Here is a 55,339-nt window from a genome sequence, read left to right on the forward strand (position 1 = left end):
CAGGGTGTCGGCGCTACCGGCGGCAGCGGTGTCGGTACCGGGGCCAATGCCGGGGGTTTTGGTGTCCAGGGGTTGGGTTTGGCCCTGGTTTTGCTCCAGCTGCAGAGGGGAGTGGGTGGTAGATGAGTGCAGCGAGTGATTGAGGTTAATCATGAGTGTGCTCCTTAATACATTGAGTTGAATGCCCTAAAAGACACGCAAGGCTGGGGCCAGTTATGGGCGGTGCACATTCTTTCCTCATTGGGCGTTGCTGCCCTGGCAAAGCAGTTAACAGGGCCGGGGTTATGGGCGACAATAGCGCTTTTCGCCTGCCGGACCCGATTATGTACCAAGATTTTGCCGCCGAACTTGCCTGGGCAAGCCTGCACATGCCCCGTACCAACGCTGCCGTGGCGGCACTGACGGACCTTAGCCAGGTGCGCCTGGCCTGCAACATGCACCTGGATCTTAAAATGGCGCCGCTGGTGGCGGGCCTGCTGGATAAAGGTGCCCAGGTCTTTCTGACCACCTGCAACCCCACCACGGTGCAAGACGATGTGGTGGCCTATCTGGTCGGTAAAGGCGCGAAGGCCCATGCCTGGCGCGACATGAGCGAGCAGGATTGGTCCGATTCGTTCGACAAGGCCCTGGCCTGGGGCCCCACCCACCTTTGTGAGATGGGCGCCGACCTCACCACCCGCCTGCACCAAAGCGAGCAGGGCCCGGCCATTATTGCCGGCCTGGAAGCCACCGGCTCCGGCATCAGCCGCCTGGGCGGGGTCAGCCCACGCTACCCCATCTTCAACTGGGACGATCTGCCGGTCAAAGAAGGCCTGCACAACCGCCATATGGTGGGCCTGACCGCCTGGCACACCTTCTTCCAAACCACCCACCTGACCCTGCACGAAAAAACGGTGATCGTTATTGGCTATGGCCTGGTGGGCCAAGGGGTTGCTGCCTCGGCCAAGGCCTATGGTGCCCAGGTGCAAGTGGCCGAGCTGGACCCAGCCCGCGCCCTGCAGGCCAAATATGACGGTTGGCCGGTGGTGGACTTGGCCGAGGCCGTGAAAGGGGCCGACGTTATCGCCACGGCTACCGGCGCCAAAGGGGTACTGAGTGAGCGCCATCTGGCGGTGATGAAAGACGGCGCCTTTATCCTCAACGTCGGCCATGTGGCCCAGGAAATCGACGTACCTTTTCTTAAAACCCATCCCCATAGCCAGCCTATGCCCCACGTTAACGCCTATACGCTGCCGGGGCGCACGTTGTACCTGCTGGCCGACGGCTCCATGTTCAACCTCACCGCCGGTTACGGCGACAGCCTCAATGCCTTTGATGTCACCCTGGCGGTGATGGCAAGCGGTATCGGCCATATTGTCGGCGCCGGCCAGCAGGCTGAACCCGGCCTGTACCTGCTGCCAGAGTCGGCCTGGAAAGCTGTGCTATAACTTTGATTGATAGGGAAAAGTTGTAAGGCCCGCCATCGGCGGGCTTTTTTATGGATAGCCATTTGAAGCCCTTTCGATGAAAAAGGGCCCAGCACAGTCAATTTGCCCTTGCTGGTGCCGATAAAGTGACCGTAAGTCAACAAGGCAGCCATGCTATGCGAAAGAATTTGCCAATAACCAACCGCGAACGCACCTATTCAGACCGGGTGAAGCTCATTTCCGCCACCGATCTCAAAGGGACCATCACCCACTGTAACGACGCTTTTGTGGAGGTCAGTGGCTACAGCCGGGATGAACTTATCGGCCAGCCCCACAACCTGGTGCGCCACCCCGACATGCCGGCGGCGGCTTTTAAGGTGATGTGGGAGCATATCAAGGCCGGCAAGCCCTGGATGGGGCTGGTTAAAAACCGCTGTAAAAACGGCGATCACTACTGGGTGAACGCCTACGTTACGCCGGTAACCGAGCAGGGCAAAGTGGTGGGCTTTGAGTCGGTGCGTAGTTGCCCCTCCCGAGAAGACGTCGCCCGGGCCGAGCTGTTGTACCAAAAGATAAACACCGGCAAGCGCACCGAACCCAGGCTGCGCCTCCCGCCTCAATATCTGGCCTTGGGGCTGGCCCTGGCTGTGGCGGGTGGTTTGTATCTGCTGGACTACGACGGAGCGTCGGAAGTGGCGCTTCTTATTACCTTGCTGCTGTACGGCTCCTGGGTCAGCGCCAGCCGCCAGCGCACCCTAAGCACCCTTAATGCCTTGCTAAGCGGTTACTTCTCAGACCCATTGGCGGTAAAAAGCTACACCGACAGCCATAACCTTCTCGGTGAGCTTAAGGTGCGCATTTTAAGTGCCCAGGCCCATTTGGACACGGTGCTGTCGCGCATCGAAGATGCCTCAGGGGAAGTGGCCCGCCAGTGCAATAACGGCCTGGACCAAGCTCAGCAAGCCAGCGCCCAGATGCAGCGCCAACAGGGCGAGACCGAGCAGGTGGCCACCGCCATGCATCAGATGACCACCACCATCGCCGAGGTTTCCCAGCATGTGCAGGAGACCGCCACCAAAGCCGAAGAGTCCAATCAGCTGGCGCGGGAGGGGCGCACCACCGCCCAAACCACCCGCCAGGCCATCGAGCAGCTTAAAGACACCGTCGATAACATCAGCGAATCGGTGGCGGCGCTGTCTGACCAAAGCGGCCGCATTGCCCAGGCGGCGCAAATCATCGAACAAATTGCCGAGCAGACCAACCTGCTGGCCCTTAATGCCGCCATTGAAGCAGCCAGGGCCGGGGAGCAGGGCAGGGGCTTTGCGGTGGTGGCTGATGAAGTGCGCCAATTGGCCAAGCGCACCCAGGATTCCACCCAGGAAATTCATCAAATCATTGACGAGCTGAGCCGGCGCGCCCAAAACGCGGTGCGGGTGGCCGGCCATGGCCGCGACGGCGCCGAGTCGGGCCTTGAGCATGTACGTGAAGCCGAAGGCGTGCTGGACAACATCGCGGATGTGGTGGGCGCCATTGCCAATATGTCCATGCAAATGGCCACCGCCGTTGAAGAGCAATCCCATGTGGCTGAAGAGGTCAACCGCCAGGTCACGACCATCTCCACCCTGGCGCGCCAAAGCCTTGGCAAATCCGAGGCGGCCGCAAGCAGTATTGGCCGGCTAAAACAGGTGGCTGGCGGTATGCACGAACTGGTGACCCGTTTTAAGAAATAAAAAAGCCGGCCAAGGCCGGTTTTTTTAATCCTGCTCGCTGCGCTTTTGAACTTGGTGCTCATCTTCGCTAAGGCCAATCTTCCAGTAGGCGCTGGCGTACATGCCCTTACGGGGGATGTCGTGCTGGTCAATCAGGTAGCGGCGAATGGCCCTGACCGCACTGCCTTCTCCGGCCACAAAGACGCAAGGGGCGCTTTGCGGCCAGTCAAGGCGGCTAATGGCATCAGCCAACTGGGTGCTGGGCTGCTGCGCATCGCCGTGTACCAGCCAATGGAGGGTAATACCGGGGGGCGCCATCACCGGCTGGCGGTCGGCCTTGCTGGTGATTTCGAAAAAGGCGTGGCCCATGGCATCCCTCGGCAGGGATTCGATAATGCCGGCTGCGGCCGGAATGGCGCTCATGTCGGCGGCAAACAAGAACCACTCGGCATCGAGGTTTTCCAGTTTTTTTGGGCCGGGGCCGGCAATGCCCACCTTATCGCCAGGCTTGGCGTTAACGGCAAAGCGGCTGGCCGGGCCCATGTGCTCATCGCCATGGAGGGCAAAGTCGATGGTCAGCTGGTTGCTGTCCTGGTGGTAGTGGCGAACCGTGTAGGTGCGCACAACCGGCCTTTTACCCTCGCCATGGGGAAAGGCGGCAAGGTCGGGCAGGGCGTCGCCCGGTTGAGGTAGCAGCAGCTTGAGATTGGCCCCTTCCTGGCCCACCGGGAACCCTTTAAGGGCCTCGCCGGTAAGCACCACGCGCTGCATATGGGGGGTAAGACGCTGGCTGGAATGCACTTCCACCAGCCTGGGGGCAGGACGCTCGGCCATCAGGACTTCTCCAAGGTTGCCAGTTTGCTTTCCAGGGTCGCGACCCGGGCTTCCAGCTCCATGAACCGGCGCAGCCGATCGCCACCCCCTTGCTGATGCTTGCTGATATAGCGGCTGAGGATGCGCCGTATCACTGTGGCCATGGCCACTTCGGTTTCCATGTCGTTTTCCATCTCCGCCTTCATGCGGTTGAGGAACTCAAGCTGCTCGGCATTAAGGCGAACCGACACAACCTGAGAACGGTTGTCTTCTTTCATAGCACCTCCGTAAACATGGGAAACAATGTATACGCAATTGAGAATGACTACAATCTAGAGGCAAAAAAAACCGACGCAACAGCGCCGGTCTTCTTTTGCAACAATGGCCTTAGTGGCGAGGCACCGAGCCTTTGGCGCCGTAGAAGGCAATGTACAGGTAGCAGACGATGGGCAAGGCAAAGGCCAGTTGGATACCCATGCTGTCGGCGGTAACCCCCATCAGTACCGGCACCAGGGCGCCACCGACGATGGCCATGCACAGGATGCCGGAGCCTTGGGCGGTGTGTTTGCCAAGGCCATGCACCGCCAGGCTGAAGATGGTGGGGAACATGATGGAGTTGCAAAGCCCCACTGCCAGCACTGCCCACATGGCCAGGTGGCCGTTACCGAAGATGGTCACCAGCAGCAGCACGATGGCCGCCAGGGCGTTGAAGGCCAGTACCTTGCCAGCGCCAATATAGCGCATCACTGCCGAGCCGATGAAGCGGCCGACCATGGCGCCGCCCCAATAGAAGGACACGTAATGGGCCGCCTGGGCTTCAGGCAGGTTGGCAATGTTGCTCTCGCTGATGAAGTTCACCAGGAAGGAACCGATGGATACCTCGGCACCCACGTACACAAAGATACCCAGGGCGCCCAGTACCAGGTGGCGGTACTGCCAGGCAGAGCCGGTGGTGGCATCTTCCTGAGTGGCCTGTTCCTGGTCACGAAGGTCAGGCAGTTTCAGCACCGCCAGAATGGCAGCCAACAGGCCAAAGGCAATGGCCAGCAGCAGGTAGGGGAATTTCACCGAATCGGCTTCTTCCAGGCGCAGGGCCGCTACTTGATCAGGGCTCATGCCGTCGGCGGCCACGGTAGCGGCGCCGAGGATCAACAGGGCGCCAAACCAGGGGGCAATGGTGGTGCCAAGGGAGTTAAAGGCCTGGTTTAAGGTCAGGCGGGCAGAGGCGGTGTCAGGGTTACCCAGCATGGTGACATAGGGGTTTACCGCTACCTGCAAGGTGGTTACGCCACTTGCCAGAATAAAGAGTGCGCCCAAAAACAGGCCGTATACCCGGTAACTGGCTGCCGGAATAAACAGCAAACAGCCGATGGCAGACACTATCAGGCTCACCACCAGCGCCCACTTATAGCCGACTTTTTTGACCAGCATGCCGGCCGGGTAGGACACCACGAAATAGGCGCCGAAGAAGCACAGCTGGATCAGCATGGCCTGGGTGTAGTTCAGGGAAAACACGTTCTTCAGGTGCGGGATCAGGATGTCATTAAGACAGGTGATAAAGCCCATGATGAAGAACAGAAAGGTCATGGAAGCCAGGGCAAAGGAGTAGCTCTGGTTTCCCTGCTGTGACGTGCTGGTCACAGCGGCAGGTGAAATGGCTCCAGCCATGTGTGCATTCCTCGTGTGATGTCATTGTTGTATCGGGCCTGCTGCTGGCCCTTTTATCGGTTGCCAAAGGCAACGCCATTACTGGCGATTGGATTCTTGTTGAGGACGGCGAGGGAGTCAAAGTGACTATGACGTAAACCTACGAATAAATACGCCAGTGGTCTTGTGAGGGCCCTGAGCGGATCGCGCTTTTTAAGGGGTGTTGATGAAAGCAAACAACAGTTGCTGGCCAAACAAACAATGCAGGCAACAGTCGCCCGGCTTTAGAGCCGGGGCACCGAGCCTTTGAGGCCGTAAAAGGCGATGTAGACGTAACAGATAATGGGCAGGGCAAAAGCCATTTGCAGCCCCAGGGTGTCGGCCACGGCGCCGACCAGTGGCGGTAAAATAGCGCCGCCGACAATGGCCAGGCACAAAATGCCCGAGCCCTGGGAGGTAAAGTGGCCAAGGCCGCGCAGCGCCAGGGAGAAAATGGTGGGGAACATGATGGAGTTAAAGAGCCCCACCGCCAGCACCGCCCACATCGCGACCTGGCCGGAGTAGAGCACCGTTACCACCAGCAGAGCGGTGGCCATCATGGCGTTGAAGGTGAGCACCTTGCCAGCGCTGACATAGCGCATCACGAAAAAGCCAATAAAGCGGCCCACCATGGCCCCGCCCCAGTAAAAGGACACATAGTAAGCCGCTTGGGCTTCAGGCAGGCCAGCGATATGGTCTTCACCCAGGAAGTTAACCAACAGCGAACCGATAGATACCTCGGCCCCCACGTAGGTAAAGATCCCCACCGCTCCCAACACCAGATGCGGGAAATGCCAGGCAGAACCCATGGCGGTGGTGTCTTTCAACGCCTGGCTGTCTTGGCTGTCCCGCACATCGGGTAATTTAAGCAGCGCAAACACCACGGCCAGCACCGAGAAGGTGATGGCCAGCATCAGGTAGGGCAATTTCACGGCGTCGGCTTCATGCAGGTGCATTGCTGCCAGTTGGGCCGGGGTCAGGTTGTCAGCCACCGCCATGGCGCCACCGAGGATCAAAAAGCCGCCAAACCAGGGGGCCACTGCGGTGCCAAGGGAGTTGAACGAATGGGTGAGGGTGAGCCTTGATGAAGCGGTTTGCGACGAGCCCAGTACCGTCACATAGGGGTTGGCCGCCACCTGCAAGATGGTCACGCCGCTTGCCATGATAAACAGCGCCCCTAAAAACAGGGCATAGATGCGGTAACTTGCCGCCGGAATAAACAAGAAGCAACCGATGGCGGCGGTTACCAAGCCCACCACCAGCCCCCATTTGTAACCGATGCGGGTAATGAGGGTACCGGCCGGCAGGGACACCACAAAATAAGCGGCAAAAAAGCAAAACTGAATGAGCATCGCCTGGGTGTAATTCAAAGAGAACACGTTTTTGAGATGCGGGATCAGGATGTCGTTAAGGCAGGTAATAAAGCCCCACATGAAAAACAACGACGCCAGCGCCGTTAGCGCAAAGCTGTACCGGGAAGTCTGCTGCGGGTAAGTGCTGGCCGTTACAGCCATGGGTGTTGACCTCTTATCGTTGTTCTGCGGGCCAGATGGCGGCCGGCGCTCGTGTGGCGCCAAAACAGGGCATTTTTGTCGGTATTGCCCCCTGCTGTCAAAAATACCCGGCAAAAGCGCAAGGTAACCACTGTAACTGTTTGATATCTGAACTGCTAATCACCAGGCAATAAAAAAGCCGGCAAACTGCCGGCTTTTTCCGTCCAGAGGGGTATCAGTGGCGGGGCACTGACCCTTTGGCGCCGTAGTAGGCGATGTACAGGTAGCAGATGATGGGCAGGGCAAAGGCCATCTGGATACCGAACATATCTGCCGCTTTACCCACAATCACCGGCACCAGCGCGCCACCAACAATGGCCTGGCACAAAATGCCGGAGCCTTGCGAGGTGTGGTGGCCAAGGCCTTGGAGGGCCAGGCTGAAGATGGTGGGGAACATGATGGAATTAAAGAGGCCAATTGCCAGTACCGCCCACATGGCCAGGTGGCCGCTGGTCAGTACGGTTACTACCAGCAGCAGCACGTTTACAAAGGCATTGAAGGCCAGCAGTTTACCAGGGCTGATGGTGCGCATCAGGGCCGAGCCGACGAAACGGCCAACCATGGCGCCGCCCCAATAGAAGGCCACGTAGTTGGCAGCTTGGGCTTCGGGCAGGCCGGCGATGGAGCTTTCGCCCATGAAGTTCACCAGCAAAGAGCCGATGGACACCTCGGCGCCCACGTAGGCAAAGATGCCCAGCGCGCCCAGAACCAGGTGGCGGAACTGCCAAGCAGAGCCGGCGGCGGCAGCGTCGCCCAGGGCTTGCTGCTCTTCTTCCTGACGCATGTCAGGGAGTTTGAGCACTGCAAAAATCGCCGCCAACAGGCCAAAGGCAATGGCCAGCAGCATGTAGGGGAATTTAACGGCGTTGGCTTCTTGCAGGTGCAGTTGGTCTGGGGTCAGGCCTTCGGTGGCCATGGTGGCGGCGCCGAGGATCAACAGGCCACCGAACCAGGGGGCAACGGTGGTGCCCAGGGAGTTAAACGCCTGGGTCAAGTTAAGGCGCATGGACGCGGTCTCGGGCTTGCCGAGGATGGTCACATAGGGGTTGGCTGCCACCTGCAAGATGGTGACACCGCTGGCCAGGATAAAGAGGGCGCCAAGGAAGATACCGTATACGCGAAAGCTCGCCGCCGGGATAAACAGCAAACAGCCAATGGCTGCGGTAACCAGGCCGACGACCAGGCCGCCTTTGTAGCCGATGCGCTTGACCAGGTTACCGGCCGGCAGCGACACCACAAAATAGGCGCCAAAGAAGCAGAACTGGATGAGCATCGCCTGGGTGTAGCTCAGCGAGAACACGTTCTTGAGGTGCGGGATCAGGATGTCGTTCAGGCAGGTGATAAAGCCCCACATGAAAAACAGGGATGTCAGGGCAACCAGGGCAAAATTGTAGCCTTGGGTGCTGCGGGTGGCGCTGCTGTGGGCAGTGCTCTGGGGTGTTGCTCCAGCCATGGTGTGCAAACCTCGTTATTGGTGTTGTTCTCGATACGGACCGAACCCGGCCCGCCCCCGGTGCCATAGGCACAAGCTTGATGGCGGCATTCTGTGAAGCTGCCCTTGGGGTGTCAAACTGCCTTTTACGTAAACGAAGCATGGATGAGCTCAGTGGTCTGATCCGCTACCTGAGCGGATCGGCCTTTGCTAATGCAGCGAGCTGCTTGAAGGGCTTTTATTGTTCAGCGGGCGATATCGGCGAAGCTGCCCTGGGTCAGTTGGCACAGGGCGTTTGGGGCAAGGGCCACTTCCAGGCCGCGCCGCCCGGCGCTGACATGGATAAGCGCAAAGGCGCCTGCACTGGCATCGAGAAAGAGCGGCAAACGCTTTTTCTGCCCCAAGGGGCTGATGCCGCCCACCACATAACCGGTGGCCTTTTCTGCCTCAGCGGGTGGCGCCATCTCGGCTTTTTTGGCGCCAGCGGCTTTAGCTAGGTGTTTGAGGTCAAGCTGCTTGTCTACCGGCACCAGCGCTACCACCAGCTTGCCGCTGTCGAGTTTGGCCAGCAGGGTTTTAAAGACCTGGTTGTAAGGCAAGCCCAGCACGTCGGCCGCTTCCAGCCCGTAGGCAGGGGCTTTAGGGTCGTGCTCGTAGCTCAGTACCTGATGGGCAACGTTTTGCTTTTGCAGAAGAAGGATGGCAGGGGTCATGGGCGTTGGCAGTCAGAGAACCTGGCCCATCTTAACGAAAAAGGGCGCCTTTCGGCGCCCTTTTATCAGTTCAGACCGCGGCGTTTGAGCAGCGCGTCGATGGTGGGCTTTTGGCCGCGGAAGTTGATGTAGTCTTGCATCAAATCCTGGCTGTTGCCCTTGGACAGTACGTTTTCGCGGAACTTGTCGCCGTTTTCACGGGTCAGGCCGCCGTTGTCCTTCATGTACTGGAAGGCATCGGCCGCGAACACTTCGGTCCACAGGTAGGCGTAATAACCGGAGCTGTAGCCACCAGAGAAGATGTGGCTGAAGTAGTCGGTTTTATAGCGAGGCGGTACCGGCGCGTAGTCGATGCCGTGCTTGGCCAGGGCCTGGTGCTCGAAGCTCTCGATGTCTTTGACTTCGGTGCCGGCCGGCAGGCTGTGCCATTCCATGTCCAAAAGCGCCGCTGCCAGGTACTCGGTGGTGTCAAAGCCCTGGTTGAACTTGTGGGCCGCCAGCACTTTGTCCAGCAGCTCCTTGGGAATGGGCTCACCGGTTTTGTAGTTCTTGGCGTAATGGGCGATGACTTCGGGGTTGATGTCCCAGTCTTCGTTGAACTGCGACGGGAACTCCACAAAGTCGCGGGCGGTGGCGGTGCCCGCCAGGCTCGGGTATTTGACGTTGGAGAACATGCCGTGCAGGGCGTGACCGAACTCGTGGAACATGGTGGTCACTTCGTCAAAGGTCAGCAGGGTAGGCTGGCCTTCGGCGGGCTTAGGAATGTTCAGGGCGTTGTAAATCACCGGGTGAGTGCCCAGCAGGCCAGATTGGGTAACCCACTCGGACATCCAGGCGCCGCCGTTTTTACCGGTACGGGCGTAGGGGTCTTCATAGAACAGGCCAATGGATTTGCCGTCGGCGTCGAACACTTCGAACGGCATGACGTTGCTGTTCCAGACCGGCAAGTCTTTACGTTCTTTGAAGGTGATGCCGTACAGCTTGTTCATGGCGTAGAACAGGCCATCGTGCAGCACGGTGTTGAATTCGAAGTAGGGCTTAACCTGGCTTTCATCCAGGTCGTACTTGGCCTTGCGCACCTTCTCGGCATAGAAGGCCCAGTCCCAGGGCTGCAGCTCGAAATCGCCGCCGTCTTTTTTGATTTCGGCTTGAATGTCAGCCGCTTCAGACTTGGCCTTGGCCACGGCTTTGGGGGCCAGCTTGTCGAGGATGTCAAAGACCGCTTCGGGGGTCTTGGCCATTTGGTCTTCCAGCACATAGGCGGCCCAGTTGGGGTAGCCCAGCAGCTTGGCCTTCTCGGCGCGCAGCTCAACGGTTTTCAGTACCACTGGATCGTTGTCTTTGGCGCGGTGCGCGGAGGTTTCCCAAATTTTCTTGCGAAGCTCGCGGTTTTCCAGGCTGCCAAGGATGGGCTGGCGAGTGGTGTTAACCAGAGTGATGAGGTAGCCGTCTTTGCCGTCGGCCTTGGCGGCTGCGGCCAGGGAGGCAATTTCGCTGTCGGAAAGACCAGCCAACTCGCTCTTGTCCTTGACCAGAATGGTTTCATTCTTGAAGGAGTTGAGGATGTTGGTGTTGAACTGGCTGGACAGTTTGGCCAGCTCACCGTTGATGTCACGCAGCTTGGCTTTGTCCTGGTCGGACAGCTTGGCACCGGCGCGCACAAAGTTGGTGTAGTAGAACTGGGCCAGACGCTGGTCTTCCTTGCTCAGGCTGTCTTTGTTGTTGTAGATGGCCTGAACCCGGGCGAACAGCTTGGGGTTCATGTAGATGTTGTCGCTGTGGGCAGCCAGCTTGGGCGCCATTTCTTCTTCGATTTTCTGGTACTGATCGTTAGACACCAGGCCAGAGAGGTTGCCGAACACGGTGGAAACACGGGTCAGCAGGGCGCCGGATTTCTCCATGGCGACGATGGTGTTGTCAAAGGTCGGGGCTTCGCTGTTGTTGGCGATGGCCTCAATCTCGCTGTTGTGTTCTTTGATGCCTTGCTCGAAGGCCGGCAGGTAATCAGCGGTGGTGATTTTGTCGAACTGCGGCGCCTGGTATTGCAGCGGGCTCTTATGCAGCAGCACGTTGTCTTGAGCGGCAGGCGCGGCGGCAGCGGTTTGCTCTTTAGCCGGGGCGGCAGCCGTGCTGGTTTGCTCGGCTTTGTGGTCGTCGGAACAGGCACTCAGTGCCAGGGCCGCGCCAATGGCGCTGGCGATAAGGGTCTTGCGCATTAGATTCTCCCTTGGGTGTTTACGCGCCCGTTCTTGTGCTTGAAGGTACGCGATCACTGTGGTTAGCCAAGGCACCATAGCAAGAGCATTCAACGTCTTACAATGATCGCTAAACCATAATGGGATACTGTTCACCGAGGTTTTTGGTAACGAAATGTTCCGCTTTTCCGAATTTTAACTTCATGTTTTCTTTGGTTACTTCCTGGTAACCCGGTTTGTCGGTAAGGAGAGCTGCCTTGTATTCATCACTGCCCGTGCTGCGCCAATTCCCCCGCTTTTGCCTGCTTGAAGGCATGACACCCATCCAGCGCCTGGTGAGCCTTGAAAAGGCGCTGGGTGAGCGCTGCGCCATTTTTGTCAAAAGGGATGACTTGATGGGCATCGGTGGTGGCGGCAATAAACTGCGAAAACTCGAGTTTTTGATTGGCCAGGCCAAAAGCGAAGGCAAAGACACCCTGATAACGGTTGGTGCCCGCCAGTCCAACCACGCCCGTCTTACCGCAGCCAGCGCCGCCTTTGCAGGCCTTGGCGCCGAGTTGGTACTGGCGCGGTTGGTGCCCAAAACCGACGACGATTACCTCTTTAACGGCAACCCCCTTTTAGATGGGCTTTTTGGCGCCACGGTACACGACCTGCCCGGCGACGCCGATACCCTGGCCTTTGCCCAGCAGCGGGCCGAGGCCTTGGGCGGGCGGGCCCTGGTTATTCCGGCTGGCGGCTCCAGCGCCATCGGCATGCTGGGCTACGCTGGCGCGGCCGCCGAGATAGCCCAGCAGGAAGTGGCCCTTGGCCGGCGCTTTGACAAAGTCTTGCTGGCCAACGGCAGCCACGGCACCCAGGCCGGGTTGGTGGCTGGTTTTAAGGCCCAGGGCCTTTGCGACAAGGTGCTGGGTTACACGGTGCTGGCGCCGCTGGCTGAGGCCAAAGCCCAAACCCTCGCCAAGGCCCGGGAAGTGGGGGCGCTGCTGGGCATTGAGGTGGCGCAGAGCGACATCGCCATTAACGGCGAGCATCGCGGCCCCGGCTACGGCATCGAAACCGATGAGATGAACGCGGCGCTCAAACTGATGGCGCAAACCCAGGGCCTGCTTTTGGACCCGGTGTACAGCGGCAAAGCCTTTGCCGGCATGTTAGCGGGTATCCGCGCCGGGCAGTTTGACGGCCAAAGCCTGCTGTTTGTGATGACTGGCGGCACCCCAGGGCTCTACGCCTATCGCCAGGCGCTTGGCGGCTGAGTGTGCGTTTGGAGAATAAAAAACCCGCCAGATGGCGGGTTTTTTAATGGCTGGCGGGTTAGTCCACCAGGCCGCGACGCTTGAGCAGGGCATCAACAGTGGGCTTGGAACCCTTGAAGTTAATGTACTGCTGCATCGGGTCGATGCTGTTGCCCTTGGAGAGAATTTCCTTACGGAATTTATCGCCGTTTTCGCGGGTCAGGCCGCCGTTGTCCTTCATGTATTGGAAGGCGTCGGCCGCGAACACTTCGGTCCACAGGTAGGCGTAGTAACCGGCGCTGTAGCCACCGGCAAAGGTGTGGCTGAAGTACGGGGTTTTATAGCGAGGCGGCACCACCGCCATCTTCACGCCATGTTTTTCCAGGGCCTTGTCTTCAAAGGCCTGCACGGCGCCGGTATCGGTGCCCGCCGGGAAGCTGTGCCATTCCATGTCCAGCAGCGCCGCTTCGATGTACTCAAGGCTGTCAAAGCCCTGGTTGAATTTGCGCGAATCGAGCACCTTTTTCAGCAGCTCGGCCGGAATAGGCTCGCCGGTCTGGTAGTTCTTGGCGTAGTTGGCGATGACTTTGGGGTTGATGGCCCAGTCTTCTTCAAACTGCGACGGGAACTCCACGAAATCGCGAGGCACGCTGGTACCGGCCAAAGTGGGGTATTTGACGTTGGAGAACAGGCCGTGCAGGGCGTGGCCCATCTCGTGGAACATGGTGGTGGCTTCGTCAAAGGTCAGCAGCGCTGGCTGGCCTTCGGCGGGCTTGGGAATGTTCAGCACGTTGACCACCACCGGGTGTTTGCCCAGCAGGTTGTTCTGGCTGACCATGGCGTTCATCCAGGCGCCGCCACGCTTGCCGTCACGGGCAAAGTAGTCGGCGTAGAAGAAACCGATAGAGCTGCCGTCGGCGTCGAACACCTCGAAGGTGCGCACGTCAGGGTGGTAAACCGGCAGATCGTGGCGCTCTTTGAAGGTGATGCCAAAGAGGTTTTGCATGGTGAAGAAAATGCCGTTTTTGAGCACGTTATCGAGCTCAAAGTAGGGCTTGATTTGGTTCTCATCCAGGTCGTACTTGGCCTTACGCACTTTCTCGGCGTAGAAGGCCCAGTCCCAGGGCGCCAGCTCGAAATCGCCACCAGCGGCTTTGATCTCCTGCTGGATATCCGCCGCTTCGGCTTGGGTCTTGGCCACCACTTTGGGGGCCAAGTCGTCCAGCATCTGGTACACCGCCGCCGGGGTCTTGGCCATCTGGTTGTCCAGCACGTAATCGGCCCAGGTATCAAAACCCATCAGCTTTGCTTTTTCGGCGCGAAGTTCGGTCAGGCGTTTAACCACCGGGCCGTTGAGATCCAGGGCGCGGCCGGCAGAGGCCTTCCAGATCTTCTCGCGAAGGGCGCGGTTATCGAGGTTAGTCAGGATGGGCTGGCGGGTGGTGTTCATCAGGTTGATAACGTACTTGCCCTCAAGGCCAGCGGCCTTGCCAGCTGCGGCCAGGGAGGCGATTTCCCCGTCGGAAAGCCCGGCCAATTCTGCTTTGTCATCAACAACGATGGCGGCGTCTTTGGTGGCTTTGAGGACGTTTTGGGCAAAGTCGTTGGTGAGCTTGGCCATTTCGCCGTTCAGCTCACGCACCTTGGCTTTTTGCTCGTCGGTGAGCTTGGCGCCGGCGCGGACAAACTGCTTGTAGTAAATCTCCACCAGGCGTTGGTCTTCGGCATTGAGGCTGGTGCGATCGTTATAAATGGCCTCAACACGGGCAAACAGCTTGGGGTTGAGGTTGATGTTGTCCTGGTGGGCCGAGAGCTTGGGCGCCATGTCTGACTGGATGGCACGAATTTCGTCGTTGGAGATGGTGCCGGTCAGGTTAAAAAAGGTGCTGGCGGTGCGGTTCAGTAGCTCGCCGGTTTTTTCCATGGCGACAATGGTGTTGTCGAAGGTGGCGGGCTCTGGGTTATTGGCGATGGCGTCGACTTCGGCGCTTTGTTCGGCCATGCCTTTTTCAAAGGCCGGGGTGTAGTCAGACAGTTTGATTTTGTCGAACTCCGGCGCTTCGTATTGCAGGCTGGATTTTTGGAACAACGGATTGGTGGCTTCGGCTGCTGCGGTCTGCGGCGCCTTGACGGTGTCGGCCTGGGCGGCTTGTGGTGCCTGCTCTTTGTTGTCGGAACAGGCGGCCAGGCTCAGTGACGCGCCGATGGCAATGGCGACAAGGGTCTTGCGCATAAAAGTGTCTCCCTCTCCTATGAGGTATGGGTTGCCGGTTTGTTTTTGAATTGTTTTCAAAAACCGGTCTCAAGTCAGCCTGTAACCATAGCAAGGCTGGTAGCGGCGCAACAATCTCCGCTGAACCCGGATAGAGGGCGGTTTGACCCTTGCAAGGCCTGCTTTCAAGCGGCTTTGGCACTAGCACAGGGCATGGCTGTCTGCCGGCTGACAGGCGGGGTTTTTATAGCAAGGAATAAGCGAAGTGATTTTGCGCCCTGGCTTGATTTATCCATGGCTTAACAACTTTATGAGGTGATTGTTAATAGAAGGGCGCCGTGTTCCCAACCGCGCCCTTTAGCGCTGAGAACAAAGCACGAGGGGACATGACCTGCATCAAAAAACCTCGCCGCGCTGTTGTGTAGAGTCTCCCCCCAGTAAAGGGTACCTCTGCAACCATCTCTTTACTGCGCGGCCTTGGCCGTTCGACATGTTGATTCTCTGTTTTAAATGGACTCGTTCAAAACAGTTGCCCGGCTAAGCCGGGCTTTTTTTTTGCCGGTTATGACCTGGGTCAAAGACCGGCCTGGCTGATATTTGTACTCTGGGCGGGAAGTCAGACGGATAAGGGATCAATGATGTCACGTTCCTTTCGCAGCCAGCCACAACCTCGCCAGTGGCGCACCGATGAGCCTTTTGCGCTGCTCTTTAGCCTGTACCACGACCGCCCGGTGCGGCGCCTAAAGCGCAATGACAAGCACTATAAAATGGCGCACCGTAGCTGACAGGCGGCGGGCCCTAAGGGCCCGTTTACGGGCTACAGTGTATGCATAACCAGAGAAGGATGGCCGTTATGCAGTTAGTCTCGCAGTATCCGGAGTTCAGGGAAGCGATAGTCAACCTCCAGCAATGCAGCCCCCGATTTGCCAGCTGGCTGCAAACCCCTATCAACCCGCCTTACCCAGGGCCGACGCCGCAGCTAAACGAGCTGCTGGGCGCCCTGGCCCCCAAACGCCGTCTGCCCGGCTGCGGCGCTTTTCGAAACTAGGGCTTTTTAAGGTACCCAAACATGGATGTGACGACCTTGCTGGCGCCGCTACTTTCAGGCTTGTTGTCTTTTTGGTGGCTTTGGCTGCTGCTGTTTGCGCTGGCCTTTATCAAACGCCAATACAACTCGCCATCGGCCAAGGGCCGGCGCGGTGAGGCGCGGCTTGCCTCGCGGCTACAAAAGCTGGGCGAGCCATACCAGCAATTTCATGACGTAACCTTGCGCTTTGGCGACGGCACCACCCAGATAGATCACCTGCTGGTTTCGCCGTTTGGGGTCTTTGTCATCGAAACCAAAAATTATCAGGGCTGGATCTTCGGCGGCGAAAAGCAGCGTTACTGGACCCAGTCGCTCTATCGCACCAAGACCCGCTTTCAAAACCCGCTCAATCAAAACTACAAGCACTGCCTGGCGGTTGAAGCTTTACTGGGGCTGGCCAAAGGAGAGGCGATTTCACTGGTGGCTTTTGTCGGTGAGGCAACCTTTAAAACCGCGCTGCCAGACAACGTTTGCCATGGGGCGGCGGCGCTGATGTATATCCGCCGTTTTAGCGAGCGCCGTTATGGGCCAGAGCAGGTACAAGCCATGTGCCAAACCCTGGCCGCCGCCCGGCTTGTGCCGGGTCGCGATACCGAGGCCAAGCACTTGGCGTACCTCAAGGAGCGGTAACGGGGATTAGGTCACCAGCTTGCTGGCAACGCCGGGGATGACGTTGCCGTCTTCTACGTGCTGGGCGCCGCGCAGCATGCCATGAATAAGCTCGGCGGCTTCAAACTTGGTCAGTGCCTCATTGGCGCCAACCTGGTGTGCTTTGTCGACACTGATGTCGCTGGAAAGCGAGGTATGCAGGATGATGTAGCAGCCCTTGAGTTTGCTATCGTCCCTGACCTCGAAGGTCAGCTCGTAGCCATCGAGGCCCGGCATTTCGATGTCGCTCACCAGGATCTCAAAGGGGTTGCCCGCTGCCGCCGCCTCGCGCATCAGCTGCAAGGCATGGGCGCCGTCACCACAAAACTCGAAGGGCACATCCACGTGGCGAAGGGCATCGCTCAGCTGCTTGCGGGCCACGGCCGAGTCGTCCACCACCAGGATGCGGTGGCCGCGAAGCTGGGCCTGCTCGGCAGCGCTTATCTGGGCGTAGAGGTGGTCGGCCGGCGGCGGGAAAATGTGCGACAGCAGCATCTCGATATCCAAAAGCTGCACCATCTTGCCTTCAAAATGGGTCACCCCCGAGACGAAAATGTTCTTACCGGCCGACTTGGGCGCCGGGGAAATTTCTTTCCAGTTGCTCTCCATGATCCTATCGACCTTGCGCACCATAAAGCCCACGGTTTGGCGCTGGCAATCGGTAACGATGATAAAGCATCGCTGCTGCTCATCCGGCTGGATGGGCCGGTAACCCACGGCGCCGGCCATGTCGATAACCGGAATGGGGTTGCCGCGAATAGGTGCCGATCCCAGCACCGTGGGGTGGGACTTGGGAATGATGGTCAGCGGCTGGTAGGGCACAATTTCCCGCACCTTGAGGGTGCCCAGGGCAAAGGTCTGACGCTCGTTCAGATTGAAAAGAAGAAGCCCTTGAGACTGTTGACTGCCATTTCTCATGGTAAGAGTGCCCTTGGATGGTGACGCCAGCTTGCGCGCGGTGGTGTTAGTTGCAGTATACCGTGCCCTGCCAAGCAAATAGGCGACCAAATATCAGGAAAACACAATTCACCCGGCACAATACTATTCCTGGCGCTGCAACAAATTGGCCGGCGAGTACTGATCGGTAAGGATACGGGCGCCAGTATCCCAGTCGGTGGCGGTGCTAAGGGCTGGCGGGTAATCCTCGATAGCCACCCCAAAAGGGGCCAGGCGCTCGGCTAAGGCCGCCGCCCGCTGCTGCAAGGTGGCTTTACTGGGCAATGGGGCAGTGGTGGCGATCACCACCCGGTTTTGGGTGTTGTCCATCTTGAAGTTAAAAAAGGGCCCGAATACCTGGCGGTAGGTGGCCGATTCATGGTCGTAGAGCTTGCTGGTGGAAAAGGTGTTGGCCACCAACACGCCGTTATTGCCCAAAAGCGTGCGGGTTTCTTGTAAAAACTCCTGGGTCATCAGGTGTTCGGGGATGTAATCGCCGTTAAAGGCATCGAGGATCACCAAGTCGTATTGGGCTTTTTGCAGCTGCGCCCTTTTGATAAAGACCCGGGCATCGCTCACCTTGACCTGCATTTTTGGGTCTTCTTCAAAACCGAAATAGGTTTTGGCCACTTTCTCCACTGCTGGGTCTATCTCGACGATATCGATGCTGGCATTGGGGTAGAGCCGGCGCAGCACCGTCGGCACCGAGCCGCCGCCAAGGCCCACCATCAAGATTTTTTGAGGCTCTGGGTTAACCAGTAACCCGGCCAGCACCATGCGCACATAGGGAAACACCAGTTTCTGGCTGTGGTCCAGATACTGGCAGGTTTGGTTTTGATCGCCGCGCACCGCCGCAAACACCAGGCAGCGGCGGCCGTTTTGCTCCACCACCGAGATGTTTTGGTACAAGGAGCGTTCCTGATGCACCGTTTTGGCATAGGTGCTGGCGGCAAAGGCAGACAGCAGCAGGGTTAGCAGCCTCATAGATAAAACCTCTTAAAACGCAGGTGCCCGGCAAAGGCGGCAAGGGCCCCCAGCAACAGCATGCCCACCAGGGTCAGCATGATGGTGTCTACCTCAAACCACAGCACTAGGTAAAAGGAGGTAGCCAGGGTGCCAAGGGCGCTGCCGAGGGTGGAGACAAAATACAAAAAGCCTGCCACCTGGCCGCTGTGCTGCGAGTTTTGCACCAACAGGCGCACCGAGTAGGGGGCAATCATGCCTAAAAGGATGGTGGGCAGTAAAAAAAGCGCCGTTGCCGCCAACAGCGAGCCGTAGCGCGGATCGGTGACCTTGAGGAACACCGCCGCCATGATGGTCTCGCCAAAGAGTACGATGGGCAGCAGTGCCAGGGCCGATAAGGCGTAAAAGAGGCCGTAGCGGCCAAGGCTTGGCCGGTGCAGCGACAGCCTGCCACCGATCAGGTAGCCAAGAGAGAGCGCCACCATAAAGACGGTGATAACCGATCCCCACACATAGATGCTGGAGCCAAAGTAGGGCGCAAGGATCCGCCCCCCCAGCAGCTCCACTGCCATGATGGAAAAGCCGCTGGTAAAGGCGAGGATAAACACCAACAGGTTGACGGGCTCAAAGGTGGTAACGGGGGGCGGGGCTGTACTGTCCATGTGGCTCGCAGGTAAACGGCAAAGCCTATTTGTCTAACAATTCACCGCCGAGATCCAGCCCCAGGCCACAAAGGGTAGGTTTACATCGCTAGAGCGCAATCTTTGGTAAACAAAAAGCCCTGCTCATTGAGCGGGGCTTTTGCGATCTGGTACACCCGAGTGGACTCGAACCACCGACCCCTACCATGTCAAGGTAGTGCTCTAACCAACTGAGCTACGGGTGTATACATCTGAATTTTTGGTACACCCGAGTGGACTCGAACCACCGACCCCTACCATGTCAAGGTAGTGCTCTAACCAACTGAGCTACGGGTGTACACGTCTGAATGTTGGTACACCCGAGTGGACTCGAACCACCGACCCCTACCATGTCAAGGTAGTGCTCTAACCAACTGAGCTACGGGTGTACTGCCAGCCACAGGCTGGAACGGACGCCAATAATAGCGATGCCCCCGGATGGCGGCAAGTGCAAAAGCGTAGCCAAGCGGTTGTTTGGCGAGCTTTTATGCAGCGGCCTTGGCAAAAGTTGTTCAGCGCCTTCGCGCTCGTCCCGTAAATGCGCTATTTGTTTTGTAAATGTTAACTAAAGGTTTATTTTGGTTAATGCCATACTGCTTGCACTAGGAAGAGGGACGCCGACGGACTGGCTTATAAAACCATAACGAGGAAGCCATTTCATGAAGAGCAATCATGTCGCGCCGCTTGCGGTTGCCGTATCTCTGGCCCTGATGGGGGCCGCCCACGGCGACGAGCGCTATATCGTCACCTTTAAAGAAGGTAAGGGCCCGCAGGTGATGTCTGCCGCCAAGGGCCTTGGCGGTAAGGTCAAACTGCAACTTAGCGCCCAAAACGCCGTCGCCATGGAGCTACCGGCCCAGGCCTTAAAAGGCATTCAAAACAACCCCAACGTGGACTTTGTGGAGCCAGACGCCAAGCGTTACCCGCTGGCCCAAGTGGTGCCTTACGGCATCGACATGGTGCAGGCGCCCCTGGTGACCGACGCCATGGCCAGCAACCGCACCGTTTGTATCATCGACTCCGGCTACGATGTCGCCCATGAAGACTTGTCCCAGAACGATGTGGACGGCGAGTATGATGCCGGCACCGGCTGGTGGTACACCGACGAAAACCACCACGGCACCCACGTTGCCGGCACCATTGCCGCCTATGGCGGTAACAGCGTCGGGGTGGTGGGGGTCAACCCCAGTGCCACCCTCAAACTGCACATTGTCAAAGTGTTCGGTGCCGACGGTTGGGCCTATTCGTCTTCCCTGGTTACCGCCTTGAATAAATGCGTGGCGGCGGGCGCCAACGTCATCAACATGAGCCTTGGCGGCAGCGTGAAAAGCCGCACCGAGGACAGAGCCTTTGCCAATGCTTACGCCAATGGCGTGCTGAGCGTGGCCGCCGCTGGTAACGACGGCAACACCCGCCACTCTTATCCGGCTTCTTACGACTCGGTTATCTCGGTTGCCGCCATTGACGAGAACAAGGCCCACGCCGATTTCTCCCAGCGCACCAGCCAGGTTGAGCTGTCGGCTCCCGGCGTTGGCGTGCTCTCAACCGTGCCCATGGGCACCGCCCTGGTGGCCAGCACCACCGTTGGCGGCAGTGATTTTGCCGCCCTCGGCATGGAAGGCTCGCCCGTTGCCACCGTCACCGCTGCCCTTAGTGATTGCGGCACCGGCGAGAGCACCTGTAGCGCGCCTGGCCAGGTTTGCCTAATTGCGCGCGGCGCCATCAGCTTTGCCGATAAGGTACTGGCCTGTGAAAACGGCGGCGGCGTTGGCGCCATCATCTACAACAACGAGCCGGGCGCCTTAAGCGGCACCTTGGGCGATGTCACCACCAGCATTCCGTCTGTGGGGGTAAGCGCCGCCGATGGCGCTGCCATGCTGGCCAAGCTTGGCCAGAGCGCCACCGTTGCCATCGAGCCCGGCAACTACGCCTACTACGACGGCACCTCCATGGCCACGCCTCACGTGGTTGGGGTGGCGGCCTTGGTGTGGAGCCATTATCCGAGCTGCACCGCCGCCGACATTCGTAACGCCCTGGATGCAACCGCTGAAGATCTGGGCGCGGCTGGGCGGGATGACTACTTCGGTTACGGCCTGGTGCAGGCCAAGGCGGCATACGATTACTTGGAAGCCAACGCCTGTGGCGGTAGTGGCACCGGTGGCGACACCGGCGACACCGGCGGCACCCCTGGCGGCGGCAAGGGCGGCGGTAAAGGCGGCAAAAAATAACACAAGCCGCGACGGTAAAACGCCACCTTCGGGTGGCGTTTTTTATTGCCCCGGCCTTAAGCCGCAGCGGCCCAAGAGCTGCTGCCAAGCCTGGGTATGGCGCCTAAGGGCCTGGTGAAACTGGCCACTTAAGCTTTGCGGCGTGTCGGCGGCCAGATAGGCAATGTTGGGGTCGGCCGGGTGGGGCAGGGCGCTGATAAGCGGCCACAAGGCGCCTTTTAGGGCGCGGTCTGCCGCCACCAGCTCACCCAGGTAGGGCTGAACCTGCTTGCCGTAATAGCTGAAGAAAAAATCCCGCACCGCTTTGGCCTGGCTGCCGGGCCGGCCGTTCACGCACACCAGCTTGTCACCGTGGCGCTCAATCAGGTCGCTGACGCTATCGAGATAGACCCTGGCGTCGCTCAAGTGCTGGTTTAGGCGGGCCAGGATGCGGTCATTCTCAAATTGGCCAAGGGCCTCTTCGAGGCGGGCCATGCGCTTTTCATCCGGCGCCTGCAGCAAGGCGCTGATATCCAAAAAAAGGGTTTGGGCCGATGCGGTACCGGCAAAGTCCATGGCGCTGTGGTCAAAGCGCCAGTTGGCTTTAAAGGCCTCGTCGTCGCTGACAAGGCGCCAGGCCACCAGCGGCAGGCTGGCTTTTTTCTCGGCCACCAGTTGGCTAATCAGGGCGGCCAGCTCTGGGTCGTCGCTGTGGCACTGACTCAGGGCGCTTAGCAACTTGAGCTCATACAAAAAGCGCTGGGACGGCGGCGCGGTTTTCCCCAAAGGGGCGTTGCGCTCGCCAATCAGCCCCAAGATATCGCAGTGGCGAAGGGCATAACCCTGCTTGAGGTTGACTGTCACCTCTGGCACCGCCAATGCCCATTGGCGGCCACCGCCTTTTGCCAGCAGCGGCGGGTTGATTTGGGGGGCTTCTGCGCCCAGCACCCGCGCCAGACGCGCCGGATAATCGGCCAGCACATCGGGGCGCGGCGAGCAGGCTGCCAGCAGCAGCGCTGCTAACAGCCCGAGCCATTTCACGTGACCACCTCAAGGGGGATCTGGGCCTGGGCGTTACGGCGGTGCAGTACCCTTACCCGCAGCACCAGCATGATGGCGGCAGAGCTCAAACCGGCGATAAAGCCTATCCAAAAGCCAGAAGCGCCCATGGCCGGGAAGAGAAGGTCGGTGAGGCCAAGGGTGTAACCGAGCGGTAGCCCTATCACCCAGTAGGCCACAAAGGTGATGAAAAACAGCGCCTTGGTGTCCTTGTAACCGCGAAGGGCGCCGCCGGCCACTACCTGGAAGGCATCGGGGATTTGATAAATGGCGGCCAGTAATATCAGGTGCCCGGCCAGGGCCAGTACTGCGGCGTCGTCAGAGTAGATGGTGATGATGTACTTGGAGAACATCACCGTCAGCACGCAGGTGGTCAGGGCCACCGCCACCCCCAGCACAAACCCGGCGTAGCAACTGGTGCGGGCCGCCGCCGGGTGGCCTTCGCCCATGGTGTGGCCCACCCGAATGGTGACCGCCAGGGCCAGGCTCATGGGGAACATGAAGATCATCGAGCTAAAGTTGATGGCGATTTGATGACCGGCCACCACCACGCTGCCCAAAGGGGCGATGAGCAACGCAACCAGAGCAAACAAGCTCACCTCGAAAAAGAAGGCCAATGCAATGGGAATACCTATCTTGGCCAGGTGCAGGATCACCGAAAAATCCGGCCAATAGAGCTTTTTATAAAGGCCAATGTGGTTAAAGCGCTGGGTGATAACGGTATAGAGCCAAATCGCCAGCAGCATAAACCACATCACCAGCGCGGTGGCCAGGCCACAGCCGGCGCCGCCCAGGGCCGGCAGGCCAAAGAGGCCGTGGATAAACACATAGTTGGCAGGAATATTCACCAACAGCCCTAAAAAGCCAATGACCATGGTGGGAATGGTGTGGCTCATGCCTTCGACAAAGTTGCGAAGGCTGTTGTAGAGCGCAAAGGCTGGCAGGCCAGCGCAGACAAAATAGATATAGAGCGTGGTTTTTTCAGCCATGGCCGGTGCCACCGCCATTTTTGCCAGTATCCAGGGGGTGAGGGGCGCCAGCAGGATAATGAGCGCAGTAATGCCAAGGGTCAGCCAGGCCCCTTGCTGCACTATGGGGGCAATGGCGCCGTCGTCCTTGGCGCCGTGGTGGTTGGCCACCATGGGGGTCAGGGCCATGCAGATACCCAGCACAAAGAGCGCCATCGGCCACCACAGGCTGGCGCCCACCGCAACCGAGGCCATGTCGTCGGCGCTTACTTGGCCGGCCATCACCGTATCGACAAAGCTCATCAGGGTTTGGGACAGCTGGGCAATCAGAATGGGCGAGGCAAGACGGGTTAAGCGCCCCATTTCCTTGAACATAAAAAGGGATATCCGGACCGGTAGAACAAACTGGCGGGCATTGTATGCCATTGGCGGCGCAAATGCCGCCAATGGCAGATTGTTTTAACCGGCCTGGTAGAGCCCCTCCAACAGGGCCCTTTCATAGCGGGTCATGGTGTCTTGGGCCACTTCGCTGTCGTCGCCCAGCGACAGGCTGGAGCTCATCAACACAAACAGATAACGCTCGCCGGAGGCGCCGGTAAAAAAGCCGGCCAGGTTGCTGCTGCCGTTAAGGGTGCCGCTTTTGGCCTTGATATTGCCCTTAAGGGGCGGGCGGGTGAGGCTGTGGCGAAACTTCAAGGTGCCGCTGACACCGGCCACCGGCAGCCCCTGGTACACCGCCATCTGCGGGTGGCTGGCAAGGTATTGAAGGGCGCCAGCCAGTTCTCTGGCGCTCACCAGGTTGTCTCTTGAGAGCCCCGAGCCGTCCACCAAGGTGGCCGGTTGCAAGCTCAGCCCCAGGTGCTCGGCCAGGGCCTTTTTCACCGCCCGCACCCCAAGGGCAAAGCTGCCCGGCTGGCCGGGAGCACGGCCCAGGGTTTTGGCGAAGTTGTCGGCGTAGAGGTTGTCAGAGGCCCGCAGCATATGTTCGAGCAATTTGGGTAGCGGTTTGGAATGCACCACCGCCAGCGGCTGCCAGTGGCCTTTGGCGCTGTCTTGGCGTTTTATCTGGCCGCCAAGGTGGATGCCGTTGCGTTTTAGCTCGTCTTTGAGCACATCGCTGATGTAAGCGCTGGTGTCGCTCACAGCGAAATTGAGCGGCCAGACCTCGCGCTCGTCGGTGACGCAGCCGCTTAGCTGGTAGTGGTTTTGTGGGCCGCGCTGCAACTCTAACTGGCAAAGGTTTTGCTGCTGCTGGGCTGGGCTGACCACCTCGACCTCGCTGCTCACCTGCACCGGTTGGAAGGGCGGCACGTAAAAGCGGGCGGCCTCTCCTGGCTTTTGCACGCTAAGGCTTGCCGCCACGCAGTTATGGGCCAGGGTCAGGCTGGAGGCCGGGGCGCTGTAGCACACCCCCAGGTTGTCCCAGGGCCAGCCGGGGCCGCGCTCGTAGCCGCCGAAGGCGCTGCCATCCAAAAGCAGGTCGCCGCTTATCTTGCGAATGCCCTGGCCCTTGAGCGCCTGGAGCATCTCCACCAACTGGGCGCGGCTTAAATCGGGGGCGCCGCTAAACACCAGGCGCAGATCCCCCTGCCAAGCGCCGCTTACCGGTTGGCCACGGCCTTCAAGGCGGGTGTCAAAGCGAAAATCGTCCCCCAAGGTCAGCTCGGCGGCCAGCGCCGTGAACAGCTTTTGGGTACTGGCCGGGGGCAGTAGCAGGTCGGCATTGTGCTCTATGCTCAAATGACCCTGCCCCAATGGTTTGACGATAAGCGCCACCTGGCTGCCGGCAGGGCGCTGGCTCAAAAGGCTTTGCCAGTCGGCCGACAGGCTTTGAAAGGAGAGCAGACCTAACAGAAAGGGCAGGCAATAACGCATGAATAATCAATCCTTTTGGGTGCCGGGCCATGATGCCATGTTAAAAGCCCTCATGGTAATGTGGCGCCATGGATAATCCCCTGAACAGCGACGTACTGGCCCGCCTGTCCGAACACCCCGAGGGCATCAGCGAGTACGAGCTACTCAAATCCCTGGCCGAACATCCCTTCTTGGTGCAAATCGATGTGGGGGGAGACTTGGGCCTTTTTCGCCGCCACTTTGCGCTGATGAATTGCCTCTATGGCCTTCGCCAGCAACTGGCCGAAGACGGCTGGGGCCTTGGCATCAGCGCCATGCACATTCAACTGCAACCAAGCCTTGGCCAAGGCGAGGGCCAAGGGCTGACCCTTAGCGACCCTTTGGCTAGCTATTACCTCGATTGGCAAGAGTTCGACAACACCGGCGCCGAGGAAGTGGAAGCCTTATTGAAAGGCTTTTGGCGCCGCTACGACGCCCTTGAGCACCAGTCTCAGGCCCTTGAGGATTTAGGGCTGGATGAAAACGCCGACTGGCGTATGATCAGGCGCCAGTACCGGTCCCTGGCAGCGCAGCATCATCCCGACAAGGGCGGCAATTGCCAGGACTTTATCCGTATCCGCCGCGCCTTTGAGCAACTGGCGCGGCTGCGTGGCAAAGGAGCCTGAATGTTTACCGGCATTGTTCAAGGTAAAGGCCAACTGGTGGCGGTTACCGACAAAACCGATTTTCGAACCCATGTGGTGCGCTTTCCCGACGAACTGCTGGGCGGCCTGGAGCTTGGCGCCTCAGTGGCCCACAACGGCTGCTGCCTGACGGTTACCGAGGTGAAGGGTAACGAGGTGTCGTTCGATCTCATCAAAGAAACCCTCAAGGTCACCAACCTGGGTGAGCTAAGCCCCGGCTGTGAGGTCAACCTGGAGCGGGCCGCCCGCTTTGGCGACGAGATTGGCGGGCATAGTATGTCGGGCCATATCCACTGTGTGGCAGAGCTGACCGAGATAAAAGACAGCCCCGACAACCGCACCCTGCGCTTTGTGCTGCCGGCGCCTTGGCGAAAATACGTGCTGCATAAGGGCTATATCGGGGTGGACGGCATTTCGTTGACGGTAGGCGATCTGCACCCCGACGGCTTCGAGGTCAACCTCATTCCTGAAACCCTGGCCCGCACCACCCTCGGCGCCAAGGTGGTGGGCGATGCCATTAACATCGAGATTGACCCGCAAACCCAGGCCATAGTGGATACCGTTGAGCGGGTGCTGGCATCACGCTAAAGGATTGTGGCTGTGGGTCGATACCAAGGGCAGCGCAGCTAAAAGGAGTTGACTGATGTTGTCCATTTCCGACCGCCTCAACAGCAACCTCAATCTGACCGGCAGTGCCAGTGCCAGCGAGAGCACCAGCCAAAGCAACGGGTCTGACGAGGTGCACCTTGAGAACCCCATGGCGAAAACCACCGCCAAGGCCCGTGAGCAGCAGGAAGCACAAAACAAAGCGGACGCCAACGACCCTCTGGCCCAGCTCAAGCAGCACATTAAAGAGCTGCAAAAGCAGGCCAAGGAGCTGCAACAGCAGATCCAGGCGCTGCAAAGCAAAGACATGGACCCTGACGCCAAGGCCCAGCAGTTGGATGCGCTAAGCCAGCAGCTCAATCAGGTGCAAGGCGCCCTGATGGACGCTTACAGCCAACTGGCGGAGGCTAATCGCAAAAACAATGGCGGTGCCAGCGGCGCCGTTATTGCCACGACCGCTTGATGGCCTTGGCCAGGTTGGCCCGGGCCTGTTTCTCAAAGCGCTGGTAAAACACCTCACTGTGATAAAGCCTCGGGGCCCGGGCGATGGATTTAAGCACCTTGCTGCGGCCCACCTTGTACAACAGGCTCGGCACATGCCGGTATTCCTGGCGAATTTGCTGCTCGTAGCGCTCAAAGGCGGCGGGCTCTGCGCCAAGAATGGCCAAATCGATGTCCAGCAATAGGCCTTCGTCCGGGCTTTGCGGCACCGCCGGGTGCGCGGTGAGCTGCACCAGCCTTGCTACCTTGTCGCCAAGCGCTTCCTCTTCCCCCAACTCGGCCAAACAGGTCTTGGCCCACAGCGCGCTTTGGGCTTCGTTGTCCTTGGCTTTGGGGTCGTAAATCACGTCATGAAACCACAGCGCCAGCTCAATGGCGTCCGGGTCGGCAAGTTCGGCTTTTACCTCGTCAAAAAGCGCCAGGCAATGGCGGATATGCTCAAGGCTGTGGTAGGCGCGATGGGGCTCGCTGTAGTGGGCGAAAAGCGCGTCAAAGGCCCCTTGGCCCTCTGGGAAGCGCGTGAGCCAGCGGCTGTTAAGTTCCATGATTGTCCTCGGCGCTGAGGGTATTTCTTAGCGCATCTTCGTAATAAAAAGCCCTGCCGATATCGCCGAGCTGCCAGGAGACGTTCTCCAGCACCACCAGGCTCTGGCCCTTATTGAAGCTCAGCAGCGATTCGTACCCCGGCAGGTAACCGCTGTGGCTGGCTTCGCTGCCCTTAAGCTGCAAGCCAAAACCGTAACCCATGGGCCCCCAGCGATAGGGGCGCTGCTGCCAGGCGGTGGTCATGGCGGTGTAGCTGGCGCGGCTCAAAAGCGGCGACTGGTGCAGGCACAGGTTCCAGTGCCATAAATCACGGGCGCTGGCCACCATGGTGCCTGAGGCAAGGTCGTTTGGCATCAGGGCCAGGGTATCAACCGGCGCCAGCACGCCGTCGGGTTGTTCCTCAAAGCCTTCAATTGGCTTGCCGCCCAGCATGGCGCACTGGCGATAAAGGCCGGCAAGCAAACGGCTAAAGGGCTTGGCGCGCACCCGGGCCAGGGCTTTGGCCAGCAACTGGTAACCCAGGTTTGAGTAGCGAAACTGGCTGCCGGGGGCAAAGGCCAGGGGTTTGTCTGGCGCCACCACGCCGCTGCTGTGGCTCAGCAACATCTTTAAAGTGACTTGCCCTTTCCAGGGCGGCAGGGTTGGAAGGTAGCGGCCTATGGGGTCGTCCAGTTGCCAAAGGCCATCGTCTACCCCTTGCAGCACCAGGGCAGCGGTGAGCTGCTTGCTGACCGAGCCCACCACATAGGGGCGGTCGATATCGCCCTGGCTAAAGGTTATGTCCCGGCCCTTGGCCACCAGTACTACCCCGGCAAAAGGCCGGGGGCCGCCGTCCAGGCTAAGGGGGGCGGCCAACGCCAGGCTTAGCACCTGCTGGCCTGGGCAAAAATGGTGTCTACCACCTGCTGGTTGGCGCGGGAGTCGGCCAGGGTGAGCCGGGGCGAGGCTTCGCCGCTAATGACCTCACAAAAGTGATTGATCATATTGAGGTAATGGTCGCTGTTGCCAAAAAAGCGGGTCTCGCAATGGCTGGCTTTGTCGGTGTAAAAATCCACCTTGGCGCCGTGGGGGCCGTCCATGGGGTTAAAGGGCGCGTTCATCTCGATGCGGCCAAGCTCGCCGTGAATGCTCATGCCCTGGCAGCGTTCAAGCTGGGTGCCGCAGTAAAAATTGGCCCGGGCACCGTTAAAGTCGAGGTTGAAATCCACAAAGCGGTCAATGCCGTAGTCAGGGTCCAGCTCCATATGGGCGTCGATAAGCCTTGGCTCGCCTAGCGCCATGCGCCCGGCAATGATTGGGTAGACCCCTACATCACGCAGGCCGCCGCCGCCCATTTCTGGGCTGTTACGAAAATCCCCGTCTTTTTTGTTGAAGTAGGTGAAGTGGCCGCTGGCCTTGTAAATGCGGCCAAGTTTGTTGGCCGCCAGCAGTTCTTTTACCCAGTCCCATTGGGGGTGAAAGGCAATCATAAAGGCTTCCATCACCTGTTTACCGGCCTTCTCGGCGGCGTCCATGATGGCGTCAATTTCTTCGGCTTTAAGCGCCATGGGCTTTTCCACCAGCACATGCTTGCCAGCGGCCAGGGCTTTTAAGGTCCATTCAACGTGCATGTGAGTGGGCAGGGGAATGTAAACCGCATCCACCTCGGGGCTTGCCAGCAGCGCTTGGTAGCTGTCAAAGGCAAAGCGGGCACCCTGCTGGGCCGCGTATTGCTGGGCTTTGCCCATATCGCGGCTGGCAACGGCCATCAGGGTGCAAAGGGGGGATTTGTTAATGGCCGGCAGCACGAATTTATGGCCAATCTTGGCAGTGCTGAGAACGCCGAAACGCAGCATGGCATGCTCCTTATGTCAAAGGTGGCCACACCCTAACGCCTTGGCATGGCCGGGGTAAAGTCAGGATGGCGTGGGCGGCGGCGCAGGCGTGCCGGGTGGCAGCGAGCCAAGGCGGGCGCTTCCTTGCCAAATCAAAGACTTCTACCCTGGCATTTCGGGCTTTGGGGGTAAAGTCAGGCAAGGCTTGCCAGTAAGTTTCGGCACAGGCGCACAAAATCCGACGAGGTGAGCATGCCCACCAGCTTGCCGTTTTCATCGACCACCGGCAGGCAGCCGTGGCGGTGTTTGAGAAAGAAATCGGTGACGGCCAGCAGCGGGGTGTCGGGGGTAACGGTGGCGCAATCCACCTCCACCAGCTCGCGCACCGGGGTTTGCCCCTCGCGGCGCTCCAGGGCGTTGGCGCCATAGGTGGCCAGCAGGTTGATAACGGCGGCCATCATCCGTTTTTGGGTGAGCATACCCACGAACTGCTCGCCTTCCATGATGGGCAGGTGGCGAATGCCTTTGTCGCGGGTAATGGCGTGAGCGTCTTTGAGGCTGGCGGTCAGCGGCAGGGTGACCAAGTTTTTGGTCATGATGTCGGCGGCGGTTTGCATGGTTTGGCTCCTTGAAAACGCCAGTTCAGCATAGCCTGCCAGGCAAGGTGCTGATCTGGCGCAAATCCTTATCTGTCGAGACCGGCAAAGGTGAAGTTTATCTCGGACGCCTCAGCAAAATCGGCATCGCTTAGGCTACTGACCTCATAAAGTGGCAGGCTTTGCTGCACGGCTTCCAGCGATTGGTTATCCACCATGCTGTTGCCGCTACTGTGGCTGACATCAAGGCCGAGGGCCTGGCCCTGACGATCAAGGCGCACCGTCACCACCACCAGATATTGGGCCAGCTCCGGATGGCAAACCCAGTCGGCGTGGCTTACCACTCGCTGCTGCATTTGGGCGGCGCAGGCTGCCAATCCCTGGCAGGCTTGGGGCTCGGGCTGCTCGCTGCACCCGGCAAGGGCCAGTAAGGCCGGCAGTAATATCCTTTTCACTGCATTTATCCTTATTACTCGTAAGCGTTAAAAAAGCCTTTGGGTATCAACAGGTTTTTGCGGCCAATCTCGCTTAGCTGGCGCTCACCGCAAAGGGCCATGGAGATATCCAGCTCCTTGTGCATCACCTCAAGCGCTTTGCTGACCCCCGCTTCGCCCATGGCCCCCAGGCCATAGATATAGGCGCGCCCGGCCATGCAGCCGTCGGCTCCCAGGGCCATGGCCTTGAGGATGTCCTGGCCGGAGCGTATGCCGGAATCGAGATACACCTCGGTTTTGCCGCCCACCGCCTCGATGATGGCCGGCAACATGCGAATGCTCGACAGCGCCCCGTCCAACTGGCGGCCGCCGTGGTTGGAAACGATGATGGCATCGGCGCCAAAATCGGCGGCGCGGCGGGCGTCTTCTTCATCGAGGATGCCCTTGAGAATGAGTTTGCCGCCCCACATGTCGCGGATAGCGGCAATTTTGTCCCAGTCGAGCTTGAGGTCGAACTGCTCGGCGGTCCAGCTCATCAGGGACGAGGCATCGGTTACCCCTTTGGCGTGGCCGACGATATTGCCGAAAAAGCGCCGCTTGGTTTGCAGCATTTGTAGGCCCCAGCCCCATTTGGTGGCGAGGTTGAGCATGGTCGGCAGGGTGAGTTTTGGTGGCGCCGAGAGGCCATTTTTAAGGTCTTTGTGGCGCTGGCCGAGGATCTGTAAATCAAGGGTCAGCACCAGCGCCGAGCAACCGGCCTTTTTGGCGCGCTCGATAATGGCCGCCAAAAAGTCCTGGTCGCGCATTACGTAGAGCTGAAACCAAAACGGCTGCTGGGTGTGGGCGGCCACGTCTTCGATGGAGCAAATCGACATGGTGGAGAGGGTGTAGGGCACGCCAAATTTTTCGGCGGCGCGGGCTGCTTTTATCTCGCCGTCGGCGCACTGCATGCCGGTCATGCCCACCGGGCTTAGGGCCAGCGGCATGGTTACCTTTTGGCCCAGCATCTGGCTTTGGGTGCTGCGCCCAGACATATCCACCGCCACTTTTTGCTTGAGGCGAATGCGGGCGAAATCATCACAGTTGTCGCGAAAGGTTTGCTCGGTGTAGCTGCCGGACTCGGCGTAGTCATAAAACATCTTGGGCACGCGGCGCCGGTAGATGCGTTTTAAATCCTCGATACAGGTGATAACGGCCATGAATACTCCTTTCAGTGCGAAGGCTCAGGCGGGGGCAACTCCCGATAACCACGAAAATTTGACGGCGAGTAGATGACGCGGCGCAAGTTGTGACCGTCGGGGGCATTAAAGGCCACCACCAGATAGGCGCCGTCATCGATTAAATACCGCAAGTTGCCAATGCCGAAAAAACGCGCCATCAGCTGCCGCAGAGCCGTGTCGCTCAGCTGCTGCTCGGCATCTACTGCCTCGGGTTTGAGAGTGAAATTGACCAGCACTCCGGCGCCGCCGGGGTCTTTCACCACCTTGACCGAGGAGAACGGTTTGGGAACGCCCTTAAGGTGCTGCTGTACATAAGAGACAAAGGTGGCAGCGGTGTCGTCGGAGCTATGGCTCAGCGCAGAGAGGGCGTGGCGGCCCAGATTTAAAACCAAAAAGATGGCCAGCGCCTTCCAAAACCAACTAAAAAAGCGTTCTGCCGTAATCACTTAGCGTCCTCCTGCCACATCAATAAAGCTCCCTGTTACATAAGCGGCGGCGTCGCCAAGCAGCCAGGCTATGGCCTCTGCGACTTCCTCGGCGGTGCCGCCGCGCTGAAGTGGGATCTGCGGCGCCAGGCGTGCAACCCGGCCCGGCTCGCCGCCGTCGCTGTGGATATCGGTGTCGATAAAGCCCGGGCGCACCCCGTTTACGCGAATGCCGCTACCGGCAAGCTCCAGGGCCAAGCCTCGGGTAAGGGTATCCATGGCGCCTTTGGAGGTGGCGTAGTCAACGTATTCAAAGGGCGAGCCGCTGCGGGCGGCGAGCGATGAGACATTGACGATAGCCCCTGTTTGCATGCGCTTGATGGCCTCTTGGCAACACAAAAAGCAGCTCACCAGGTTGCTTTTGAGCACCCTTTCAAAGCGCGCCAGGGAGATATCTTTAAAGGCCGCCTGCTCGAACAGCACCCCAACGTTATTCACCAGATGGGTAACGGTGCCAAGCTGGGCTTCGGTTTGGTCAAAAAGGCGCTTTACCTCGCTGGCCTCGGCCACATCGGCCTGGCAGCAGATGGCTTCGCCCCCTTGGGCGTGGATAGCCTCGACTACGGCGTCGGCGGCGGCTTGGTTTTTCAGGTAGTTAACGCACACCTTGTAGCCCTGGGCTGCCAGCAATTTGGCGGTAGCGGCGCCAATGCCGCGGCTGGCACCGGTAACTATGGCCACCTTACTCACAGCGCCTCTCCCAGCTCTACGCTGCCTTTGAGGTAGCTGACGCAATAACCCGCCACCAGCACCCGCTCACTCTCCAGGCGGCAAAAAAGCTCGCCGCCCCGCGCCGAGGCTTGAAAGGCGTGCAGCGCCACTTTACCCAGGCGCTCGGCCCAGTAAGGGGTGAGCCCGGCGTGGATGGAGCCGGTTACCGGGTCTTCAGCGCCGCCATTGGCGGGCCAAAAATAGCGAGAGACAAAATCGTGGTTATCGCCTGGGGCGGTGGCCACCACATCAAAAGGGGCCAGGGCTTTAAGGGCCTCAAGGTCGGGGTTTAAGGCGCGCACCTCGGCTTCGCTGCCGTACACCGCAAAATAGGCCTGGGCGTTTTTAAGCACCTGCCGGGGCTTGGGCTCAAGGCCGGCTAAAAGCGCCGCTGGCGCCTCGCAAGCTTGAGGCGCCCGGTTGGGAAAGGACATCTCAATCAGCCCCTTTTCGCCCTTGGTGACCACCAGCTCCCCCACCGCCTTGGCGTAAAACCGCAAGCGGCTTGCCTGTGGGTTCTCGCCAAACAGCACATGGGCGCTGGCGAGGGTGGCGTGGCCGCAAAAGTCGATTTCGGTCAGGGGCGAAAACCAGCGGATATGAAAAACGCCGTTATCGTCTTTGACGACAAAGGCGGTCTCGGAGAGGTTGTTCTCGGTGGCGATGGCCTGCATCAGCGCCTCTGGCAGCCAGGCCGCCAGGGGCATTACCGCAGCCTGGTTACCGCCAAAGCGGGTGCGGGTAAAGGCATCGACCACGAAGAGGGGGTAGGGCATGGGGAAACCGTCCTTGAAAGCGCCAGGATTTTACTGGCACCTTTATCATCAAGGCATTGTTTTGTCATGGCCTTTCTTGTTTTCCCTGAGCACAAACGCCATGTAGCTCACCACCACGATGTTGATTAAAAACACCACCAGGCTCAGCCAGCCGGGGCGGGTGCACAGCTCGTAAATCTCAAAGGGCAGGTAAATGGCGCCGCTCAACAGGGCAAACCATTCGGTCCAGGTGTAGCTGCGCCACAAGCCATAGGCTTCCACAAAGCGGATAAGGCTATAGCCAAAGGCGGCCAGGGCAAACAGGCTGACGTTGGGGCCGGTCAGCCAGCCTTGGTGGTCCATAAAGAGGGAGGTGATTTTGTCGTCGGGGCTCAGGTGCATGCGATGCACCAGGGTTTCCATCAGCCCGGCCACGTCTTTACCGGCCAGGGTATGCAGGCCGATGGCAACCAACAACGCCAGTATGCCTTTGGAGGCTTCCAGCATGGCTACCGCTCGCAGCCCTTTTTTTGAATGCGCCATAGTTCAGGGGGTCAATCAACAAGGCAGGCAGTATAGCCACAGCATCTGCTGCTGAATACGGGCTTTTTGTTTAACAAAGTGTCGAGGCTCAGGACGCCTTTTTGGGCAGTGCCCGCACTTTTCTGAGATCCCGCACCCACATCACGTTCTTGTTGGATTTTTTTACTTCGAACAAGTCGATAGCCAAAAACAGATCGCTGAGCTTTTTAAAGCCGTGGTTACGCGGGTCAAAAGAGGCATGGTTTGAAATATGGGTGCCCACAGCACCCAACTGTGCCCAGCCGTCACCTTCTTCTACTGACTCAATGGCTTGGCGCAGCATGTTAATCAGTTTGGTATCGCTTTTGATGCTTTTGGCGGGCTTGGGAGCCGGTTGCTCGGCAGGGGCGGGGTCATCGAGATATAAGAAACGCGAGCAACTGTTTACAAAGGCACTGGGGGCTTTTCGTTCGCCAAAGCCGATAACGAACTTACCGTCGGCCAGGGTGCGGGTAACCAGCGGGGTAAAGTCGCAGTCAGACGACACCAAACAAATGATGTCGATGTCTTTGGTGTAAAGCACGTCCATAACATCAATCACCAATGCCATGTCGGTGGCGTTTTTACCCTTGGTTAAATCAAATTGCTGCACCGGTTGAATGGCAAATTCATGGAGCAGCTCTTCCCAGCGCTGTAACGTGGGGCTTTTCCAGTTGCCGTAGGCTTTGCGAATGTTAACCACGCCATAGCGGGCAAGCTCGGATAGCACTTTGTCTATCTTGGCGGCGGGTGCGTTGTCGGCGTCAATAAAGAGGGCGATTTTCTCGGCTTTGTTCATGGGCATCCCTGCCTCTTGGGGTTTGGCTAGCCAAGGGCTGCGTCAACGGCCGCCTGGGCGTGGATAAGAGCGGTGTCAAAAAGTGCCACCTGGGTGTCGGCCTGGTTTACCAAGAGGCCAATCTCGGTGCAGCCAAGGAGCACTCCCTCGGCCCCTTGGGCGGCCAAGGCCTCGATAATGCCAAGGTACTGGGCTTTGGAGTCCGGGTTGATGGTGCCCTGGCAAAGCTCCTGGTAGATAACCTGGTGCACCAGGGCGCGCTCTGGCGCCGGTGGGGTCAGCACCTCAATGCCAAAGCCCTCGGTTAGCCTGGCGCGGTAAAAATCCTGCTCCATGGTAAAGGCGGTGCCCAGCAGGCCTACCTTGCTGATGCCTTTGGCCTTTAACACTTTTGCTGTGGCATCGGCGATATGCAGCAGTGGCACGTCAAGCACCGCTTCTATGTCGCTTGCCACCTTGTGCATGGTGTTGGTGCAGATCAGCACCAACTCGGCGCCAGCGGCTTGTACCTTGCTGGCCGCATCTTGCAGCAAGGTGGCGGTACCGGCCCAATCCCCTTGGTGCTGGCGCGATTCAATGTCGGCAAAGTCCAGGCTGTAGAGGGCGATTTTGGCTGAATGCAGCCCGCCAAGGCGCTTTTTTACGCCTTCGTTGATGGCGCGGTAATAGCTGGCGGTAGACTCCCAGCTCATGCCGCCAATCAGGCCGATGGTCTTCATTGGGCAACCTCAGCGCGGGGCAGCTCTTTTTTAAACAATAAGATGGCCAAGTACACCAGGCCAGCTGCCGGTAACACCGATGCAATGGCGCCAAGGAACCCAGCAACCACCGGGTTTTTAACCTTGCCACGGGCAACCCAGTAACAGAGCACTCCCATCACCGGAACGAATACCGCCAGAAACTGGCCAAGAAGCGTCGCGTTGATTGCCATAACAAGTCCTTGGATTAGCGTTTTTGTTATCTAACCGTAGATGGGCCGTGAAATGCAAGGCGGGCCGCGCCCTATTAAGGCAGCGCCTTAAAGCGCGGTATGTCGCCAAGGGCCGGCTCCCATTCAGCCATGCTGGCGGTAAAAAGATGGGCGGTGGGGGTAAGGGGCGGGGCCTTATCCAGGCAACCGGCAGGCACCAGTAAATTACTGCCGTTAAGGGTGGGGAGCGCCGAGCCGCAATGCTGGCAGAAGCTTTTATTGTGGCGGGTGCCGGGCAGGGTATAAGTGGTGAGCGCCGCCACGCCTTTTAGCCACTCTATGGTGGCATCCATCAAAAACACGTTTGCGCCATGGGCCGAGCCGGTGTCTTTTTGGCAATGCTGGCAATGGCAAAGATAAAAGCCGGTAAAGGCGCCTTTCGCCTCAAAGCTGATGGCGCCGCACAGGCAACTGCCTTGTAGCGTCAGTAATGAGGGGGTTTTTAAAGAATCCATAAATGTCACCTGGGTAAACCTGAGCCAAGCATAGCGGGTTGAGTGTAGAGGGGAGCCAGCAGGAAAGGGGTGAAAGGCGACGAGTCAATAGAGGCTTCTGCGCTAAAAAGCGGCGCGCTAGAAGGCTTATATTATAAGTTGCTAAACTTTCATTAACTACACTTAGTTGCGCCATTTTCCGGTTGGAATAATTGGGGCAACACCATGAATACTAAAATGATTTTGCTTACTTCCACCCTGGTCGCCAGTGGTTGTCTGCTGCCGGTTTACGCCGGCGACGACAGCGCCAGCCTATTGCAAGACGCCCTTAGCGCGGCGCCGCCCACCCTTCGCGATAAGGTCACGGTGGTGGATTGGAATAAAAACGTGCTGCAAAAGGGAGATAGCGGCTACACCTGCTTCCCCACGCCGCCGCAATTACAGGGCACCGCCCCCATGTGCATGGACGCCGCCTGGATGGAATGGGCGGACGCCTGGATGAATAAAAAGCCCTTTACCGCCAAAGCCATCGGTATTTCCTACATGCTGGCCGGTGACGGCGGTGCCAGTAACACCGACCCTTTCGCCGAAGGGCCAACGGCCGACAACCAATGGATCAAGGAAGGGCCGCACCTGATGATCATCACTCCTGACCAAGCCATGCTGGACGCCCTACCCACCGATCCGGCAAACGGCGGCCCCTATGTGATGTGGAAGGGCACCCCCTACGCCCACATCATGGTGCCGGTAGGGAGCCGGTAAATAGAAAAGCCCCGTAAAGGGGCTTTTCTTATGTCTGCCTTGCCAATTTCAGTTTAGGTCTGCGGTGATTTTAAAAACCATGCTTACCAAATTGTTGAGTTTAAGGCAGTGTTTTCCTGCGTTTGTAAGCGGGGAGTGGCTTATGCTTGGTGAGTGATGCGTGTTTGCTGAAGCGGGTAAAGTCCAAAGAATGCAACAGTCACTTGTTAGAGGGTTTTTAGATGATCCATGGGTCGTTCTCACCAATTGAAATTTTCATTGTTTCGAATTGTTCTGAACTATCACAAAGATGAATGGATAGGCCGCCTTCTAGGTTAATAACTATTGTCCTTGCACCATAAATTCGCACAGATTCGACCGGTACATTCATTATTTCGTAGAAAACACTATCAGGCCATTTCCCTTCTTCCCAAAATCCAACCTCTACTTCTTTTTTAAATAAGCTGATTTTGGATTGGACTGCGAAGTTGACTTCACCAAAGGTAAATTGGATATCAAATTGCCCAACTCTGATTTGGGTGCATTCAGAGCCTGCCATAACATCAAGATTTAATTCCTTTGGTATTCCGTACATATGACCTCTAACACCCGCCTCAACTGCCGGAGCCTACTGGCGCCTTTTGTGCGGCTTTTTGCACATGGCCGAAGGTGATATTAACCCGATAAAACGGACACGCAGTTGTTGTTAATTGGCTGTAAAAATAAAAAACATTTTTAATGGAAAAACACGCTATCGGATGAAGAAAACACCTTCTAAGGCTGATGAATTCCGCACTGTCGATGCAATACGAAAACCTAGACTTTTGGTTGCTCAGAAGAAGGGGGTCCCGTGTTATTTTTCCACAGTTATTTGTTATAGAGCAACTTTTTCCTGCAAAACTCTTGAGCCTAAATTTTTATTATAGAGCCAATATACTTCAAAATTTGGCTCGTAATCCGAACTTAAATCTTGATTCATTCCAGAACCAAAACCGTCAGACATTTGCCCATCATATGAGTCTACAAATGAAGCCAATTCAGTCTTGTTTAACTCACGATCAACATGAAATACTGAGATAGCTTCGAGAAAGTTAGTTTCGGGATTTAATCTTAGTACTATTGATGGGCCAACTTGAATTAGCGTCGGTCCATCATATTCAATGAATTCAGAAATAGTTCCAAAATCAGGATTATAGACTTTGCCATTTAGCTCCATGAGGACTTCAGTTGTGGCAAGTATAAATTCACCATTAGAGTCGTTTCCAATTTCAGCGACAAGTGGAGTGATAGCAGTAATTTTATACATATTTTTAATTCCTCTTTGTGCATAACGCCTCAATCACCTGACAACCTAGCCAGCTGATGTTCACCCGATAAAACGGACACGTGATTTTTATTAATTGGCTGTAAAAATATTTTTAATGGAAAGTACGCTATCGGATGAAGAAAACACCTTCAAGGCTGATGAATGCCGCACTGTCGATGCAATGTGAAGAGCTAGAATTTTGGTTGCTCATAAGATGGGTGTCCTTTTTCTTACTTGAACTCCAGGCTGTACTGCTGAGTGCGTTTTCCGGTCTTGTAAGCAGGCATCGACTTCCTCTCGGTGAGTTAGCGATGCGTGTCCGTTAAAGCGGGTGAGGTCCACAGAACACCACAGTCACTTATTAAACGTCTATTTCAGTATAGTTGGATATTAATTTTTCACGCTCGTAGCTTAAGAACTCAGGCTTTTCATGTATTTTTTTATTGATAATTTCTTTTATTACCAAATCTTGATTGAGATCTTTATCTATATATTTTTCTATTTTGTCTATTGCTGACCTTGGGACACCATACTCGGCAAGGATGGTAAGGTTTTCTCGAACAAAGTCACTTTCGATTGAGCTTGCATAAAATGTATAATTTCCCGGTCTTACACCAAGCTCACTGCAAACAAATCTTTGAAGTTCATTTACAACAAGCAACCATTTTGGAATTTTATATTGAAACCAGTGACGCAAAATCTGAAAGCTATCTCGTATTGATTCATCGAGTATTTCTTTGTCACTCCAACTATCATAGCGTTCGAGTTTTTTCTTATAAACAAAGTTGTTTTTTACTAATTCAATGATGCTTTTATTGATCCCATAGTCAAAAGTAATCTTAACAATTTTTTTCTTTGTCATTGGGTTAACATTTTCGCCTGGTTTTATAAGGTAATCCCAAGCAAGTCCTAAACAATATTCAAGTTGTCTGTATCTTGGGGTGGAATCCCAACATATCAACTCATAGTTTTCTCTTATGTCTTGTCTGATTCTTGAGATTAGCGAATCTTGGCCTCGAATGTAGAGAGAATTCCTAGAAAAAATCTCCTTTTCGTTTTCTGGAATTTTTGATAAATAATGATATTGCTCACTTTCCTTATCTAGAATATTCTCATTATTGATATTTATAAGTACTTCATCTGAAATAGGGTTTTGCTCGAAGAAAGGAATATCAATATATATTTGGTCATGTTTGGGTGTTGGGTTGAAATTGAATATCCTACCAACATAATGCTCCATTAACCGTCCGGCTCTACCTTTAATGTTTGAGTAATCAAAAAAGTCAATTGGAGTATTTCTTCCTTTCTTGTGATCAAAAAAGACTACATTTTTTGCAGTTGTGTTGACACCTTCGATTATTGTTGCTGTACAAAATAGAGTCTTCAATATTCCGCTATTGAAATAATCAATGATCGATGATGTTAAGTGTTTCTGTAAAGCACCATCGTGAACTCCAATTCTATATTTTAAACAATCAACAAGAGTCCAGTCTTCTGAGACATAGGTTTCTATCCAATCTATGATTGAAAGATCACGATTTCGAGGAGGCTCACTTTTTTCGATCAAGTATTTTAAGAATTCAGCTGATAAATATCTGGCTCTAGCTGGGGACGAACAATAGATTATAGTGTTCTGTTCTTTGAGGTCATATAGCAAGTCAAATAGTACTCTTTCCTTATACTTTTTCTTTTCTCCTTGCGCACCGAATTTACCTTTGTGTTCTTGGTATATATCAATTTCATCACACCCAACTAGGCTATAGTTTGTTTTGTAAAAAACAGCATTATACTTTTCTTCAAACCCTTTAGATATACCCTCTATGTTAGGGCCTAACAGATAAAACTTAGGGTTAAATTTTTCTAGAATATATCTAAATGCATTATTCAAAGAATCCGATCTTTCATCGTCTCTCTTTGAACTTAATTTATAAAACTCGTCAATGATAAGAAAATCAATGTCTGGCAAGTTTTGGTATTCGTTAACCCTCTCTGAGGTTAAAAGGAATAAGTTACTTTTCTCAGTAGATGCTTCTTGTGATGTTCGAACTATTATTTTGTAATTTTCTTCATACTTCGAGAGTTTCTTTCTGGTCTCATCTAATAACGCCAATGTTGGTTGTATTACAACAATATTCTTATATTTATAAGATGCAACAATTTCCTCAATGAGCAGACTTTTTCCGAAGCTTGTAGGAGCACTTACAATTACATTCTTATCTGAGTTCAATAAATCGAGAACATATTTTTGTTCTTCGTGAAAATACTTATCTTGTATGTTTGAAGATAAACTAGCTATTTGTCTGATTCTGGAACTGGTTGATGAAAGATTTAATCTTTCTTTTTTTAGGTATGGGTAGAAGCCGATAGATTCTACCAAGTCAGCTAACATTTCATCCAGTGAATTTGAAAACTTTTCCCTTGAATTTAATACGTGAATTAAAAGATTAATACCTTCTTCTTCATCTTGAATCAAAGCTGCTGCACAATGACGATAAATATCAAATGTTTCTGAACTATTGAATTCAGTTGCTGTTTGGATTTTCTCTAGCATTTCAGTCATTTCTACTCTCCAACAGATTGTAATAGAGAGAGTTTATGGTGCAATTTTTTTACAAGAGTTTTCTTACACTGGACAGGAAGAAGTATTACTATTATTCGTAATCTTGACTTCAGTGGATGATTGTTTCTGTCATTAAAATATTTTTGTAACTCCCTGATCTTATTCTCATACTCATCAATAAAGCTAGGATTGCCTTCATCATCGTACTTTGAAAACAAGTCGCAACTATATGTGCATAACAATGGAATATAGATTTCGTTTAATTTGTCTTTAAGCTTTGTTGATGATGAGAATAATTTTTTCCAATGCTCAGATTCAGGTATATTGTCAAAATGCTTTATCTTCTTTGCAATTAAACCAAACTCTGAATCTAAGTAATCAACTTTAAAATGCTCTTCTATGTCCTTTATGAGTTCGCTCAATCCACGCTTCGGATCAAGATAGAGCTTGGATTCTCCTAGCCATAGCGTTTTTGATTCTGGTTCAATGTGTACGCAATCAAAGCCATGCACTGTATGACCAAGCGAGTCTTTAAAATATATTTTAGAGAGAAGAGGTATTGTATTGAAGTGATCTCTTAATATTAAATGAAGAATTAGCTCTCCGAACTCTCCTCTTCTGAGATACTTATCATCAAGCTCATCGTCAATATGACCATTGTTTTTATAAATATCTCTTACTTTCTGAAATTCATCGATTTTATAAATTGAATTTGCAGCTTCAATAATTTTTTCAAGAGTTTGTGTGTTTTCAGTGCTTGTACCTTCATGAAATCCAAATGAAAATTCATGGATTACATTTGTGATTTTTGTTACAAGTTGAGACCACCTATATTTGCTAACTCCACCATCATCTAAATCAAAACCAACTAAAAAGCTCTTAAGCTTGTCTTCTGATATTTTCGATTCAATTACATTCCTTGAACCGAATGGTCCATTTTCCATATAAATTCCATAATATTGTTAATTAATGATCTAGAGGTTTTGCACAAAGACGTTTAACGTCCGCCTAACAGGCGCAAAAAGCTGGCTAAAAATAGGAACGAAGTGACGCAAGTCAAGCTTTTTTGCGTCCTTTGTTGAGGCGTTTGTTAAATGCTTATTTCTTCAATTTGAACAATGAATCCGACCAAAAAACCCCATTACGATCATATTTTTTAGGTGATTTACTATAATCGAAAAGTTGTTCTGATATTTCGGTAGAAATTTTTATAGTTTGAAGAAGCCTATCCCTTAACTGCTCCACCGATTTTGACTTTTCTGAATTGGAACTGCCACCCATAATTAACTCATGAGTATTGGAAATTTCTAGTTCATTATTTCTACAAAACAATGAGAACCTTAACAAATCCTGCGCTAACTCCTGATTTAAAACATATATTTTAGCTAAATCTAAAGCTATTAGACCATTATCTGAGAGCTTTAGTTTATCGTAATCAATTTTTTGACCATAACTATCAGAATCAATAATGCTATCGAGCTTTATAACGTTAGCTTCTTGATGTCTTTTGACATTAATCAATTCAGCTCTAGCAAATAGAGCAATGTCTTTCTTTTCGTTTTCTTTTTGCTTTTTATCTCTGAGGGATACAAAAAAGGCGTTTGCCATTTGAGCTAGAATGTAAGCAAAAACACCTATCAATGCTGCAACAATCCTTATATCTAAAGGCCAAACAGCTATTTCAGATACTTCCGGCATACTCAAATTTCTCCTTGGCATTTAACAGTTTTATTAGCGAGCGCGCTCGCTGTCACTCATCAGATCAGTTGCCATTTGTTATGCTAACCAACTGATATCCCTTTTCATTATCTTCTCATACAGTTTCTTTGACTCAATGAAACCGAGCGGTCGCGTTTTTATGCGAGACATGCGCTCGTTATCATCACGTCGGATGAGTTAAATCATATTATTTTTTAGCAACTTATTACTGGTCGTTCCAGTAAAAGCGAGCCTAGTGCGTTGTCACAATAGCCCTGTTGAGATAGGTGCAACAGATACGCTGTATATAAAAACAGAAAACGTAAGGGCACACCCTCTAAACACCCACACTACAAAAACGCTAACGAAGGCACCTGCTCTTTTGCCCGTTAAGTGGAGCGCTTTGCTCACGGGGCGAGCGCGTTAAAAAATCAGTCCGGTGGACTGATTTTAGCGGGTGAGCGCGAGCGGCTTGTCCGCGAGCTGACGTGGAGGGGCAGCTGAGACAAGGGCGAAACTCGAAATGAAAGCGCTGCTTTCATGCAGCTGAGCGCGAGGCCCTGGATGGCCGAGTTGGGCCTGACCACCATGGATGGTCGCAGTCAACATGGACGGTGCTTTTGGTTGGGCAGCCCCGCTGACTTTTGGCGAAAACAAAAGTAGGGCGCCTGCCGGTGCGAGTACCGGCATTAAAGGCACAATCCGCCGAAGCAAAACTGGATTAATCCCTTTTTTATCATGATGTTGCGATTTAATTAAGGCGGGTGGCGGCGACGCTACCGCCCTTGGAATGCGGTTATCCAAAGTCCCTTTTGTGTTCAGAGCTGTATCCATCCTTGTTTCAGCCGTCTGCTCGGCGCAGGTGATGCTTGCCGAGTGACGCTTGGCACAAGCCTAAATGAATCGACCAGATATGCCTTGCGCTTGAATAAGCTAACCCATTGAAGTGATGTGGTAAACAGGGGAAAAGACCAGGGTATGAAAAAGGCAGCCTGGGCTGCCTTTGGGGGAGGGGTTAGAAGAAGCTGTCGTCGTCAAAACCGCCGAAGTCGTCGTTGCCGTAATCGTCGTTACCAAAACCGTTGTCTTGGCCAAAGCCGTTATCCTGGTTTTGAAAGCCGTCCGAGCTGTTGTCAAAGCCGTTATTGCCAGGGTCGGTGGCGGTGTCGTTGCCGCTCAGGTTATTGGCGGCGTCGTTGCTGCCCAGGTTATTGGCGGCGCTGGGGTCGCTTGCGGGTCTTTCATCGATGATGTCGACAATTTCGGTGGGGTTGTGGTGGCTAAACATGTTCATCAGCATGTCGCCAATCACCACGCCACCGGCCACCCCTGCGGCGGTTTGCAGGGCGCCGCCCAAAAAGCTGGGGGCGCGTTGGCCCCAGCCACTGGCGGCGGGCTGTTGGGGCTGGCTGTAGGCGTTGTTGCCCGGCTGCGGGCCGCTACCGGCTTGGCTCCAGCTTGATGCTGCCTGGGGCTGCGGGGCGTTTTGACTTTGGCTGTGGCCGCCGCCAAAGAGCCCGGCCAGAAAGCCGCCGGAAGCGGGAGCGCTTTGGCTTTGCTGCTGCTCAAGGGCTTCTACCTTGGCTTTGAGCTGCTTGAGGGCAGCTTCTTGCATGATGATGGTCTGGGCCATGTAATAGGGCGCCGCCGGTTGGGCGATAAGGTGTTTGTTGATTTGCGATTCAGCAGCAGCGTCGCGGCTGCCGCTTTGTTGTTCGGCTTGGTTAATGCGGCTAAAAAGGCTGTCAATCAGGCGGTTAGCGTCATTGTCCATACTGCGTTCCTAGGCAATGGAGGTCACTCATTATGACGCTGGGCAAAGGCTTGGGTTCCCCGTCTTTGTGAAACGCCCTTTCTCTTTTCGGGCAACAAAAAAACCGGCCAAAAGGCCGGTTTTTCATCTTGGGTTGCTTACTTGGCGGGCTTGGCCACCAGTGAGCGGGTTTCTTCGTTGGCCTCGGTGAGCTGCACCTTGATGATGTCGGCAAGCTTATAGCTCTCTTCACCTTTGATAAGCACGGTACCGGCTTCAAAGTTAACGTCCAACTCGTCTTTTACGTCATGGATCTGCGAGGCGGGGATAAAGGCCACGGCGCCGTTATCCACCAGGCGCACTTTCATGCCGCCACGGTTTACATCAATGACTTCGGCGTCGAACTGGGTGTCAGCTCCGGCTTGCGGGGCCAGCCAGCGCACGTACAGCCAGTCGCCCATGTCGCGCTCGGCCAGGCGGTTGAGGCGGCGGTGCTCGGACAGATGCTCGGCCAGGCGGTCGTTGGGTTTGGTCACCTGCTTGCCTTCAAGGATGGCCTTGATGATGCGGTGGTTAACCATGTCGCCGTATTTACGGATGGGGCTGGTCCAGGTGGCGTAGGCGGTAAGGCCCAGGCCATAGTGGGGGCCGGCTTCCAGGGTAATGGCGGCGTAGCTTTGGAAGCGGCGCAGGCGGCCGTCCAAAAACTGCTTTTTGTTGCCGTCGAGCCAGCGGCGCATGGCGCTGTAGCCTTCGAGGGTGTGTACCTGCTCGATGTCTACCGGCACTTCATGCTGGGCCAACAGAGCTTTGGCGTCTTCGATTTTTTCGTCTTCAAAGCCGTTGTGCACGTTGTAAACGCCGATGCCGCCGTGGCGGCGCAGGTATTCACCACAAGCCACGTTGGCGGCGATCATGGACTCTTCAACAATGCGGTTGGCGATGCGGCGCTCTTCGCGGTGTACGGTCACCACATTGCCGTTTTCGTCCAGCTCGAAGCGGTAATCGGGGCGGTCGCCAAACACCAGGGCGTGGGCCTGGCGCCAGGCGGTGCGGGCTTCGGTGAAGTCGCGCAGCAGTTTGATGGTGGCCGCTTCGTCTTCATTGGCCGGTTGCCAGTCGCCGGTGCCGTCCAGCCAGTCAGACACGTTGTTGTAAACGAGCTTGTGGCGAGACTCAATCCAGGCCGGGGTGAACTCGGTGTCGTCACCCAGGGTGCCGTCGTCGGCCACAAACAGGTTTGCCACCAGGGCAGGGCGCTTTTCACCGGCTTTGAGGGAGCACAGATCGTCAGACAGCACTTCTGGCAGCATGGTGACGTTTTTGCCCGGCAGGTAAACGGTAAAGGCGCGCAGCTCGGCGGCTTTGTCGAGCTCGGAGCCTGCCACTACGTAGGCGGTTGGGTCGGCAATGGCCACCCACAGCTGGTAACCGCCTTCGACCTTCTCAATCCACAGGGCATCGTCCATGTCCTGGGTGGAGGCGGCGTCGATGGTGGCGAAGGGAATGTGGGTCATGTCCTGGCGTTCCAGGCCATCAATCAGGTGCAGCTCGCCGTTAAATTCAGGGGCGGACTTTTGCAGATTGTGGCGGGCCAGGGTGACATGCCAGGGGGCGTAGCCGTCGCCGGTGCCGGCGATCTTCTCAATGATATCGGCGCTAAAGCCCATGTCGCCCTTGAGCGGGTGGCGCTTTAACTCGGCCACAACCCAGTCGCCGTTGGTGAACTCGCCCTTCACGCCTTTGGCGGGGCGGCAGCGGATGCGGTCTTTGATAACGGGGTGGTCCGGCACCACGTAGAGGCGGTCGTCGCGCTGCTGAATGCGGCCTACAAAGCGGGTCAAGAAGGGCTCGATCAGGGCCTCGGGTTCGGCCACGTCTTTGTCTTTTTCGCTGCGGACCACCGCGCGTACCCGGTCACCGTGGATGACTTTTTTCATGTAGGGCGGCGGCACGAAATAGGATTCTTTGCCGTCTGCATCCAAAAAGCCGAAGCCTTTGTCCGAGGCTTTGATTGTGCCTTCCACGGTCTTGAGGTTTTCGCGGATCTCGGCCTTAAGCTGGGCCAACAGCGGATTGTCTTTGAACATCAAGCTTGCTCTGTAGGTGAGCCGGCAACCGGGCCGGATAAAAACCCGCCCACTATACGAAAAGGGTCTTTATAAGGCAAAGAAAAGGGGGCTTAGGCCCCCTGGTTATCCAGCCATTGCACCAAGGCGGCCAGCCGTTTGGCGCGGGTGGCAGAGGCCTCGCTGGCCTGTGGCTCGGGCCAAGGGTAAAAGCCCTGGCCGCTTTTTACCCCCAGCTCGCCACGGGCCACTTTGTCCGAGAGGATGGCTAGCGGCGCGGTGGTGTTTTCAAGGTCTTCATAAAGGTAACCAGCAATGGCGTGGTGCACGTCAAGGCCGTTTACGTCGCGCTGCTCCAGCGGCCCGGTTAGTACCAGCCGCACCCCAAGGGCCCAGCGGGCCACAAAGTCGATGTCTTCGCTGCTGGCCACGCCTTTTTCCAAAAGCGACATGGCCTCGCGGGCCAGGGCGTGTTGCAGGCGGTTGCCGATAAAACCGGGAATGTCTTTTTGCACCACCACCGGCTTTTTACCCAAGCCTTGTAGCAGGGCCAGCACCTTCTCAACGGCGCTGTCGGTGGTGGCCTGGTGGCGAATCACTTCCACCAGAGGAATGATGTCGGCAGGGGTAAAAAAGTGCATGCCCACAAAGCGCTCGGGGTGGCTAAGGGCCTCGCCGATGGCGTTAACCGACAGCCCCGAGGTGTTGGTGGCCAAAATGCACTGCGCGCTGACTGCCTTTTCCAGCTCGGCAAAAATGCGCTGCTTTAGGCCAATTTGCTCCGGCACCGCTTCAATCACCACCTCGGCATCGGCGGCAGCCGTGAGCGCCGCCTGGCAATTAACGGTATCCGGCAGGCGGGCTTTGGCCCTGGCCAAGGCCTCGGGGATGGGGTCAATCAAGGTAACTTGATGCTGGCTACCAGCCAGCAAGGCGGCAATGGCGGTACCCATGGTACCGGCGCCGATAACGGCCACGATGGACATGCTGCATACCTCTTTGTGCGATTATCGTACTTATGTTCGATTTATACGGTAGCACAAGTTCGAAGGGGCGGGCAGCCGTGGCGTCAGGGCGCGGGGCGGCCGCGATTAAAGTGCCGGGGCGCGCAGCCCATCACCCGTTTAAAGGCGCTGCTAAAGGCGCTTTCCGAGCCGTAGCCGAGATCGGCGGCGATGCAGGCCAAGGTGTCGGTGCCGTGCTCCAAGCGGTCGGCGGCCTTTAACATGCGCCAGCGGGCCAGGTATTCCATGGGGGTGTCCCCCACCACTTGCTTAAAGCGCAGGGCAAAGGTGGAGCGAGACATGCAGGCTTTGGCCGCCAGCTCGGCTAAGGTCCAGCGCCGGGCGGGATCTTGGTGCATGGCGTTGATGCCAAGGCGCAGCATGGGGTCGGCAAGGCCGGCCAGCCAGTTGCCGCTATCAAGGGCGCCGTCGCTTAGATGCAGGCGCAGGGCTTGCAGCAGCGTTATGTGCGCCAGGTGGTGCAGCATCAGGTAGCTACCGGGCTGAGGCGCCTGCATTTCTTGCATCATCCGCTGCATGGCCCAGGGCAGGGCGGCGCTGTCTTGGTCTTTGCGGATATGCACCCGCCCCGGCAGCAAAGCCAGCAAGGTGCGGGCGTGGCGGCTGGCCAGCACAAAACGGCAGCTGACCATGGCAAACTCCCCGCCGCCGTTAACGCGGGTTACTGCCCCTTCGCGGCCACCGCCAAAGACTTCTTGAGCGGTTAGAGAAGGGATATCCAGCCGGCTGCCCATCTCAAAGGGCTTGCCGCCCGGCAGCAATACCGCGTCGCCTTCATTAAGGTGCAGCGGCTCGGCAAAGCCCTCGATGGCCAGCTGGCACTGGCCTTTAAGTACCGCCGCGCATTTGATGGCCCCTTGCTGGTCGGGAAACTGGATACGCCAAGGGCCCTTGGCCTCAAAACCGCCAGAGAGGTAGCTCTGGGGTTTGAGCAGGCTCAGCACATCGGAAAGCGGGTCCATAACGCCTCGGACGATAGATAATGTTATGCGGACTATATGGCATGGAGCGTCTTTCGTTAAAGGCTTAATGTAACAATCCCTGGCCAGGGCGCAGATTGGAACATTTAACCGAGGAAAAACAGATGCGTGTTTTCGTAACAGGTGCCACCGGTTTTGTGGGCAGCGCCGTGGTGCAGGAATTGCTGAGCCATGGCCATCAAGTGCTGGGCCTGGCCCGCTCGGCGCAGGCCGCCGAGCAGCTTGGCAAGGTAGGCGTTGAGGCGCTGCGCGGCGACTTGGCTGACCACCAAAGCCTAAAAGCCGGCGCCGAGCGCTGCGACGCGACCATCCACACCGGCTTTAACCATGATTTTTCCCACTTTGCCGAGAACTGCGAGCTGGACCGCCAGGCCATCTTGGCCATGGGCGAGGCAATGGCTGGCAGCCATAAGCCCTTTATTGTCACCTCCGGCACCGGTGTGCTGGGCGGCCTTGCGCGCACCGTAGTGGAAACCGACCGGGTTTTAGGCAGCAAGGTGCCGCGCCGCTCGGAACAGGCCGCCGCCGAGGTAGCCAAGCTGGGGGTAAAAACCATGGTGGTGCGCCTGGCGCCCTCTACCCACGGCGAGGGCGACCACGGCTTTGTGCCGCTGCTCATCCATTTTGCCCGCCAGCACGGCGCTGCCGCTTGTGTGGGGGAGGGGGCAAACCGCTGGAATGCGGTGCATCGCCTGGACGCCGCCACGCTCTACCGGCTGGCGCTGGAAAAGGGGCAAGCAGGCGCCCATTACCACGCCGTGGCCGAGGAGGCCGTGCCCTTTGTTGAGATTGCCAAGGTGATAGCAAGGCGCCTGGAGCTAGGCGTCAAGCACCTTACTGGCGAGGAGGCGGCGGCCTACTTTGGCTGGTTCAGCCACTTTGCGGGCCTTGATATTGCGGCGTCCAGCGCTTTGACGCGCCAGCAGCTGGGCTGGCAACCAACCCGGCCGGGGCTGCTTACCGACCTAGATAATCCTTATTACTTTGCCCAGTAAAAAAGGCCGCTTTCGCGGCCTTTTTCAGGGGATAAGGCTATAGCCTTGCTGCTGCAATACCGTGAGCTCGGTCATGGCCGACAGCGCCTGGCTAACATCGGGGCGCAGCTCGTCGGCCTGGTAGCCTGATGCTTGCACCGATTGGCCGCAGACATAGACCTTAACCCCGGCGTGGACCAAGGCGTCCAGCAAGGTGGCCGAGCCGTCGGCCACTTCAAAGCGCTTGAGGTGGGCGGCCTCGTTTAGGGCATGGCGGGTGGCTGGGCCGTGCAGCACGATGGCCAAATCCATGCGCTCGGGTTTGATGCCGGCGCGGGCGTGCATGTTGAGGTAACGGGCCACCGATTCGAGCTTGCGCGACAGGGCGCCTGGGTCTGGCGCGCCGGTGACGTCAAATACCGCCTTGAACTGGGTGTTAAGCGGGATGGGAGCGGCGTTTTTCACCTCATAGACCGGGCCAAAGTCTTTGATGATGGGCCCGGGAGTGGCGCCGCCAACGGCGGCAGCGGCGGCAAAGGTCATGGCAAGCATGGCTGGTCCTTATTATTTGTGCAGGGTCAGGGTGAACAGGTCACGGCGCCTGTCTTTGAGGTTGCGTACCGAGCCCTCGGAGCGCACCACCTTGAGTTTGTCCAAGTCCAAGTCCGAGAACAGGATCATCTCGGTGTTGGGGGTGGCCTCGGCCATCACCGCATCGTGGGGGAAGGCAAAATCTGACGGGCTGAACACCGCCGACTGGGCATATTGCACGTCAAGGCTCTCCACCTGGGGCAGGTTGCCCACCGAGCCGCAAATGGCCACGTAACATTCGTTCTCGATGGCCCTGGCCTGGGCGCAGTGGCGCACCCGAAGGTAGGCGTTTTTGGTGTCGGTCCAAAACGGCACAAACAACATCTCCATGCCTTGGTCGGCAAGGATGCGGCCAAGTTCTGGGAACTCCACGTCGTAGCACACCAAAATGCCCACTTTGCCGGCGTCGGTGTCGAAGGCTTGCACCTTGTGGCCACCTTCAATGACCCAATCGCGCCGCTCGTGGGGGGTGATGTGCAGCTTGTATTGCACCTCGGTGGAGCCGTCGCGGCGGCAAAGATACGCCACGTTAAAGAGCTCTTTGCCCTCCAACAGCGGCATAGAGCCGGTGATGATGTTGATGTTGTAGCTCACCGCCATTTGCGAGAGCTGCTGGCGAAAATGCTCGGTGAAACTGGCCAGGTAACGAATGGCCTCCTGCTGCTGGGCAGTGTTGGCAAGGCCCATCAGCGGCGCGTTGAAAAACTCCGGGAAGACAACAAAATCGGACTTGTAGTCCGACACCGCGTCCACGAAATACTCCACCTGTTTGAGCACTTCCTCGGCGCTGTGAAATTCGCGCATCTGCCACTGCACGGCGCCAATGCGCACCTGGCGCTTTTGGCTGAAGGTGCTTTCTTCCGGGTCAAACAGGATGTTGGACCATTCCAGCAAGGTGGCGTAGCCCTGGGATTTTTTATCCTCGGGCAGGTATTGGCGCAGCAGCCTTTTTACCTGGAAATCGTTGGCCAACTGGAAGGAAAGAATGGGGTCGTAAATGGCTTTGCGGTCCACTTGTTCGATGTACTGAGACGGGGTCAGCTCGTCGGCGTGGTGGCAGTAATTAACGATGCGGCCACCGGCCAGAATGGCCCGCAGATTGAGGCTGCGGCACAGCTCTTTGCGCGCCTCGTACAGCCGCCGGCCCAGGCGGTAGCCACGGTATTCGGGGTCAATAAACACATCCAGGCCGTAGAGGGCATCGCCGTTGTCGTCGTGGGCGATGGTCATGCGGTTGGTGATGAGGTCGTCATAGGTGTGGGGGTTGGAAAACCGCTTGTAATCTACCTGCACCGTCAGCGCCACCGCCACCAGTTGGCCTTGGTCTTCAATGCAGATTTGCCCCTCGGGGAACTGGCCTATCAGGGTGTCGATGGTGTGCTTGGGCCAGGAGCCGCCAATGTCTTTGTAGACGGTGTCCATCAGTTGCTTGAGTTGGGGAAAATCGTCCTTGGTGAGCTCACGGACTTTCAGGATCAGATCTTCGGTGCTCATGCCTTGTCCTCTGTTGTTACTTTTTTCACGCTAACCCAAAAGCTTAGCTTTGTCACAAAGGCCACTTGGCAGATCGCGGCGCCGTTCAGGTAGAGATGACATTCCCCCCTTTCGCCAAGCCGTTTAATTTGCCATCAGCCCATAGAATAAGTGTTGGCATCATGAAAACACCTTTGCTTGCGAGCCTGATGGCCCTGTTGTTGCTCTCAGGCTGTGATACCAATTCCAAGGTCCGTGCCCCGGTTAAAGCCCCGGCCCAAACCGTGAAGGCCGAGGTGCCACCAAAGGCCCCCGCAACCCCTGCCACGACCTTAAGCGACAAGCTCAGCCCGCGCCAGCAAGCGCTGGCTATGACCCTATTGGACGCGCCGCTCCATTACGCCCCTGGCCGTTATAGCCAATTTATGGTGCCGGCCGGTAAAGACAGCTTCCCGCTGCTTTTGGGCAAAAAAACCGGCAGGCCCATGGCATCGGCCGGGGTAAGCGAGCAGGGCCGCCGTTACCTTGCCTTTGGCACCGTTCCTGTTACCTACGAATTCGAACCCTTCTTCCCCAACTTGCAAGAGCTGGTGGGCTGGCTGCTCTCTGGCGAGCCGGGCTTTGTGTATAAACCTGGCGCCGTGGTGGCCACCGCCTTTTTGGGCGCCCAAGAAAAAAAGGTAACCGGCTGGCTGCGCCGCAACATGAAGGATATCGCCCTGGTGCGCTGCGACGTGCTGGGGCTTAAAGAGTGCCTAGGCGCCGCCGATCTGGTGGTGGTAGGGGCCGAAGGGGATTTGGCCGAAGCCCAGACCCTGGTCAACGCCCTGAAGCAAAAAAGCACCTTGCCGGTGCTGTACATGCACACCCCCTTTTGGAAGGAAAGCCAGTTCGCGAGCCTGGTGCTGAACAGCCTTGAGCTTCGCCAGGGCGAGGCCGGTGGCAACTACTGGGCCCAAGACGCCGCCAACTGGGACAACCTGGGTGACATGCTGCAAACCCGCCTGGCCATGAACACGGCCCCGGCCGAAAAGGGCGAATAAAAAAAGGCGCCCAAGGCGCCTTTTTGCTGGCAGCGACTTTTACAGCGCCGCTTCAAATACCGCCCGGGCAACGGCTGGGGTGACGCCGCCGTCTTCGCCAAGGGCGGTCATACCTTTGCGCTCAAGGGCGGCCACCAAGGTGTCGATGTCTGCGGCGCTAAGCTCGTAGTCGCCAAAGCGGGTGCCCACATCCAAAGCGCGGAAGAAGCTTTCCATCTTGGCGATGGCGCTGTCGATACGCGCCTCATCGCTACCTTCGGTGATACCCCACACCCGCTCGGCAAATTGCAGCAATTTGACTTTTTTCACCTCGCGGCGAACCCGCAGCATGGCCGGCAACACCACGGCCAGGGTGCGGCCGTGGTCGATGCCGAAATGGGCGGTCAGCTCGTGGCCAAGGGCATGGGTGGCCCAATCCTGGGGCACGCCCACACCAATCAAACCGCTCAGGGCCTGGGTGGCGGCCCACATTAGGTTGGAGCGCACCGGGTAGTCTTGTGGGGTAGCCAGGGCCTTGGGGCCTTCTTCGATAAGGGTGAGCAGCAAGCCTTCACTGAACCTGTCCTGCACCGGCGCGCCGCCGTTGGTCAGGTATTGCTCCATCACATGGACAAAGGCATCCACCACGCCGTTGGCAACCTGGCGAGGCGGCAGGCTGTAGGTGGTGACGGGGTCGAGCACCGCAAAACGGGGCTTAACCCGCGGGCTGATAAAGGCCAGCTTGTCCTGGCCACGGGTAATAACGGCGGCGCCGTTGGTCTCAGAGCCGGTGGCAGGCAGGGTCAGCACCGTGCCTATGGGCAGGGCATCTGTTACCGGGGCGTCTTTGCTGAGGATGTCCCAAGGGTCACTGCCCGAGTGGCAAACCGCGGCGGCGATAAACTTGGTGCCGTCCAGCACCGAGCCGCCACCCACAGCCAGCAGGTAGTCGTAGCCTTCGTTACGAATAAGGCTTACCGCCTCCATCAGGGTGTCATAACGGGGGTTGGGCTCGATGCCGCCAAACTCGCCAAAGCTGTGGTTGGCCAGGGCTTCAGTCACCTGCTGGTGCACGCCGTTTTTAAAGATAGAGCCGCCGCCGTAGGTCACCAAAATTTTGGCATCTTGGGGAATTTGCCCCGCCAGGGCCGCTATCTGGCCTTGGCCGAAGAGAATATGAGTGGGGCTTGAGAATGCGAAATTGTTCATGCTTCACCGGGATTGGTAACGGTGCTGCCATGGTAAGCCATGGCACCGGGGGGCGGGCAAGGAGAAATAAAAACGCCCTGGCGGGCGTTTTAGTCTCAGGTTTTGAGCTTGCCAAGCTCGCCATCGAGGTCGCGCACTAAATCATGCAGGCGCCGGCCTGAGCTTTCGGCCTGTTCGGCAAGGCCGGCCAACTCGCTGGCCGCGCTGCCAATGCCGGTGATGTTGCGGTTTATCTCGTCGCTCACCGAGCTTTGCTCTTCGGCGGCGGTGGCCATTTGGGTGACGTGGTCGTTGATGGTGTTGATAAGCTCCACCACCTGGGAGAGATCTTCAAAGGCACTGTGGGCCTGCTCAACGGTGCTGGACGCCCGGGTAACCCCTTGTTCCATCACCTGCACCGTGGCTTTTACCTCGTTGTTGAGGTTGTCTATCACCCCGGTTATCTCGTCGGTCGAGGTGCGGGTTTTGGCGGCCAGCGCCCGCACTTCGTCCGCCACCACCGCAAAGCCTCGGCCCTGCTCGCCGGCCCGGGCCGCTTCAATGGCGGCGTTCAGCGCCAGCAGGTTGGTTTGCTCGGCGATGTTGCGAATAACCTCAAGGATGCTGTTGATGTCGTTGCTGCGGGCCGCCACCTGGTTAACGGCGGTAGCCGCGGTGGACATGTCGTCAGCCAGGCCCTGCACGTCGGTTACCGCGTGTTGCAAGGTCGAGCGCGAGCCCATCACCGCGTTGTTGGCCTGGCTGGCTTCGTCTGCGGCCTGGGCGGCAAATTGCGCCACCTCGGTTGCTGCCGCACTCATCTCGTTCATGGCGGTGACTACCGAGTCAATCTCGGCGTGCTGCCTGGCCACCAGGGCGCGGGTGTCGGAGGCCACCTTGGCGCTGCTCTCGGCCTGGCTACCTACCTCGACGCTGATGCCTTTGAGGTGGGAAATCATGCTGCGCAGTTTGCCCAGGAAGCGGTTAAAGCCGCCGGCAAGAGTAATCAGCTCCTGATGGGTGTCGACCCGCACGTCTTGGGTGAGGTCTCCCTCGCTGCTGTTGAGGTTGGCCATGCGCTGGTTCATGGTGCCAAGAGGGCGGGTGATGGTGCGCACCAGTACCACCATCAATAGCAGCCCCAGCACAATCACCACCAGGCCAATCACGCCCTGGGTTACCACCAGGGTGGAGAAGTTGTCGCCCATTTGCTTATTCATGGCGTTCACATCGGCCATGGCCAGGGCTTTGGGTACTTCGATGATCAGCGTCCAGGTTTGGTTGGAGGCACGGATCTGCACCGGGTAGGACACAAAAATGGCGTCGTCTGTCAGCAGGTGCCCTGCGTCTTTCATGGCCAGCAGTTTGTCGGCAAGGCCCGGCATCACCGTTTTAAGGGGCTGCGCCAGTTTGTCGGGGTATTGGCTGGCGCCCACCAGCAGCCCAAGCTTGGACAGCAGCATGACCTTGGATTTACCGCCATAAAGG

56 protein-coding genes and 3 tRNA genes (2 of these 59 cut by a window edge) are annotated in these 55,339 nt (G+C 56.7%); 13 read left to right on the forward strand and 46 right to left on the reverse strand.

Annotation, left to right across the window (positions count from 1 at the left end; genetic code table 11):
- Positions 1–153, reverse strand: the 5' portion of a protein-coding gene (locus tag AC22G1_RS08265) for a hypothetical protein (RefSeq protein ID WP_487316333.1). Its footprint begins 114 nt before the window's first position; only the first 153 of its 267 coding nucleotides appear in the window; it begins with the start codon at positions 151–153; its stop codon lies beyond the left edge, outside the window.
- 170 nt (positions 154–323) lie between these two features.
- On the opposite strand from AC22G1_RS08265, the gene AC22G1_RS08270 reads away from it, so the two are divergent.
- Together AC22G1_RS08270 and AC22G1_RS08275 are read left to right on the forward strand one after the other, a co-directional pair.
- On the forward strand, positions 324–1,427 hold the full coding sequence (locus AC22G1_RS08270) for an adenosylhomocysteinase (protein ID WP_487316334.1): 1,104 nt from the start codon (positions 324–326) through the stop codon (positions 1,425–1,427).
- Between the two features lie 155 nt (positions 1,428–1,582).
- A complete protein-coding gene (locus AC22G1_RS08275) occupies positions 1,583–3,136 on the forward strand; it encodes a methyl-accepting chemotaxis protein (RefSeq protein ID WP_487316335.1) in 1,554 nt (517 codons plus the stop codon).
- Positions 3,137–3,160: 24 nt separating this feature from the next.
- Here AC22G1_RS08275 and AC22G1_RS08280 read toward each other — a convergent pair whose 3' ends face one another.
- From AC22G1_RS08280 to AC22G1_RS08310, 7 genes are all read right to left on the reverse strand, one after another.
- On the reverse strand, positions 3,161–3,949 hold the full coding sequence (locus tag AC22G1_RS08280) for a siderophore-interacting protein (protein WP_487316336.1): 789 nt from the start codon (positions 3,947–3,949) through the stop codon (positions 3,161–3,163).
- Positions 3,949–4,206 (reverse strand): hypothetical protein, encoded by a 258-nt coding sequence (locus AC22G1_RS08285; RefSeq protein ID WP_050658572.1) that lies wholly within the window; start codon positions 4,204–4,206, stop codon positions 3,949–3,951. Before AC22G1_RS08285 ends, AC22G1_RS08280 begins: the two co-directional genes overlap by 1 nt.
- A gap of 109 nt (positions 4,207–4,315) precedes the next feature.
- On the reverse strand, positions 4,316–5,596 hold the full coding sequence (locus AC22G1_RS08290; protein ID WP_050658571.1) for a sugar MFS transporter: 1,281 nt from the start codon (positions 5,594–5,596) through the stop codon (positions 4,316–4,318).
- Positions 5,597–5,859: 263 nt separating this feature from the next.
- Complete coding sequence (locus AC22G1_RS08295; protein ID WP_487316337.1) at positions 5,860–7,128, reverse strand: sugar MFS transporter; 1,269 nt, start codon at positions 7,126–7,128, stop codon at positions 5,860–5,862.
- Between the two features lie 214 nt (positions 7,129–7,342).
- Positions 7,343–8,620 (reverse strand): sugar MFS transporter, encoded by a 1,278-nt coding sequence (locus AC22G1_RS08300; RefSeq protein WP_487316338.1) that lies wholly within the window; start codon positions 8,618–8,620, stop codon positions 7,343–7,345.
- Positions 8,621–8,844: 224 nt separating this feature from the next.
- Positions 8,845–9,312, reverse strand: coding sequence for a Cys-tRNA(Pro) deacylase (ybaK, locus tag AC22G1_RS08305; protein ID WP_487316339.1), 468 nt, complete (start codon positions 9,310–9,312; stop codon positions 8,845–8,847).
- Positions 9,313–9,377: 65 nt separating this feature from the next.
- The gene (locus tag AC22G1_RS08310; protein WP_487316340.1) at positions 9,378–11,528 is read right to left on the reverse strand and encodes a M3 family metallopeptidase; all 2,151 of its coding nucleotides are present in this window, start codon (positions 11,526–11,528) and stop codon (positions 9,378–9,380) included.
- Between the two features lie 236 nt (positions 11,529–11,764).
- Here AC22G1_RS08310 and AC22G1_RS08315 point away from each other — a divergent pair, with 236 nt between their 5' ends.
- Positions 11,765–12,763 carry a D-cysteine desulfhydrase family protein gene (locus AC22G1_RS08315; protein ID WP_487316341.1) on the forward strand — a complete coding sequence of 333 codons (999 nt, stop codon included), beginning with the start codon at positions 11,765–11,767 and terminating at the stop codon, positions 12,761–12,763.
- Positions 12,764–12,821: 58 nt separating this feature from the next.
- Here AC22G1_RS08315 and AC22G1_RS08320 read toward each other — a convergent pair whose 3' ends face one another.
- The gene (locus tag AC22G1_RS08320) at positions 12,822–14,975 is read right to left on the reverse strand and encodes a M3 family metallopeptidase (RefSeq protein WP_487316342.1); all 2,154 of its coding nucleotides are present in this window, start codon (positions 14,973–14,975) and stop codon (positions 12,822–12,824) included.
- Positions 14,976–15,589: 614 nt separating this feature from the next.
- Here AC22G1_RS08320 and AC22G1_RS08325 point away from each other — a divergent pair.
- The 3 genes from AC22G1_RS08325 (at position 15,590) to AC22G1_RS08335 (ending at position 16,671) form a co-directional block, all read left to right on the forward strand.
- Positions 15,590–15,739, forward strand: coding sequence for a hypothetical protein (locus AC22G1_RS08325; protein ID WP_487316343.1), 150 nt, complete (start codon positions 15,590–15,592; stop codon positions 15,737–15,739).
- Between the two features lie 68 nt (positions 15,740–15,807).
- Positions 15,808–16,002, forward strand: coding sequence for a hypothetical protein (locus AC22G1_RS08330; protein ID WP_487316344.1), 195 nt, complete (start codon positions 15,808–15,810; stop codon positions 16,000–16,002).
- A gap of 21 nt (positions 16,003–16,023) precedes the next feature.
- On the forward strand, positions 16,024–16,671 hold the full coding sequence (locus AC22G1_RS08335) for a nuclease-related domain-containing protein (RefSeq protein ID WP_487316345.1): 648 nt from the start codon (positions 16,024–16,026) through the stop codon (positions 16,669–16,671).
- Positions 16,672–16,677: 6 nt separating this feature from the next.
- Here AC22G1_RS08335 and AC22G1_RS08340 read toward each other — a convergent pair whose 3' ends face one another.
- From AC22G1_RS08340 to AC22G1_RS08365, 6 genes are all read right to left on the reverse strand, one after another.
- Positions 16,678–17,607, reverse strand: coding sequence for a chemotaxis protein (locus AC22G1_RS08340; RefSeq protein ID WP_487316346.1), 930 nt, complete (start codon positions 17,605–17,607; stop codon positions 16,678–16,680).
- Positions 17,608–17,730: 123 nt separating this feature from the next.
- The gene (locus AC22G1_RS08345; protein WP_487316347.1) at positions 17,731–18,609 is read right to left on the reverse strand and encodes a spermidine synthase; all 879 of its coding nucleotides are present in this window, start codon (positions 18,607–18,609) and stop codon (positions 17,731–17,733) included.
- A complete protein-coding gene (locus AC22G1_RS08350) occupies positions 18,606–19,250 on the reverse strand; it encodes a fused MFS/spermidine synthase (protein WP_487316348.1) in 645 nt (214 codons plus the stop codon). Before AC22G1_RS08350 ends, AC22G1_RS08345 begins: the two co-directional genes overlap by 4 nt.
- Before the next feature lie 147 nt (positions 19,251–19,397).
- Positions 19,398–19,474 (reverse strand) — tRNA-Val (locus AC22G1_RS08355).
- A 15-nt stretch (positions 19,475–19,489) separates the two neighbouring features.
- Positions 19,490–19,566 (reverse strand) — tRNA-Val (locus tag AC22G1_RS08360).
- Positions 19,567–19,580: 14 nt separating this feature from the next.
- Positions 19,581–19,657 (reverse strand) — tRNA-Val (locus tag AC22G1_RS08365).
- Between the two features lie 270 nt (positions 19,658–19,927).
- Here AC22G1_RS08365 and AC22G1_RS08370 point away from each other — a divergent pair.
- Positions 19,928–21,496, forward strand: a complete 1,569-nt coding sequence (locus AC22G1_RS08370) for a S8 family serine peptidase (protein ID WP_487316349.1) — start codon at positions 19,928–19,930, stop codon at positions 21,494–21,496.
- 42 nt (positions 21,497–21,538) lie between these two features.
- On the opposite strand, the gene AC22G1_RS08375 is transcribed toward AC22G1_RS08370, so the two are convergent.
- The 3 genes from AC22G1_RS08375 to dacB form a co-directional block, all read right to left on the reverse strand.
- On the reverse strand, positions 21,539–22,516 hold the full coding sequence (locus tag AC22G1_RS08375) for a DUF3080 family protein (RefSeq protein WP_487316350.1): 978 nt from the start codon (positions 22,514–22,516) through the stop codon (positions 21,539–21,541).
- Entirely contained in the window at positions 22,513–23,877 is a 1,365-nt protein-coding gene (locus AC22G1_RS08380; RefSeq protein ID WP_487316706.1) for an MATE family efflux transporter, read from the reverse strand. The genes AC22G1_RS08375 and AC22G1_RS08380 overlap by 4 nt, the downstream gene beginning before the upstream one ends.
- Before the next feature lie 84 nt (positions 23,878–23,961).
- Positions 23,962–25,377: a D-alanyl-D-alanine carboxypeptidase/D-alanyl-D-alanine endopeptidase gene (dacB, locus tag AC22G1_RS08385; RefSeq protein WP_487316351.1), complete on the reverse strand. Its 1,416-nt coding sequence runs from the start codon at positions 25,375–25,377 to the stop codon at positions 23,962–23,964.
- A 68-nt stretch (positions 25,378–25,445) separates the two neighbouring features.
- Here dacB and AC22G1_RS08390 point away from each other — a divergent pair, with 68 nt between their 5' ends.
- Genes AC22G1_RS08390 through AC22G1_RS08400 form a run of 3 tightly spaced genes read left to right on the forward strand, consistent with a single transcriptional unit; the run spans position 25,446 to position 27,108 of the window.
- Positions 25,446–26,021 carry a DNA-J related domain-containing protein gene (locus AC22G1_RS08390; RefSeq protein ID WP_487316352.1) on the forward strand — a complete coding sequence of 192 codons (576 nt, stop codon included), beginning with the start codon at positions 25,446–25,448 and terminating at the stop codon, positions 26,019–26,021.
- A complete protein-coding gene (locus AC22G1_RS08395) occupies positions 26,022–26,627 on the forward strand; it encodes a riboflavin synthase subunit alpha (protein ID WP_487316353.1) in 606 nt (201 codons plus the stop codon).
- Positions 26,628–26,682: 55 nt separating this feature from the next.
- On the forward strand, positions 26,683–27,108 hold the full coding sequence (locus AC22G1_RS08400) for a hypothetical protein (protein ID WP_487316354.1): 426 nt from the start codon (positions 26,683–26,685) through the stop codon (positions 27,106–27,108).
- Here AC22G1_RS08400 and AC22G1_RS08405 read toward each other — a convergent pair.
- The 14 genes from AC22G1_RS08405 to AC22G1_RS08470 all read right to left on the reverse strand — a co-directional run bounded on the left by AC22G1_RS08405 (position 27,089) and on the right by AC22G1_RS08470 (position 36,492).
- Complete coding sequence (locus tag AC22G1_RS08405; RefSeq protein WP_487316355.1) at positions 27,089–27,691, reverse strand: HD domain-containing protein; 603 nt, start codon at positions 27,689–27,691, stop codon at positions 27,089–27,091. The two genes, AC22G1_RS08400 and AC22G1_RS08405, sit on opposite strands and share 20 nt — an antisense overlap.
- Positions 27,681–28,562: a serine hydrolase domain-containing protein gene (locus tag AC22G1_RS08410; protein ID WP_487316356.1), complete on the reverse strand. Its 882-nt coding sequence runs from the start codon at positions 28,560–28,562 to the stop codon at positions 27,681–27,683. Before AC22G1_RS08410 ends, AC22G1_RS08405 begins: the two co-directional genes overlap by 11 nt.
- Positions 28,556–29,527, reverse strand: coding sequence for a Gfo/Idh/MocA family protein (locus AC22G1_RS08415; protein ID WP_487316357.1), 972 nt, complete (start codon positions 29,525–29,527; stop codon positions 28,556–28,558). Before AC22G1_RS08415 ends, AC22G1_RS08410 begins: the two co-directional genes overlap by 7 nt.
- 173 nt (positions 29,528–29,700) lie before the next feature.
- Positions 29,701–30,123 (reverse strand): CBS domain-containing protein, encoded by a 423-nt coding sequence (locus AC22G1_RS08420; RefSeq protein ID WP_487316358.1) that lies wholly within the window; start codon positions 30,121–30,123, stop codon positions 29,701–29,703.
- A gap of 68 nt (positions 30,124–30,191) precedes the next feature.
- Positions 30,192–30,557, reverse strand: coding sequence for a TonB C-terminal domain-containing protein (tolA, locus tag AC22G1_RS08425; protein ID WP_417362497.1), 366 nt, complete (start codon positions 30,555–30,557; stop codon positions 30,192–30,194).
- 14 nt (positions 30,558–30,571) lie between these two features.
- Positions 30,572–31,735: an alpha-hydroxy acid oxidase gene (locus tag AC22G1_RS08430; protein WP_487316359.1), complete on the reverse strand. Its 1,164-nt coding sequence runs from the start codon at positions 31,733–31,735 to the stop codon at positions 30,572–30,574.
- Positions 31,736–31,746: 11 nt separating this feature from the next.
- Complete coding sequence (locus AC22G1_RS08435; RefSeq protein WP_487316360.1) at positions 31,747–32,202, reverse strand: hypothetical protein; 456 nt, start codon at positions 32,200–32,202, stop codon at positions 31,747–31,749.
- Positions 32,203–32,931 (reverse strand): SDR family oxidoreductase, encoded by a 729-nt coding sequence (locus AC22G1_RS08440; RefSeq protein WP_487316361.1) that lies wholly within the window; start codon positions 32,929–32,931, stop codon positions 32,203–32,205. It lies immediately after the preceding gene.
- Positions 32,928–33,728 carry a PhzF family protein gene (locus AC22G1_RS08445; protein WP_487316362.1) on the reverse strand — a complete coding sequence of 267 codons (801 nt, stop codon included), beginning with the start codon at positions 33,726–33,728 and terminating at the stop codon, positions 32,928–32,930. Before AC22G1_RS08445 ends, AC22G1_RS08440 begins: the two co-directional genes overlap by 4 nt.
- Positions 33,729–33,776: 48 nt before the next feature.
- A complete protein-coding gene (locus AC22G1_RS08450; protein WP_050658538.1) occupies positions 33,777–34,250 on the reverse strand; it encodes a DUF2127 domain-containing protein in 474 nt (157 codons plus the stop codon).
- Between the two features lie 88 nt (positions 34,251–34,338).
- On the reverse strand, positions 34,339–35,073 hold the full coding sequence (locus tag AC22G1_RS08455; RefSeq protein WP_487316363.1) for an NYN domain-containing protein: 735 nt from the start codon (positions 35,071–35,073) through the stop codon (positions 34,339–34,341).
- Between the two features lie 20 nt (positions 35,074–35,093).
- On the reverse strand, positions 35,094–35,786 hold the full coding sequence (locus tag AC22G1_RS08460; protein ID WP_487316364.1) for an aspartate/glutamate racemase family protein: 693 nt from the start codon (positions 35,784–35,786) through the stop codon (positions 35,094–35,096).
- Entirely contained in the window at positions 35,783–35,998 is a 216-nt protein-coding gene (locus AC22G1_RS08465; protein ID WP_487316365.1) for a hypothetical protein, read from the reverse strand. The genes AC22G1_RS08460 and AC22G1_RS08465 overlap by 4 nt, the downstream gene beginning before the upstream one ends.
- A 74-nt stretch (positions 35,999–36,072) precedes the next feature.
- Positions 36,073–36,492, reverse strand: a complete 420-nt coding sequence (locus tag AC22G1_RS08470) for a GFA family protein (protein WP_487316366.1) — start codon at positions 36,490–36,492, stop codon at positions 36,073–36,075.
- A gap of 204 nt (positions 36,493–36,696) precedes the next feature.
- Here AC22G1_RS08470 and AC22G1_RS08475 point away from each other — a divergent pair, with 204 nt between their 5' ends.
- Positions 36,697–37,233 carry a hypothetical protein gene (locus tag AC22G1_RS08475; RefSeq protein WP_487316367.1) on the forward strand — a complete coding sequence of 179 codons (537 nt, stop codon included), beginning with the start codon at positions 36,697–36,699 and terminating at the stop codon, positions 37,231–37,233.
- 217 nt (positions 37,234–37,450) lie between these two features.
- Here the strand turns inward: AC22G1_RS08475 and AC22G1_RS08480 are convergent, their stop codons facing one another.
- The 10 genes from AC22G1_RS08480 to AC22G1_RS08525 form a co-directional block, all read right to left on the reverse strand.
- Positions 37,451–37,807, reverse strand: coding sequence for a hypothetical protein (locus AC22G1_RS08480; protein WP_487316368.1), 357 nt, complete (start codon positions 37,805–37,807; stop codon positions 37,451–37,453).
- 279 nt (positions 37,808–38,086) lie between these two features.
- Entirely contained in the window at positions 38,087–38,518 is a 432-nt protein-coding gene (locus AC22G1_RS08485) for a hypothetical protein (RefSeq protein ID WP_487316369.1), read from the reverse strand.
- A gap of 361 nt (positions 38,519–38,879) precedes the next feature.
- Positions 38,880–41,078 carry a DEAD/DEAH box helicase gene (locus AC22G1_RS08490; protein WP_487316370.1) on the reverse strand — a complete coding sequence of 733 codons (2,199 nt, stop codon included), beginning with the start codon at positions 41,076–41,078 and terminating at the stop codon, positions 38,880–38,882.
- A gap of 2 nt (positions 41,079–41,080) precedes the next feature.
- The gene (locus tag AC22G1_RS08495; RefSeq protein ID WP_487316371.1) at positions 41,081–42,022 is read right to left on the reverse strand and encodes a HamA C-terminal domain-containing protein; all 942 of its coding nucleotides are present in this window, start codon (positions 42,020–42,022) and stop codon (positions 41,081–41,083) included.
- A 154-nt stretch (positions 42,023–42,176) separates the two neighbouring features.
- Complete coding sequence (locus AC22G1_RS08500; protein WP_487316372.1) at positions 42,177–42,776, reverse strand: hypothetical protein; 600 nt, start codon at positions 42,774–42,776, stop codon at positions 42,177–42,179.
- Between the two features lie 450 nt (positions 42,777–43,226).
- Positions 43,227–43,610 carry a hypothetical protein gene (locus tag AC22G1_RS08505; RefSeq protein WP_487316373.1) on the reverse strand — a complete coding sequence of 128 codons (384 nt, stop codon included), beginning with the start codon at positions 43,608–43,610 and terminating at the stop codon, positions 43,227–43,229.
- A gap of 181 nt (positions 43,611–43,791) precedes the next feature.
- Positions 43,792–44,550: a DUF2076 domain-containing protein gene (locus tag AC22G1_RS08510; protein WP_487316374.1), complete on the reverse strand. Its 759-nt coding sequence runs from the start codon at positions 44,548–44,550 to the stop codon at positions 43,792–43,794.
- Positions 44,551–44,687: 137 nt separating this feature from the next.
- Entirely contained in the window at positions 44,688–46,619 is a 1,932-nt protein-coding gene (locus tag AC22G1_RS08515; protein WP_487316375.1) for an exoribonuclease II, read from the reverse strand.
- A gap of 92 nt (positions 46,620–46,711) precedes the next feature.
- A complete protein-coding gene (locus tag AC22G1_RS08520) occupies positions 46,712–47,584 on the reverse strand; it encodes a 3-hydroxyacyl-CoA dehydrogenase NAD-binding domain-containing protein (RefSeq protein ID WP_487316376.1) in 873 nt (290 codons plus the stop codon).
- A gap of 83 nt (positions 47,585–47,667) precedes the next feature.
- Entirely contained in the window at positions 47,668–48,585 is a 918-nt protein-coding gene (locus tag AC22G1_RS08525) for an AraC family transcriptional regulator (RefSeq protein WP_487316377.1), read from the reverse strand.
- A 122-nt stretch (positions 48,586–48,707) separates the two neighbouring features.
- Here AC22G1_RS08525 and AC22G1_RS08530 point away from each other — a divergent pair, with 122 nt between their 5' ends.
- Entirely contained in the window at positions 48,708–49,598 is an 891-nt protein-coding gene (locus AC22G1_RS08530; protein ID WP_487316378.1) for an SDR family oxidoreductase, read from the forward strand.
- 24 nt (positions 49,599–49,622) lie between these two features.
- On the opposite strand, the gene AC22G1_RS08535 is transcribed toward AC22G1_RS08530, so the two are convergent.
- Complete coding sequence (locus AC22G1_RS08535) at positions 49,623–50,129, reverse strand: DsrE family protein (protein WP_487316379.1); 507 nt, start codon at positions 50,127–50,129, stop codon at positions 49,623–49,625.
- A gap of 12 nt (positions 50,130–50,141) precedes the next feature.
- The gene (locus AC22G1_RS08540; RefSeq protein WP_487316380.1) at positions 50,142–51,662 is read right to left on the reverse strand and encodes a GNAT family N-acetyltransferase; all 1,521 of its coding nucleotides are present in this window, start codon (positions 51,660–51,662) and stop codon (positions 50,142–50,144) included.
- 161 nt (positions 51,663–51,823) lie between these two features.
- On the opposite strand from AC22G1_RS08540, the gene AC22G1_RS08545 reads away from it, so the two are divergent.
- A complete protein-coding gene (locus AC22G1_RS08545) occupies positions 51,824–52,684 on the forward strand; it encodes a hypothetical protein (RefSeq protein ID WP_487316381.1) in 861 nt (286 codons plus the stop codon).
- A gap of 39 nt (positions 52,685–52,723) precedes the next feature.
- Here AC22G1_RS08545 and AC22G1_RS08550 read toward each other — a convergent pair whose 3' ends face one another.
- Entirely contained in the window at positions 52,724–53,872 is a 1,149-nt protein-coding gene (locus AC22G1_RS08550; protein ID WP_487316382.1) for an iron-containing alcohol dehydrogenase, read from the reverse strand.
- Positions 53,873–53,967: 95 nt separating this feature from the next.
- Positions 53,968–55,339: the 3' portion of a methyl-accepting chemotaxis protein gene (locus tag AC22G1_RS08555; protein ID WP_487316383.1), read on the reverse strand. 746 nt of this gene lie beyond the right edge of the window; 1,372 of the gene's 2,118 nt are visible here — the last part of the coding sequence; its start codon lies off the right edge, out of view — the gene reads right to left on this strand; it ends in the stop codon at positions 53,968–53,970.

The sequence above is a fragment of the Gallaecimonas zhanjiangensis genome (genome assembly GCF_057624825.1).

Bases quoted from the DNA above. Each gene is read 5' to 3' on its own strand.
- AC22G1_RS08510 (WP_487316374.1), bottom strand. From the start codon at position 44,550: ATGGACAATGACGCTAACCGCCTGATTGACAGCCTTTTTAGCCGCATT.
- AC22G1_RS08310 (WP_487316340.1), bottom strand. From the start codon at position 11,528: ATGCGCAAGACCCTTATCGCCAGCGCCATTGGCGCGGCCCTGGCACTG.
- AC22G1_RS08515 (WP_487316375.1), bottom strand. From the start codon at position 46,619: ATGTTCAAAGACAATCCGCTGTTGGCCCAGCTTAAGGCCGAGATCCGC.
- AC22G1_RS08345 (WP_487316347.1), bottom strand. From the start codon at position 18,609: ATGAGGCTGCTAACCCTGCTGCTGTCTGCCTTTGCCGCCAGCACCTAT.
- AC22G1_RS08285 (WP_050658572.1), bottom strand. From the start codon at position 4,206: ATGAAAGAAGACAACCGTTCTCAGGTTGTGTCGGTTCGCCTTAATGCC.
- AC22G1_RS08445 (WP_487316362.1), bottom strand. From the start codon at position 33,728: ATGCCCTACCCCCTCTTCGTGGTCGATGCCTTTACCCGCACCCGCTTT.
- AC22G1_RS08270 (WP_487316334.1), top strand. From the start codon at position 324: ATGTACCAAGATTTTGCCGCCGAACTTGCCTGGGCAAGCCTGCACATG.
- AC22G1_RS08335 (WP_487316345.1), top strand. From the start codon at position 16,024: ATGGATGTGACGACCTTGCTGGCGCCGCTACTTTCAGGCTTGTTGTCT.
- AC22G1_RS08550 (WP_487316382.1), bottom strand. From the start codon at position 53,872: ATGAACAATTTCGCATTCTCAAGCCCCACTCATATTCTCTTCGGCCAA.
- AC22G1_RS08400 (WP_487316354.1), top strand. From the start codon at position 26,683: ATGTTGTCCATTTCCGACCGCCTCAACAGCAACCTCAATCTGACCGGC.
- AC22G1_RS08300 (WP_487316338.1), bottom strand. From the start codon at position 8,620: ATGGCTGGAGCAACACCCCAGAGCACTGCCCACAGCAGCGCCACCCGC.
- AC22G1_RS08470 (WP_487316366.1), bottom strand. From the start codon at position 36,492: ATGGATTCTTTAAAAACCCCCTCATTACTGACGCTACAAGGCAGTTGC.
- AC22G1_RS08420 (WP_487316358.1), bottom strand. From the start codon at position 30,123: ATGCAAACCGCCGCCGACATCATGACCAAAAACTTGGTCACCCTGCCG.
- AC22G1_RS08540 (WP_487316380.1), bottom strand. From the start codon at position 51,662: ATGAGCACCGAAGATCTGATCCTGAAAGTCCGTGAGCTCACCAAGGAC.
- AC22G1_RS08395 (WP_487316353.1), top strand. From the start codon at position 26,022: ATGTTTACCGGCATTGTTCAAGGTAAAGGCCAACTGGTGGCGGTTACC.
- AC22G1_RS08485 (WP_487316369.1), bottom strand. From the start codon at position 38,518: ATGTATAAAATTACTGCTATCACTCCACTTGTCGCTGAAATTGGAAAC.
- AC22G1_RS08325 (WP_487316343.1), top strand. From the start codon at position 15,590: ATGATGTCACGTTCCTTTCGCAGCCAGCCACAACCTCGCCAGTGGCGC.
- AC22G1_RS08495 (WP_487316371.1), bottom strand. From the start codon at position 42,022: ATGGAAAATGGACCATTCGGTTCAAGGAATGTAATTGAATCGAAAATA.
- AC22G1_RS08460 (WP_487316364.1), bottom strand. From the start codon at position 35,786: ATGAAGACCATCGGCCTGATTGGCGGCATGAGCTGGGAGTCTACCGCC.
- AC22G1_RS08465 (WP_487316365.1), bottom strand. From the start codon at position 35,998: ATGGCAATCAACGCGACGCTTCTTGGCCAGTTTCTGGCGGTATTCGTT.
- AC22G1_RS08430 (WP_487316359.1), bottom strand. From the start codon at position 31,735: ATGGCCGTTATCACCTGTATCGAGGATTTAAAACGCATCTACCGGCGC.
- AC22G1_RS08295 (WP_487316337.1), bottom strand. From the start codon at position 7,128: ATGGCTGTAACGGCCAGCACTTACCCGCAGCAGACTTCCCGGTACAGC.
- AC22G1_RS08490 (WP_487316370.1), bottom strand. From the start codon at position 41,078: ATGACTGAAATGCTAGAGAAAATCCAAACAGCAACTGAATTCAATAGT.
- AC22G1_RS08405 (WP_487316355.1), bottom strand. From the start codon at position 27,691: ATGGAACTTAACAGCCGCTGGCTCACGCGCTTCCCAGAGGGCCAAGGG.
- AC22G1_RS08275 (WP_487316335.1), top strand. From the start codon at position 1,583: ATGCGAAAGAATTTGCCAATAACCAACCGCGAACGCACCTATTCAGAC.
- AC22G1_RS08455 (WP_487316363.1), bottom strand. From the start codon at position 35,073: ATGCCCATGAACAAAGCCGAGAAAATCGCCCTCTTTATTGACGCCGAC.
- AC22G1_RS08525 (WP_487316377.1), bottom strand. From the start codon at position 48,585: ATGGACCCGCTTTCCGATGTGCTGAGCCTGCTCAAACCCCAGAGCTAC.
- AC22G1_RS08320 (WP_487316342.1), bottom strand. From the start codon at position 14,975: ATGCGCAAGACCCTTGTCGCCATTGCCATCGGCGCGTCACTGAGCCTG.
- dacB (WP_487316351.1), bottom strand. From the start codon at position 25,377: ATGCGTTATTGCCTGCCCTTTCTGTTAGGTCTGCTCTCCTTTCAAAGC.
- AC22G1_RS08535 (WP_487316379.1), bottom strand. From the start codon at position 50,129: ATGCTTGCCATGACCTTTGCCGCCGCTGCCGCCGTTGGCGGCGCCACT.
- AC22G1_RS08290 (WP_050658571.1), bottom strand. From the start codon at position 5,596: ATGGCTGGAGCCATTTCACCTGCCGCTGTGACCAGCACGTCACAGCAG.
- AC22G1_RS08520 (WP_487316376.1), bottom strand. From the start codon at position 47,584: ATGTCCATCGTGGCCGTTATCGGCGCCGGTACCATGGGTACCGCCATT.
- AC22G1_RS08415 (WP_487316357.1), bottom strand. From the start codon at position 29,527: ATGCTGCGTTTCGGCGTTCTCAGCACTGCCAAGATTGGCCATAAATTC.
- AC22G1_RS08530 (WP_487316378.1), top strand. From the start codon at position 48,708: ATGCGTGTTTTCGTAACAGGTGCCACCGGTTTTGTGGGCAGCGCCGTG.
- AC22G1_RS08480 (WP_487316368.1), bottom strand. From the start codon at position 37,807: ATGTACGGAATACCAAAGGAATTAAATCTTGATGTTATGGCAGGCTCT.
- AC22G1_RS08350 (WP_487316348.1), bottom strand. From the start codon at position 19,250: ATGGACAGTACAGCCCCGCCCCCCGTTACCACCTTTGAGCCCGTCAAC.
- AC22G1_RS08380 (WP_487316706.1), bottom strand. From the start codon at position 23,877: ATGTTCAAGGAAATGGGGCGCTTAACCCGTCTTGCCTCGCCCATTCTG.
- AC22G1_RS08450 (WP_050658538.1), bottom strand. From the start codon at position 34,250: ATGGCGCATTCAAAAAAAGGGCTGCGAGCGGTAGCCATGCTGGAAGCC.
- AC22G1_RS08545 (WP_487316381.1), top strand. From the start codon at position 51,824: ATGAAAACACCTTTGCTTGCGAGCCTGATGGCCCTGTTGTTGCTCTCA.
- AC22G1_RS08330 (WP_487316344.1), top strand. From the start codon at position 15,808: ATGCAGTTAGTCTCGCAGTATCCGGAGTTCAGGGAAGCGATAGTCAAC.
- AC22G1_RS08475 (WP_487316367.1), top strand. From the start codon at position 36,697: ATGAATACTAAAATGATTTTGCTTACTTCCACCCTGGTCGCCAGTGGT.
- AC22G1_RS08505 (WP_487316373.1), bottom strand. From the start codon at position 43,610: ATGGATACAGCTCTGAACACAAAAGGGACTTTGGATAACCGCATTCCA.
- AC22G1_RS08500 (WP_487316372.1), bottom strand. From the start codon at position 42,776: ATGCCGGAAGTATCTGAAATAGCTGTTTGGCCTTTAGATATAAGGATT.
- AC22G1_RS08390 (WP_487316352.1), top strand. From the start codon at position 25,446: ATGGATAATCCCCTGAACAGCGACGTACTGGCCCGCCTGTCCGAACAC.
- AC22G1_RS08280 (WP_487316336.1), bottom strand. From the start codon at position 3,949: ATGGCCGAGCGTCCTGCCCCCAGGCTGGTGGAAGTGCATTCCAGCCAG.
- ybaK (WP_487316339.1), bottom strand. From the start codon at position 9,312: ATGACCCCTGCCATCCTTCTTCTGCAAAAGCAAAACGTTGCCCATCAG.
- AC22G1_RS08340 (WP_487316346.1), bottom strand. From the start codon at position 17,607: ATGAGAAATGGCAGTCAACAGTCTCAAGGGCTTCTTCTTTTCAATCTG.
- AC22G1_RS08370 (WP_487316349.1), top strand. From the start codon at position 19,928: ATGAAGAGCAATCATGTCGCGCCGCTTGCGGTTGCCGTATCTCTGGCC.